This is a genomic window from uncultured Desulfovibrio sp. (assembly GCF_949282365.1).
Classification (GTDB): domain Bacteria; phylum Desulfobacterota; class Desulfovibrionia; order Desulfovibrionales; family Desulfovibrionaceae; genus Desulfovibrio.
This window is the reverse complement of record NZ_CASDOY010000010.1, coordinates 1-43,187: the sequence shown is the minus strand read 5'-3', so window position 1 is coordinate 43,187 and position 43,187 is coordinate 1. Positions and strand designations below refer to the sequence as shown.

The 43,187-nt window shown below is 67.8% G+C and carries 31 protein-coding genes, 1 tRNA gene and 1 pseudogene; 17 read left to right on the top strand and 16 right to left on the bottom strand.

Translation table 11 applies throughout. The features are described 5' to 3' along the window. The 3 genes and pseudogenes from Q1X76_RS04225 to amrA form a co-directional block, all read left to right on the top strand. Positions 1–124 (top strand): annotated as a pseudogene (locus tag Q1X76_RS04225) (sulfite reductase, dissimilatory-type beta subunit); the annotation flags it as partial. Positions 125–183: 59 nt separating this feature from the next. Continuing rightward, complete coding sequence (locus tag Q1X76_RS04220) at positions 184–420, top strand: dissimilatory sulfite reductase D family protein (RefSeq protein WP_006007064.1); 237 nt, start codon at positions 184–186, stop codon at positions 418–420. A 602-nt stretch (positions 421–1,022) separates the two neighbouring features. Further along, on the top strand, positions 1,023–1,589 hold the full coding sequence (gene amrA, locus Q1X76_RS04215) for an AmmeMemoRadiSam system protein A (protein WP_300718280.1): 567 nt from the start codon (positions 1,023–1,025) through the stop codon (positions 1,587–1,589). Between the two features lie 510 nt (positions 1,590–2,099). On the opposite strand, the gene Q1X76_RS04210 is transcribed toward amrA, so the two are convergent. The 3 genes from Q1X76_RS04210 to mtnA form a co-directional block, all read right to left on the bottom strand. Next, complete coding sequence (locus tag Q1X76_RS04210; protein WP_300718279.1) at positions 2,100–2,675, bottom strand: hypothetical protein; 576 nt, start codon at positions 2,673–2,675, stop codon at positions 2,100–2,102. A gap of 296 nt (positions 2,676–2,971) precedes the next feature. Continuing rightward, the gene (locus Q1X76_RS04205; RefSeq protein ID WP_300718278.1) at positions 2,972–4,879 is read right to left on the bottom strand and encodes a TIGR04326 family surface carbohydrate biosynthesis protein; all 1,908 of its coding nucleotides are present in this window, start codon (positions 4,877–4,879) and stop codon (positions 2,972–2,974) included. 74 nt (positions 4,880–4,953) lie between these two features. Continuing rightward, entirely contained in the window at positions 4,954–6,003 is a 1,050-nt protein-coding gene (mtnA, locus tag Q1X76_RS04200) for an S-methyl-5-thioribose-1-phosphate isomerase (protein WP_300718277.1), read from the bottom strand. Between the two features lie 169 nt (positions 6,004–6,172). Between mtnA and Q1X76_RS04195 the strand changes: the two genes are divergently transcribed. From Q1X76_RS04195 to Q1X76_RS04180, 4 genes are all read left to right on the top strand, one after another. Continuing rightward, positions 6,173–7,354, top strand: a complete 1,182-nt coding sequence (locus tag Q1X76_RS04195) for an aminotransferase class I/II-fold pyridoxal phosphate-dependent enzyme (protein WP_300718276.1) — start codon at positions 6,173–6,175, stop codon at positions 7,352–7,354. Positions 7,355–7,365: 11 nt separating this feature from the next. Then, complete coding sequence (locus Q1X76_RS04190) at positions 7,366–8,685, top strand: homoserine dehydrogenase (protein WP_300718275.1); 1,320 nt, start codon at positions 7,366–7,368, stop codon at positions 8,683–8,685. 347 nt (positions 8,686–9,032) lie between these two features. Continuing rightward, entirely contained in the window at positions 9,033–10,235 is a 1,203-nt protein-coding gene (locus Q1X76_RS04185) for an ATP-grasp domain-containing protein (protein WP_300718274.1), read from the top strand. A 201-nt stretch (positions 10,236–10,436) separates the two neighbouring features. Continuing rightward, a complete protein-coding gene (locus Q1X76_RS04180; protein WP_300718273.1) occupies positions 10,437–10,769 on the top strand; it encodes a CGGC domain-containing protein in 333 nt (110 codons plus the stop codon). Positions 10,770–11,178: 409 nt separating this feature from the next. On the opposite strand, the gene purE is transcribed toward Q1X76_RS04180, so the two are convergent. The 3 genes from purE to Q1X76_RS04165 all read right to left on the bottom strand — a co-directional run bounded on the left by purE (position 11,179) and on the right by Q1X76_RS04165 (position 14,743). Then, a complete protein-coding gene (gene purE / locus Q1X76_RS04175; protein WP_300718272.1) occupies positions 11,179–11,679 on the bottom strand; it encodes a 5-(carboxyamino)imidazole ribonucleotide mutase in 501 nt (166 codons plus the stop codon). A gap of 35 nt (positions 11,680–11,714) precedes the next feature. Continuing rightward, positions 11,715–13,013, bottom strand: a complete 1,299-nt coding sequence (purD, locus tag Q1X76_RS04170; RefSeq protein ID WP_300718271.1) for a phosphoribosylamine--glycine ligase — start codon at positions 13,011–13,013, stop codon at positions 11,715–11,717. A gap of 101 nt (positions 13,014–13,114) precedes the next feature. Then, a complete protein-coding gene (locus tag Q1X76_RS04165) occupies positions 13,115–14,743 on the bottom strand; it encodes a VCBS repeat-containing protein (RefSeq protein WP_300718270.1) in 1,629 nt (542 codons plus the stop codon). 463 nt (positions 14,744–15,206) lie between these two features. On the opposite strand from Q1X76_RS04165, the gene Q1X76_RS04160 reads away from it, so the two are divergent. From Q1X76_RS04160 to cls, 6 genes are all read left to right on the top strand, one after another. Continuing rightward, the gene (locus Q1X76_RS04160; protein ID WP_300718269.1) at positions 15,207–16,550 is read left to right on the top strand and encodes an RsmB/NOP family class I SAM-dependent RNA methyltransferase; all 1,344 of its coding nucleotides are present in this window, start codon (positions 15,207–15,209) and stop codon (positions 16,548–16,550) included. A 163-nt stretch (positions 16,551–16,713) separates the two neighbouring features. After that, complete coding sequence (locus tag Q1X76_RS04155) at positions 16,714–17,448, top strand: tetratricopeptide repeat protein (RefSeq protein ID WP_300718268.1); 735 nt, start codon at positions 16,714–16,716, stop codon at positions 17,446–17,448. A 150-nt stretch (positions 17,449–17,598) separates the two neighbouring features. Beyond that, positions 17,599–22,716 carry a 7TM diverse intracellular signaling domain-containing protein gene (locus Q1X76_RS04150; RefSeq protein ID WP_300718267.1) on the top strand — a complete coding sequence of 1,706 codons (5,118 nt, stop codon included), beginning with the start codon at positions 17,599–17,601 and terminating at the stop codon, positions 22,714–22,716. 446 nt (positions 22,717–23,162) lie between these two features. Continuing rightward, positions 23,163–23,585 (top strand): universal stress protein, encoded by a 423-nt coding sequence (locus Q1X76_RS04145; protein WP_300718266.1) that lies wholly within the window; start codon positions 23,163–23,165, stop codon positions 23,583–23,585. Positions 23,586–23,744: 159 nt separating this feature from the next. Next, the gene (locus Q1X76_RS04140) at positions 23,745–24,170 is read left to right on the top strand and encodes a universal stress protein (protein ID WP_300718265.1); all 426 of its coding nucleotides are present in this window, start codon (positions 23,745–23,747) and stop codon (positions 24,168–24,170) included. A 36-nt stretch (positions 24,171–24,206) separates the two neighbouring features. Continuing rightward, positions 24,207–25,604, top strand: a complete 1,398-nt coding sequence (cls, locus tag Q1X76_RS04135) for a cardiolipin synthase (RefSeq protein ID WP_300718264.1) — start codon at positions 24,207–24,209, stop codon at positions 25,602–25,604. Between the two features lie 243 nt (positions 25,605–25,847). Here the strand turns inward: cls and Q1X76_RS04130 are convergent, their stop codons facing one another. After that, positions 25,848–26,924: a CNNM domain-containing protein gene (locus tag Q1X76_RS04130; RefSeq protein ID WP_300718263.1), complete on the bottom strand. Its 1,077-nt coding sequence runs from the start codon at positions 26,922–26,924 to the stop codon at positions 25,848–25,850. A gap of 118 nt (positions 26,925–27,042) precedes the next feature. On the opposite strand from Q1X76_RS04130, the gene Q1X76_RS04125 reads away from it, so the two are divergent. The 3 genes from Q1X76_RS04125 (at position 27,043) to Q1X76_RS04115 (ending at position 30,432) form a co-directional block, all read left to right on the top strand. Then, positions 27,043–28,398, top strand: a complete 1,356-nt coding sequence (locus Q1X76_RS04125) for an amidohydrolase (protein ID WP_300718262.1) — start codon at positions 27,043–27,045, stop codon at positions 28,396–28,398. A 25-nt stretch (positions 28,399–28,423) separates the two neighbouring features. After that, positions 28,424–29,671 (top strand): MFS transporter, encoded by a 1,248-nt coding sequence (locus Q1X76_RS04120; RefSeq protein ID WP_300718261.1) that lies wholly within the window; start codon positions 28,424–28,426, stop codon positions 29,669–29,671. Positions 29,672–30,355: 684 nt separating this feature from the next. Next, a tRNA-Met gene (locus tag Q1X76_RS04115) sits at positions 30,356–30,432 on the top strand. A gap of 231 nt (positions 30,433–30,663) precedes the next feature. Here the strand turns inward: Q1X76_RS04115 and Q1X76_RS04110 are convergent. From Q1X76_RS04110 to Q1X76_RS04095, 4 genes are all read right to left on the bottom strand, one after another. Continuing rightward, on the bottom strand, positions 30,664–31,962 hold the full coding sequence (locus Q1X76_RS04110) for a hypothetical protein (RefSeq protein ID WP_300718260.1): 1,299 nt from the start codon (positions 31,960–31,962) through the stop codon (positions 30,664–30,666). A gap of 486 nt (positions 31,963–32,448) precedes the next feature. Further along, positions 32,449–33,654 (bottom strand): ThiF family adenylyltransferase, encoded by a 1,206-nt coding sequence (locus Q1X76_RS04105; protein ID WP_300718259.1) that lies wholly within the window; start codon positions 33,652–33,654, stop codon positions 32,449–32,451. A gap of 132 nt (positions 33,655–33,786) precedes the next feature. Beyond that, a complete protein-coding gene (locus Q1X76_RS04100; RefSeq protein WP_300718258.1) occupies positions 33,787–34,518 on the bottom strand; it encodes a hypothetical protein in 732 nt (243 codons plus the stop codon). A 12-nt stretch (positions 34,519–34,530) separates the two neighbouring features. After that, positions 34,531–35,058 carry an NYN domain-containing protein gene (locus Q1X76_RS04095; RefSeq protein WP_300718257.1) on the bottom strand — a complete coding sequence of 176 codons (528 nt, stop codon included), beginning with the start codon at positions 35,056–35,058 and terminating at the stop codon, positions 34,531–34,533. Positions 35,059–35,569: 511 nt separating this feature from the next. On the opposite strand from Q1X76_RS04095, the gene Q1X76_RS04090 reads away from it, so the two are divergent. After that, the gene (locus Q1X76_RS04090; protein WP_300718256.1) at positions 35,570–37,279 is read left to right on the top strand and encodes a hypothetical protein; all 1,710 of its coding nucleotides are present in this window, start codon (positions 35,570–35,572) and stop codon (positions 37,277–37,279) included. Positions 37,280–37,309: 30 nt separating this feature from the next. Here the strand turns inward: Q1X76_RS04090 and Q1X76_RS04085 are convergent, their stop codons facing one another. The 5 genes from Q1X76_RS04085 to Q1X76_RS04065 form a co-directional block, all read right to left on the bottom strand. Further along, complete coding sequence (locus tag Q1X76_RS04085; RefSeq protein WP_300718255.1) at positions 37,310–37,726, bottom strand: hypothetical protein; 417 nt, start codon at positions 37,724–37,726, stop codon at positions 37,310–37,312. A 614-nt stretch (positions 37,727–38,340) separates the two neighbouring features. Continuing rightward, entirely contained in the window at positions 38,341–39,213 is an 873-nt protein-coding gene (locus Q1X76_RS04080) for a pyridoxamine kinase (RefSeq protein ID WP_300718254.1), read from the bottom strand. 37 nt (positions 39,214–39,250) lie between these two features. After that, positions 39,251–39,901, bottom strand: coding sequence for a LysE family translocator (locus Q1X76_RS04075; RefSeq protein ID WP_300718253.1), 651 nt, complete (start codon positions 39,899–39,901; stop codon positions 39,251–39,253). Positions 39,902–40,043: 142 nt separating this feature from the next. Further along, complete coding sequence (gene icd, locus Q1X76_RS04070; RefSeq protein ID WP_300718252.1) at positions 40,044–41,195, bottom strand: NADP-dependent isocitrate dehydrogenase; 1,152 nt, start codon at positions 41,193–41,195, stop codon at positions 40,044–40,046. An 82-nt stretch (positions 41,196–41,277) separates the two neighbouring features. After that, positions 41,278–43,104, bottom strand: coding sequence for a cache domain-containing protein (locus tag Q1X76_RS04065; protein ID WP_300718251.1), 1,827 nt, complete (start codon positions 43,102–43,104; stop codon positions 41,278–41,280). Between the last annotated feature and the right edge of the window lie 83 nt (positions 43,105–43,187).

The following is a 43,187-nucleotide window of genomic DNA, read 5'->3' as shown; positions in this document are numbered from 1 at the left end:
CGAACGTATCGGCTGGGAATCCTTCTTCAAGCTGACCGGCCTGCAGTTCACCCACCACCTGATCGACGACTTCCGCGATCCGGCTTACTACACCTGGCGCCAGAGCACCCAGTTCAAGTTCTAGGCCGGTCTTGAAAACGCCCGGCGGCGCTCCGCAGTGTCGCCGGGGCCAGGAGAAAAAACATGGCTGACGAAAAAGACATCATCGTCGAATTCCTGAAGGGCAAGTCCGCTTCCAAGTCCAAATTCTACTTCAAGGACTTCACGGAGCTGTTCCCCGACAAGGGCCCCCGCGAAGTGAAGAAGATCCTCACCAAGCTGGTGAACGAAGAAGTGCTGGAATTCTGGTCCTCCGGTTCCACCACCATGTACGGCCTCAAAGGGGCCGGCAAGCAGGCCCATACCGAGGGCGAAGATTAACTGACTGCCGGGCGGTCGTGCCTCCCGCACCGGCAACAGTCCGCAGTCCACGCAGTCGGGACCGCGACGGACGAGACATCATACGGTATGCCGCCAAATACCGTTCAGGAGCATGTGCCCTGCCTTACCCCACAGAAATGCCGCGAGCCATCGCGGCATTTCCGTTTTCCGCAACGGAGGGGAGCCCGCCCGGCGGGGGGCTCGTGCCCCGCCATCGCTCCCGGCAGACAGCGGCCGGAAGCGTCCCGCGGTGTCCCCCTCCCGGTTCCCGGCGGCGTCAGGGAGGTGCCTGCGCCGGTCCCTCCGCTCCCGGTACGCGCCCGGGCAACGCACTTCTGCCAGCCGATTGCTGCCGGACTGCCCGGCCCCCGTACGCGCATGGAGCCAACGTCCCTCGAACCGGGCTGGACGGCTCCGGCTCCCCGTGCCCGCCTTCTTTGCCCGCCTCACATCCCGCCAGCTTGAATCCTCCGCCCGCCCCGCCTACACTGGACCATACCGCCGCGACCTGCCGTCCCTCACAGCCCTCTGTGCGGGCACCAGGCGGCCGCGAGCCCATCGGGATCGCGCAGCTCCCTGCGCACCTGTTACGGAGGTCTGTCATGGGCGTCACCTTTTCCCTCAATGACGAAGAACGGCGCTGCCTCTCCCGGCTGGCCCGCCAAAGCATAGGAACGGCCCTTGCGGGCCGGTACACGGCCGTGCCCGAGCTGCCGCCCGAACTGGCCGGCGGCACGCTCTCCGCCCTGCTGGGCTCCTTCGTGACCCTGAACAAGGACGGGGACCTGCGCGGCTGCATCGGCACTATGCTGGGCCGGGAGCCCCTGTATGCCAATGTCTGGCGCATGGCCCGGGCCGCCGCCTTCGAAGACCCCCGCTTCCCGCCCCTGAGCGCGGCGGAATGGCCGCAGTGCAGCCTGCACATCTCGGTCCTGGGTCCCCTGAGCCCCTGCCCGGACCCGCAGCAGATCGTCATCGGCCGCCACGGCCTGCTGCTGCGTCTGGGCCTGCGCCAGGGCGTCTTCCTGCCGCAGGTGCCCGTGGAACAGGGCTGGGACCTGCGCCAGTATCTGGAACACCTTTGCCGCAAGGCGGGCCTGCCCTCCGGCAGCTGGCGCGACCCGCAGGCCCTGCTCTTCTGGTTCGAGAGCCTGGTCTTCGAGGCCTGAACGAGCGGTCGGACGAGCGGCCCCGCGACGGTGCCCCCAACGCGCCCCGTGGCCCTGTCCCGTCGCCCGTGCGGCCCGTGATCCCGCCATTGCCGACGCACGGCCGGCCCCGGTCCCGCGGCCTCCCGGCGTATCCGCTGCCTGCGATGCACCTCCTGTCCTGGACAACGCAGGAGCCGTGCCGCTCCCGTGCGCGGGACAGCTCCGCGCCCCACCAAAGCCTGCCCGCGGCCCTGCCGCATCCATACGCGGGACAGCTGCATGGCGCGGCCTCCGACTTCCGCTCCCGGCCCTGCCCTGTCCGGTCGCGGGGCAGGCCCATACCGCAGGGCCCCGGCATCTGCCCGCGGCCCTGCCCTGTCCGGGCGCAAAAGAGGCCCCAAAAACAAAGGGACGTTCCCTGCTGGGGAGCGTCCCTTGTCCTTTTCCCGGCTGTTGCCTGTCCCCTCTCTCCCTGTCCCGATAAAGCGCATGGGAGAAGGCTGGGGCCTTCAGCCGAAGATATCCCTCCTACGAGGTGGGCGGCACGATGGGGTCGCCGTACAGCTTCCAGGTCAGCGGGCGGTAGATGGAGATCAGGGCCATGGAAAAGATGATGCTGACCTGCACCAGACTGGCCCAAAGCTCTTCCGGCAGGATGCAGGAGCGGATGAAGCGCAGGGGCCAGTCCAGGCCCAGGGGCGTGAGCCAGACGATGCAGCGGTCGCCCAGGGGCAGCCAGAAGAAGGTGCCCCAGAAGCCCGCGCAGGCGCTGATGATCCACTTGAACGTGACCCAGGTGTACTTGAAAAAGCCCAGGGCCGTGCAGATGGAATAGAACAGGCCGGTGAGCACGCAGCCGATGAGCCCGGGCATGACCACCCACGAGTCCACGATATAGCGGCAGTATTCCACCAGCTTCACCGTGGCCGGGTCGTCCATGCCCAGCTTGAGGAAACCCAGGGCCTGCATGGAGAACGCGCCGCCCGCCCAGGCCAGGGCCGACAGCAGGTGCAGGGCCTTCATGCCCTTGATGACGTGGTTGTCGCGCGCGCTCACGCCCTTGCCGCGCGAACCGTACTTCCTCACCCGTTCACTGAAAACCATGCCTGCCTCCCGCATCGCATCCGTATGCCCACTGTGCGCGCCCGTCCCGCGGGCGCTCTGCCGAAGCTACCCAGCCGGGCCCCTTTTTTCAAGCCTCGGAGCGAAAAAGGACGCCGCGGCGGGCCCATTCCCCGGTCGGCGGACGGCCCGTTCAGACGGGCCTGCCGGGCCTCTCCCCGCCGCAGCCCTGTCTTGCGCCACGGCGCGCCAAAAAGACCGTCCGCGCCCGCCACGGACGGCCGTAGAAGCTCCCGGCAAGAGCGCGACGCAGCAGGGCCGCCGTGCCCCGCCCCCGTTCACAGGCCCAGCAGCGCCCGCCAGCGGGGCAGGCCGGGCCGCAGTTCCAGATAGTCGTCCGGCAGCTCCAGCGGCGCGGCGTCGGCCAGGGCCCGCCGCACGTCTTCCAGACAGCCGGTGCGCGGCAGCCCCGGCACGTCCTGCAGGGGACAGAGGTCGAAATCGTCGGGCGGCAGCATGGCCATGACCGGCAGGCCCTTGAGCGCGGCTTCCAGGACCACGGTGGTGGAATTGGAGGACCAGACCAGCGTGCCGGGCAGCAGCCGGGCGGCGACGGGCCCGCCGGCGAACGTCAGGCGTCCGGCCTGCGCGCCCAGCTCGCGGCGCAGGTCGGCCTCCACGGGCAGATAGGGATGCGGCTTGACCACGATCTCCCAGCCGTCCAGCAGACCGGCCTGCACGGCCCGGGCCAGCAGGCGGACATGATCGCCGGTCTCGTCGGCGAAGAAGCTGGTCACCACCAGCAGGCGGCGGACCTGCGGGACCTCCCGCGCCTGCGCGGCGTCCGCGCGGGCCCCGGCCAGATACATGTAGCGCAGGGCCTCCACCAGCCCCAGACGCTCCGGCGGCACGGCGGCATCCTGCCACTGGCGCAGGGCCCCCTGGCCGTTGGCGCAGATGCGGTCCGGCTGGAAGGCCGCGCAGGCGCTATCCGTGAAGGTGGCCGGGTCGTCGAAGTAGCGGAAATCCGTGGGCCGGATGGTGGAGTGCTGCGCCCCGTACACGGGCCCGCCCGCGCCGGGCGTGGTGTGGGCGGCGTGGGTCAGCATGCGTTCCCAGGGGCAGTTCTCCAGGGGGAAGGTGAACCAGCGCTGCGGTCCGGCGGCCCGGACGTAATTGTTCATGGCGCGCTGCTGCAGGCAGCGTTCCAGACAGCGCCAGCCGCGGAAGCTCTCGGCCCAGTCATCGGCCATGTAGGCCCAGAAATTCAGGCGGGAGCCCGCGAAGCGGCACTGCTCGCGCATGAAGCCTTCCAGGCGGAAGCTGGCCCGGGCCAGACGCAGGTAACGCCTCCAGGCGGCCCGCAGGTCGGCGCCCTGCAGGAATTCCTCCAGATAGTGGAAGCTCACGCCGTCCTGATGCGCGGCGCGCAGGCGGTCGCGCAGGGCGATGCAGCCGGCAAGGTCCATCTGCGGCGAGGGGAAACGGATGAAGAGCCAGCGCACGGGCGTCGTGGCGGCCGCGGCGCACAGGGCGTCGTGCAGGCCCTCCCAGTAGCGGGAACGGAAACGGCCCGCTGCCGCGGCCTCCCTGTCCACATTGGGGAAATAGGTGGCGATGGTGCCCGTGGGCACATGGGCGGGCGGCAGCGTGACCGGGGCCCCGCCCTGCGGTCTGAGGACACGGCGCACCCTGAACCACCAGTAGGCGTAGCGGCCCGCGGCGCGCAGCAGCGAGGGGCAGGCGTCGTAGATGCGGCGCAGCAGGCCGCCCGGGCGCCCGTTCCGGCTTTTGGGGTCGTGATAATCGGCGAACTGCCGTCCCGTGGCCTGACAGAGAGCCAGCAGGGTCCCGCACAGGCGTTCGTCCCCGCCCACCAGGCGCAGGGCCGTGAAACCGCCTTCGTCCAGCAGCAGTTCCAGGGCGCGCAATTTGTAGATGTCGTGGAGCAGGGGCGTCATCTTGGGGTGGCGCTCATAGAGCAGCGAGCACCACCACATGGAGAGTTTTTCCCCGGCCTGGAAGTGCTCGTGCAGCAGGATGCCGTCCACGGGCGCGAGACCCGTGCGGCAGGCCCAGGCCGCGTGCTCGCGCCGGATGTCCGTCAGGCGGGCGTCGCACAGGGCGGGCAGCGAGATATGGTCCCCGGGCACGTCGCGCAGATCCCAGTGGGCCACGGCGGCGGAGGTCTGCAGATGGAAGCCCAGGGGAGCGCCGCTGTCGGCCAGCAGGGTCAGTTCTTTCATGGCATCTCCTTTCCGGGCAACGGCAGCGGCGGCCCGGAGACGGCGGACGGGCACGCGGCCGTCCGCATCCCGCCTCAGCCCCGGAGGGCCGCGGCGATGGCCGGGCCGTAGGGGGCGCGCAGCACGCCCTTTTCGGTGATGATACCCGTGATGCAGTCGGCGGGCGTCACGTCGAAGGCGAAATTGAAGACCGGCACCCCTTCCGGGACGATGCGGGTCTCGCCCACATGGGTCACTTCCCGTTCGGGGCGCTCCTCGATGGGGATGTGCGCACCGTCGGGCGTGCGCGGGTCGATGGTGGACAGGGGCGCCGCCACATAGAAGGGGATGCCGAAATGTCTGGCCAGCAGGGCCACGCCGAAGGTGCCGATCTTGTTGGCGGCGTCGCCGTTGGCCGCGATGCGGTCCGCGCCCACCACCACGCACTGCACCAGGCCCTTCTGCATCAGCAGGGCGCAGGCATTGTCGCAGGCCACGTGCACCCCGATGCCGTCCTGCTGCAGTTCCCAGGCGGTCAGGCGCGCGCCCTGCAAAAAGGGCCGCGTCTCGTCGGCGATGACCCGCACCTTCTTGCCCGCTTCCAGCGCGCCGCGGATGACGCCCAGGGCCGTGCCGTAGCCGGCCGTGGCCAGGGCCCCGGCATTGCAGTGGGTGAGGACGGTGTCGCCGTCGTTGATGCAGGCCGCGCCGTGGCGGCCGATCCGGCGGCAGATCTCCACGTCCTCGCGGCGCATGGCCTCGGCCTCGGCCAGCAGCACGGGGATGAGCGCCTCCATGTCCAGGCCGTCATGGGCCCGCCACAGGGCGCGCATGCGCTCCACGCCCCAGCGCAGGTTCACGGCCGTGGGGCGGGCCGCCTCCAGCCGGTCCAGGGCCTGCGCATAGGCCGCGCGCCAGTCGGCCCCGGCGGGCAGGCCGCGCCGCAGTTCCTCCAGGGCCAGCACGCAGCCGAAACCCGCCGTGACGCCGATGGCCGGCGCGCCGCGCACCACCATCACCTGCAGGGCGCGGATGGTCTCGTCCAGGGTACGGATGGGCAGATGCTCCTCACGGCAGGGCAGGGCCCGCTGATCCAGCAGATACAGGGTCATGGCGGCAGCGTCGAAACGGATGTGATGTTCCATGCGGTCCTCGATGGTTGAAGGCGAAAAAAGGGGCCCGCCCACGGCGCGGCCTGTGCAATGTTGCACAAAGGTAGCGCAAAGCCCTTATCTTGGCAAAGTGCTTTACAAATGCCGCACGCACTGGCAAATCTGAGTAAAGTTGTTTGACCTTCATCAGGAGAAGCATCCCATGGAAGAGTTCTCGCGCATCCAGCGTCTGCCTCCCTATGTTTTCGCGGTGGTAGGCGACCTCAAAATGAAGCTGCGTCGTCAGAATATCGATATCGTTGACTTCAGCATGGGAAATCCCGATATTCCCACGCCGCCGCACATCGTGGACAAGCTGGTGGAGGCCGCCCAGAAGCCGGTGAACCACCGCTATTCGCTCTCGCGCGGCATCCCGCATCTGCGCGACGCCGTGTGCGAACGCTACAAACGCATGTATGACGTGGACCTCGATCCCAATACCGAAGCCATCGTGACCATGGGCTCCAAGGAAGGTCTCGCCCACCTTTCCCTGGCCATGCTCTCGCCCGGCGACGTGGTGCTGGCTCCCGATCCCACCTATCCCATCCACAAGTATGCGCCCATCATCGCCGGCGCGGACGTGCGCAGCGTGCCCATCGGCCCCGGCCGGGACTTCTTTGAAGACCTGACCGCCGCCACCCAGCAGGCCTGGCCCCGTCCCAAGCTGCTTTTCCTCTGCTATCCCCACAATCCCACCACGGAAGTGACCGACCTGGCCTTCTTTGAAAAAGTGGTGGAATTCGCCAAGGAAAACAACATCTGGGTCATCCATGACCTGGCCTACGCCGACCTGGTCTTCGACGGCTACAAGGCCCCCAGCTTCCTGCAGGCCAAGGGCGCCAAGGACGTGGGCGTGGAATTCTACACCATGTCCAAGAGCTACTCCATGCCCGGCTGGCGCGTGGGCTTCTGCCTGGGCAACGCCAAGCTGGTCCATGCCCTGAGCCGCATCAAGAGCTATCTGGACTACGGCATCTTCCAGCCCATCCAGATCGCGGCCACCGTGGGCCTGCGCGGCGGCGACGAGGAAGTGGCCAAGGTCTGTGACATCTACCGCCAGCGCCGTGACTGGCTCATCGAGGGCCTGAACCGCATCGGCTGGGAAGTGCCCGCGCCCAAGGCCACCATGTTCGTCTGGGCGCGCATCCCCGAGGAATTCCGCAAGATGGGCTCCGTGGAATTCTCCAAGCTGCTGCTCACCGAGGCGCAGGTGGCCGTTTCGCCGGGCCTGGGCTTCGGCGCTTACGGCGACGAGTATGTGCGCTTCGCCCTTATCGAAAACGATCACCGTACCCGCCAGGCCGTGCGCAACATCCGCCGCCTGCTCAGCGGTTCCAGCGATTAAATGGGGAAACTATGGCCGAAAGCAACAAGCCTCTGGTAGTGGGTCTGGCCGGATTCGGCACCGTGGGCGGCGGGCTTGCCCGCCTGCTGGAAGAAAACGCCGGCGTCATCCGCCAGCGTACGGGCCGGGACATCCGGGTCAAGAAGGTGCTGGTGCGCAATGCCCAGAAAGCGCGCACCGTGCCCCTGCCCCCCGGCGCGGACCTGACCACCGACCCTGACGAACTCGTCAATGACCCCGAGATCGATGTCCTGGTGGAGCTCATGGGCGGCATCGACGCCCCGCGCGCCATCATCGACCGCGCCCTGGATGCCGGCAAGCACATCGTCACCGCCAACAAGGCCCTGCTGGCCGAAGAAGGCCTCGCCCTGTTCCAGAAGGCCGCCGGCAAGGGCCGCATCCTGCGCTATGAAGCCAGCGTGGCCGGCGCCGTGCCCGTGGTGGAAGCCCTGCGCACCAGCCTGGCCGGCAACCGCATCTCGTCCCTGATGGGCATCCTCAACGGCACCAGCAACTACATCCTGTCCGAGATGACCTCCAACGGTCTGGACTTCGATGTGGCCCTCCAGCAGGCCCAGCAGCTGGGCTATGCCGAGGCCGATCCCACCCTGGACATCGACGGCCACGACGCGGCCCACAAACTGACCCTGCTCATCCGCCTGGCCTACGGGGTCAACTACCCCTATACGGCCATGCCCGTGCGCGGCATCCGCGGCATGTCCAGCATGGACATCGCCTTGGCCCGCGAGTTCGGCTACCGCATCAAGCTCATCGCCCAGGTGCGCGAACGCCGCGACCCCGGCCAGGACGACGGCAAGGTGCGCCTGGAGGCGGGCGTCTTCCCGGCCCTGGTGCCCTATACGGTGCTGCTGGCCCGCGTGGGCGGCGTGTACAACGCCGTGCGCGTCAGCGGCAATGCCTGCGGCGCGCTCTTCTTCCACGGCCGCGGCGCGGGCGACCTGCCCACCGCCGGGGCCGTGCTGGCCGACCTGATGGCCGTGGCCCGCGACGAGAACCCGCACAACACCGGCTACGCCTGTGACGACCTGCCCCGCGCCAGCATCGTGCCGCCCGCGGAATGGCGCTCGCGCTACTATGTGCGCGTCATGGTCGAGGACGAGCCCGGCGTGCTGCGCGATCTGGCCGGCTGCATGGCCGACCAGGGCGTGAGCATGGCCCAGGTCATCCAGCGCACGGACGAGGGCAAGGGCGTGCCCCTGGTCTTCATGACCCACGAGACCACGGAAGAAGCCATGAACACCGCCCTGCAGCGGACCCTGGACACCGGCATGCTGCGCCAGCCCGCCGTGTACTTCCGCGTGCTGGAGTAAACATCACGGATGGTGGGAGGGGGCCCCTCATCTCTGCTGCCGATGCCCGTAACGCGCCTTTGCCGCTAACGGGCACGGCCTGCGGCCGCCTTCGGTCGCTGCCCGCACGGGGGGCCTTCCCCTCCCCCGAACGCCCCTCCCCCCGGGATCCCCCGGCGCGCTCCGCCCCAAAAGGCGGCGCCCGGTGCCGTGGGAAAGGCGCGCCATCCCGGGACCATCCCGCCACCAGCGGGACATCCTCCCGCACGGGACGGCGCTCCGGGCGTTTCTCCCGCAACCATAGCGCGCAGGGCCGGCAATCGCTCCGGCCCTGCGTTTTTTTCGCAGCCACGCTGCACGAGGGCCCCATGATCATTCTGGAAGATCCTTACGTCTCGCCGGAACTGGCCAGTTTTGCCGCCGGACGGCAGGAAGCCGTCCTGGACACGCCCGCGGCCCGGCAGGCCGGACTGGATTACGGCCTGGATCTCGCCCTGGTCTCCAGCCGCGACGCCGCCCGGCTGTGCTGCCGGGGAGAGCGCCTGTACTGCAATTCGGAAAACGCCCTGGACTGGCTCTACAGCCGCTCGGGCAATGCGGGGCTGGTGCGCTCCACCGAGCTGCTCAAGAACAAGCTCCTGTTCAGGCAGCGCCTGGCCCCGCTCTTTCCCGACTTCCACTTCCGCGAACTGGGCCTGCGCGACGTCATGGAGACCCATTTCGACAGCCTGCCCGGTCCCTGCGTGCTCAAGCCCGCGGTAGGCTTCTTCAGCCTGGGCGTCTACAGCATCGAGGACGCGCAGCAGTGGCGCGCGGCCCGCGACGACATCGCCGCCGGCGCCGTGCGCTGGCGCAGGGAATACCCGGCCGCCGTGCTGGACAATCAGGTCTGGCTGCTGGAATCCCTGATCCGGGGCACGGAATACGCCGTGGACGTCTATTTCGACCACCAGGGCAAGGCCGTGATCTGCAACATCCTGCAGCACGACTTCGCCTGCGCCGCGGACGTGAGCGACCGCCTGTACTACACCAGTGCGGACATCATCCGCCGCATGGCCGGGCCGCTGGAGGCGTGGTTCGACCGGCTCAACGAACGCCTGGGCCTGCACGACTACCCCGCCCATGTGGAACTGCGCTGCGACGACCAGGGCCGCATGGTGCCCATCGAGTTCAATCCCCTGCGCTTCGCGGGCTGGTGCTGCACGGACATCAGCCTCTACGCCTGGGGCTTCGCCACCTACGGCTGCTATCTGGATGATGCCCGCCCGGACTGGGACAGCATCCTGCCCGGCCGCGAAGACAGGCTCTATACCCTGATCGTGCTCAACAAGCCCGCCCACTGCCCGCCGGTGCGCCGCTTCGACTACGACGCCCTCTGCGCCCGCTTCCGCAAGGTGCTGCATGTGCGGAAGGGCTTTTACGACCACTATTCGCATTTCGGCTTCCTGTTCACCGAGACCCCGGCCCATGACCGGGCGGAACTGGACGCCATCGTGCGCAACGACCTGCTGGAATTCGTGATCCCCGAAGAAAGCGCGCCTGCGGCGGGCAAGCCGCAGGACGGCCGTTAGCGCGCACCGGCCATGACGGCTTGCCCGCCATGATGCACGCCGCGGGGGACGCACGCCGCCCGTCCCTGCCGGGCCGCGTGGCGACGACCGTGCCGCGGGCAGCGCGGCAGCCTTTTTCCCGTCCCCGGACGAGGGCCGCGCTCCCCGTCCGTCCGGTCCCGGCGCACGGGACCGTCCCGCCATCACCCAAAGGAGGCCTCCATGAAAAAGATCGGCATCATCCGCTGCATGCAGACCGAGGACATCTGTCCCGGCACCACGGATTTTTCCTTTGCCGCCCAGGGCAAGGGCGCTTTTGAGGAACTGGGCCCCTGCCAGGTCATAGGCTTCGTCTCCTGCGGCGGCTGTCCCGGCAAGCGCGCCGTGGCCCGCGCCAGGATGCTGGTGGACCGCGGCGCGGAAGCCGTGGCCCTGGCCTCCTGCATCTGCAAGGGCAATCCCATCGCCTTCCCCTGCCCGCATCACGAGACCATGCTCCAGGCCATCCGCAAAAAGCTGGGCGACAGCGTGCCCGTGCTGGATCATACGCACTAGGCCCAGACCCATCATGTTCGTTTTGGGGGGAGAAGGGCACGCCCGCCGCCCGCGCGCGAGGGCTTTCCCTTCCCTCCCGGCCCCATCCCCTTGCCCGGCACGTTTGGCGCCGGACAGCGTCCCGCGTCGCCGCCCGCTCCTGCATCACAACAAGGCACGGCCCTGCGGGCCGCCGGCCGCTGATGCCTGCGCGGGAGGGATGCCCCGCGGCATCCTCTCCCCCTTCTCCGGCGCCTTTCGTTCCGGGCGGCATTCCCCAGCGCCACCCGTCCCTTGCCGCGACGGGCACGGCCTGCGGCCGCCGGACAGCGGCGACCACAAAAGCACGGCACTGGGCCCGAACGTGAAAAAGGGCGGAAGGGAGAGCCTCTCCCTTCCGCCCCGCAGCGTTCCTTGCCTGTCCGGCCGGCTAGCAGCCGTACCTGGCTTCGATCTCGGCGGCGGCTTCTTCCACGCCGGCCTGCATCTTGGCGCGGGCGGCGCGGATCTTCCCGTCCAGTTCGGGGTCGGCCACGGCCAGGATCTGGGCGGCCAGCCAGGCGGCGTTGCGCGCGCCGGCCTTGTCCATGGCCACGGTGGCCACCGGGAATCCGGGAGGCATCTGCACGGTGGCGAGCATGGCGTCCATGCCGCCCATCAGGCCGCCGGAGACCGGGATGCCGATGACGGGACGGGTGGTGCGGGCGGCCACGGCGCCGGCCAGATGCGCGGCCATGCCGGCGGCGCAGATGAAGACCCTGGCGCCGGCGGCTTCCTGTTCGCGCAGGATCTTTTCCGTGCGCTCGGGGGTACGGTGGGCGGAGCTGACCGTGAAGAGGTAGGAGATGCCCAGCGAACGCAACACGTCCACGCAGGGGCTGACCTTTTCCTCATCGGACTTGGAGCCCATCATGATGACGACTTGAGCCATAACTGTTCCTTTATGCGGCGCGAAGCCGCGCTTGCTTACTTTTCCTGCGCCAGCTGTTCCAGACGGCGGATGCCCTTCTGGCCGATATCGCTGCGGTGGAAACTCTTGTCCATGCGGATGGCCTTCACGCCTTCATAGGCGCGGGCCTGGGCATCGGCCAGGGTCTTGCCCAGCGCGGTCACGCAGAGCACGCGCCCGCCGCTGGAAAGGGTCTTGCCGTCCACGGCCCTGGTGCCGCTGTGGAAGACCTTGACGCCGGGCAGGGCGTCGGCTTCGTCCAGGCCATCGATGACCATGCCCTTGGGATAGGCATGCGGATAGCCTTCGGCAGCCACCACCACGCCCAGGGCGGTTTCATCGGTATAGGACAGGCTTTCGGGACGGAGCTTGCCTGCGATGCAGTCCAGCATCACCTGCACCAGATCGCCTTCCAGGCGCATGAGCAGGGGCTGGCATTCGGGGTCGCCGAAACGGGTATTGTATTCCAGCACCTTGGGGCCGTCGGCGGTCATCATCAGACCGGCGTAGAGCACGCCCACGAAGGGGTGGCCGTCCCTGGCCAGCGCGGCGAGGATGGGCCGGATGACCGTATCGGCCATGGCTTCGGCGTCGTCGCGGGGCAGGATGGGGGCCGGGCTGTACGCGCCCATGCCGCCGGTGTTGGGGCCCTGGTCGCCGTCATAGGCGGCCTTGTGGTCCTGGGCCGAGGGCAGGGGCACGGCCGTGGCACCGTCGCAGAAGCAGAGGAAGGAGGCCTCCTCGCCCACCAGGAACTCCTCGATGACGATCTTGGCCCCGGCAGCGCCGTAGGCGCGCTTGCACATGATGTCGTCCACGGCGTCCAGGGCTTCCTGGCTGGTCTTGGCCACCACCACGCCCTTGCCGGCGGCCAGGCCGTCGGCCTTGATCACCAGGGGCGCGCCCAGCTTGACCACGGCGTTCTTGGCCTTGTCGGGATCGGTGAAGACCTGGCTGAAGGCCGTGGGCACACCGGCGCGGTTCATGACGTCCTTGGCGAAGGCCTTGCTGCCTTCCAGCCGGGCGCAGTAGCCGTCCGGGCCGAAGCAGGGGATGCCGGCCTCGCGCATGCGGTCGGTGATGCCCATGGTCAGGGGCAGTTCGGGGCCGGGCACCACCAGGTCGATCTTCTCCTTGCGGGCCAGTTCCACCAGCCCGTCCAGATCATCGGCGGCCACAGCCACGTTGACGGCCCCCTCGCGCGCGGTGCCGCCGTTGCCGGGGGCCGCAAAAATCTCACTCACCTGAGGGCTCTGCCTGAGCTTCCACACCAGGGCGTGCTCACGCCCGCCGGAACCGATAACCAGGATGCGCACAATCTCCTCCCTGAAAAGAAAACGCAACACGTCTGCGCAGCCGAAGCCGCCCAAAAGGCCCCGCCCCGCATCGCCGCGACGCAGGACGGGGCCGCTTTGCCTTAATAGTTGGGGGTCACTTCAAAATCGCTGAGGTCCGCGGGCGCATTGGGATTCATCTGCGACACGTCCAGCGGATAGGCGGTGACCATGCACTGGCGGCTGCCCACGCCCAGGTCGGGCGAGGTGTTGATGCCCACCACCAGGTCCAGGATGCCGTTGTTGTTGAAGTCGGCCAGGTCCACGGCCGCCACGGAACCGCGGATGCGGCGGGTCTTCCACTTCAGGCCCAGGCCCACGCCGTCCCAGAACAGGGCATGGATCTCGCCCTGGGGGAAGTAGCGGTAACGGTCGAAGATCTGGGCCGCGGTGGAAACGGGCTTGTTGACCAGCAGGGTGTACTCGCCGGTATGGCCGATGTCGGCCACGATGAGGCGCATGGGCGCGAAGTACTTGCTGGGCAGCTGGTAGTTGCGGTCCACGCCCAGGCCCGGCATGCCCTTGTAGTGTTCCATGCCGGTGGCGGAACCGGAGAAGCGTTCCATGGTGGTGTGGATCAGGGTCTGGTTGGCGCCCTGGAAGATCTTGATGCGTTCGTCGTCGGTCAGCATCACGAGCTGGTCACCGCTCTTGCCGGGCATCCAGGCCACGTTGAAGACATTGGCGCCGGTGGGCAGGGTGATGCGCTGGCCCAGCACATAGGTCCCGTTCTGCTTGACCATCGTGTACACGCCGGGAGCGAAGAGCTTGATGGAGTCCCAGCCCTGGCCCACCAGCACGGGCTGGTAGGAAGGCGGCATGTTGATGACGCTGGCGAAGTAGGCGCAGCGCTTGGCCACTTCCTTGAACTTGTTGCCGCGGAAGCCGTAGAAATAGGAGTAGGGACGGTTGCTGTCCTCCTCGAAGGTGGCCACCACCAGCTCCTTGGCGCCGTCGCGGTTGAGGTCGATGGCGCGCATGGAGAAGTTCAGGTTGCTGCGCGAGACGGTGATCTCGTCCAGCTTGTTCAGGCGGCCGTCCTTGCCCCAGACATACATGCTCAGGCGGTGGTCGTGCAGGATGGCGATCTCGTTGCGGCCGTCACCGTTGAAGTCGGCCACGGCCATATCCACCATCTCTTCCTTGATGCGCTGGCTGCGGATGCGCGAGCCGTCGCCGGAATTGCCCTGATAGCGGAACTGCGGGTTCAGGTAGGATTCCTGCTGCCCGGTCTCGTTGCGGATGATGTCCGAACGGCTGGCGCGGCTGGCCGCGGCGGCCCCGGCCACGCCCAGCACTTCGGAGGAGAAGGCCCCGGCCAGACGCTGCACCGTGGCGTTCAGGGCGCTCATGGGGCCCTGGGCCGTATTGCTCCAGGTGGCGCCGTTCTTGTCCACGCTGTTGAGGGCGATGGTGCAGTCATTGCCCATGACGCTCACCGTGCCCCACAGGGCATAATCGGCGCGGCCCATCAGTTGGCGGGCCTCGGCGGCGGAAGCGGCCTTGCGCGGCCCCATGCTGCCCTGGACCCCGGCGCTGTTGAGGCGGCCCATCAGGGTGGAGGGCACGGCCTTGGACAGATAGCTGTAGTTCTGGGGAGCATGCACCTCGAACGGCAGCAGGACGAAGGATTTGGCCTGGGCAGCCTGGGCCTGGAGGCCCAGCACCAGCATCAGGCAGGCGGCAAACGCCAGTCTCATGGCAAATTTCATTCAAAAACTCCTTGCAGTTGTCTGCGTACGTCGGCCGCGGCCCGCAAGACGGACCGTCGCGCCGCCGGCGGACGGGAGCCGCCGTCATCCCGGCGGTGGTCCAAAGCCCACGGCACCGGAACTATAGCGATACTTGGCCCGCCGTGCAACTTGAAAGGGACTCCCGTCCCGCCGCGCGCAGGACGGCGCCGTGCGGACGCCCCCTGCGCGGTCGTGGCGCGGCAGCGGCCCCGGAACGGGACAGGCCGGAGGGGCTCCGTCCGGGGACGTGCCGGCAGCCGTGCGCCGCAAACGGGACGTGCCCGGATCTCTGGAGGACGTTCCCCGGAAAAACGCGGCAGGCCCGCGGGCAGCGGGCCCGGGAGCCCGTTTCCACGACCTTTCCGGCCGGCGTCGGCCCCGTCGTGCCCGCAGCGGCCCCGGCGCTCTTGCCCCCTCCGCGCGGAACAGCTAAAAAAGGCCCATGAATACCGCCAATCCTTCCCGCCCCGCGGGGCGTTCCTTCCGACTGGTCTGCCCGCCGGAGCAGATGCCGCAAGTGGAGCGGCTGCTGCGCGCCCAGGGCTATGACTTCGAGCCCGAACCTTTTTCGCCCTTCTGCCGCAGGCTGCTGTGCGAGCCCCGTCCGCTGGGTTCCTCGCTGGCCGCCTTTTTCGGCTACATCTATATCCAGGACCGCTCGTCCATGCTGCCGCCCCTGGCCCTCGCGCCCCGTCAGGGCGAGGCCGTGCTGGACATGTGCGCCAGCCCGGGCAGCAAGACGGGCTTCCTCGGCCAGCTCACGGGCGGCAGCGGCTTCGTGCTGGGCAACGAACTCTCCCGCGCCCGGCTGGCCACCCTGCGCGCCAACCTGCACGCCTGCAACCTGCCGCAGGTGGGCACCTGCTCCTACGAGGGGCAGGCCCTGCCCCTGAGCCCCGGCACCTGGGACGCCATCCAGCTGGATCCGCCCTGTTCGGGCTGGGGCACGGTGGAGAAGAACCCCCAGGTGCTCAAGCTCTGGCAGGGCGACAAGCTCAAGGGCCTGGTGGGCCTGCAACAGCTGCTGCTGGCCCATGCCGCACGCCTGCTGCGCCCCGGCGGCCGCGTGGTCTACTCCACCTGCACCACCAATGACGACGAGAACGAGGCCCAGGTACGCTTCGCCGAGCAGGAACTGGGGCTGGTGCGCGAGCCCCTGACGCCGTTCGCGGGCTTCGTCTGGGAACAGCGCCCCGGCGGCGAGGGCACCCTGCGCGTGGACGGTGCGCGTTCGGCGGCCCAGGGCTTCTATGTGGCCCTGCTGCGCAAACCGGCGGACGCCCCCGCCCCCGAGCTGCCGCCGCCCTGTACCGGGCCCGACGCACGCACGGCCGCCCGCAACGCGGCCCGCGGCCGCAACCGGCGCGACGCCCGGCCCGCCCCGCCCCAGGGGCAGGTGGTGCCCCGCAGCGCCCTGGCCGGTCCCTGCTGCGATCCCGGCCGCCTGCCCGCCGGGGAGGCGCGCATCTACGGCGAACAGGTGCGCTTCATCCCGGCCCATGCCGACCTGCTGCTGCCACAGGGCTTCGTCTGGCAGGGGGCCCTGCTGGGCCGTCTGGCCGGAGGCCGCCTGCACATGGCGCCCCGCCTGCGCTGCCTGCTGCCCGCCGCGCCCGATCCGGCGCACAGTCTGGTGCTGGAGGACATCGCGGACATCACGGCCCTGCTCAGCGGCCAGAGCCGCCAGACGGGGCTCTCCGGCAACGAGGCCGCCCTCTGGTGGCGCGACCTGCCCCTGGCCCGCATGATGCTCAAGCAGGGCCGGGCCACGCTCAGTTTCAACTAGGCCGGACACGGCGCAGGCTTGCCTCTTTGCCGGGCTGCGGCTACTCTTGCCACCACTTCAGCGAAAGAAAAGGCTCTCGGGCCGCCCCGGGACAGCCGCCCCGTCCGCCGGACAGCGCACGGGAAGACGGCCACCCGTGCCCGCTGATCACAGAGGAGCATCCATGGCCAAGAAAAAGACCTCCACCCAAGCGGCTCCGGCCGCAGCCCCCGCCCCGGCGTCCACGCCGGACCAGGCCCAGACGGCCCCGGCCCGCGGGACCACCGTTTCCCTGGGCGCCTGCATGCTCGGCATGGCGGCGGCCCTTGCCCTGGGCCTGTGCATCGGCAGCATGCTGCCCGGCTTCCTGGACAGCCGCCAGGCCCCGGCCTCCCGGCAGCAGGCCGTCGCACAGCAGGCAGCTCCGGCCGCCCAAAACGCCCCGCAGGCCGCCGCGCAGCAACAGGGCGGCGCACGGCAGCAGGCGGCGACCCTTTCTCCCGAGCTGAACAGCGCCCTGCTCAAATTGCAGGAAGCCGCGGTCAAAGAGCCCGGCAAGGCGGAACACTGGATCAGGCTGGGCAACTTCCAGTTCGACAACCAGAACCCGGCCGCGGCCGTCACGGCCTATGAAAAAGCCCTGAGCCTGCAGCCCGGCAATGCCAACGTCCTCACCGACCTGGGCATCATGTACCGCGAGCTCCAGCGCTTCGACGACGCCCTCAAGGCCTTCCGCGAGGCGGAGCGCGTCCATCCCGGCCACAGGAACGCCCTGTTCAACCAAGGCGTGGTCCTTTATTACGATCTCAAGCGCAAGGACGAAGCCGAGGCCGCCTGGCGGCGCCTGCTGGCGGCGGACCCCGGCGCCCACGCGCCGGACGGGACCCCTGTCTCGGAACTGATCAAGCATCTGCACTGATCCGGCAGGACGCCGGCTGCCGCCCGGCCGGAGCGGGACAGGCCGCCCGGCCGCCAGCGGCCGGCCCTCCCGCTCCCGCCCCGTCCCGCCTGTCCCGGCATTTTTTCGGGGCCTGTCCGCCCGACGGGCGCAGGCCCAAGGTAGAAAAGCATGACGCACGCCCTTCTTTCCCCACGGACCGGAATGCGCCGGCTGGCATGGCTGGCCGTCCCGCTCCTGCTCGTCGTGTCCCTGGCCGCCACCTGCCTTGCGGTGCCGGCACCGCCCGCCGCCCCCGCTCCCACGCCCGCCCTGCCCCTGGCCGCCACCGCCGCATCGCCGCAGGGCCAGCTGCGCATCCTGCCCTATGTATCGGCCTTTCTGGACACGGACGGCGACATGAGCGTGGAAGAAGTGGCCGCGCCGGGCGCGCCGGTCTCCTTCCAGCCGCTGCACCCCAGACAGCTGCCCCGCAGCGGCGGCGTGACCTGGCTGCGTCTGGAGATCCCCGCCGGGACAGGAGACGTCCAGCCTCTGGTGCTGGATCTCGGTCAGGGCGTGCCCGCCGGGGCCATCCTCTACACACCGGACATCGATCCCCTGTCCCGCCAGACCACATGGCAGGAAAGCCGCGCCAACTGGCGCAACCTCCTGCCCCTGCCCCAGCCCGGGGAAAGCCCGCAGATCTGCTATGTCCGCCTGGACGGCCAGCCGCCCCTCTGGTTCGCGCCGACCCTGCGCAGCCTGGAGAACCTGGCCACCGCGCCGGAAAGCCTGCAGGGCCCCGCCGTCATGCTGGCCCTGGCCGTGGTCATGCTGCTGGCCCTGCTGCGCGGCATCAGCGAACGCGGCCAGTGGCGTTTCTGGACGGCCCTCTATGTGGGCGCTGCCCTGACCCATGCCGTGCTGGGCGGCCCCGACCTCGGCGCGGGCAACATCACGCCCGCCGATGCCGCCAGCGCCATGGCCCCCGGCCTGGCCCTCATGTTCCTGGCCCACCTGGCCCGGCACCTGATGCAGACCGCCGGCCACTCCCGCTCGCTGGACATCCAGTACCTGATCCTGTCCCTGCCCGGCGCCGTCCTGGCCCTGCTGCCCCTGTGGCCCGACTTTTCCTGGCTGGCCCGCTTCCTGCCGCTCTGGCCGCTGCTGGCCCTGATCTTCATCCCCACGACCCTGGGCGCCTGGCTGATGGGTGTGCCGGGGGCCCGCCGCTTCCTGCTGGGCTGCCTGGTGGCCGCCCTGGGCGCGGGCCTGGCCCTCCTCGACCTGGGCGGGCTGGTCCCGGCCTTTGTCCAGGGCGCCCTGCCCCTGTGGGGCACGGCCCTGAGCGCCCTCATCATCGCGGGCATGAGCGCGCCCGGCCACCCGATGGACAGGGAAGCCGCCGACGGGCCCGGCGCCCCCCTGGGCCTCGGCCGTCCCGGCCAGATGCAGGCCATCACGGATCCCAACCTGCGTCTGCTGGATGACGCCGGCAACAGCCTGCCGCTCATGGCCGGGCTTTCCCGGCCCGCAGGCGGCGCCCCTGCCGCGCCGGCACAAGCCCCCTCCGCTCCCGCAGCTCCGGCGCAGGGCCCCGCCGCCACGGAAAACCCCGCGGCGGTCCGCCGTCTGGAACAGGCCCTGGCCGCTCCCCTGCGCGACCTGCTGGAACAGAACAGGAAGCTCGAACACTGCTCCCTGCCGCCCGCGGCCCGCTCCCATGCCGAGATCATGGCCCGCTGCGCCCGGCGCGCCCTGAGCCTGCTCCAGGGCCCGGCGGACAGCAAGGGGAAGCCCCGCGCCGCAGCGGATCACGAAGCGGCCTTCGACCTGCAGCAACTGCTGCATCAGGCCCACGAGGCCTGCAGCGGCATGGCCGAAGCCTCCGGCATCCGCCTGAGCTGGTACATGCCGCCCGATCTGGAACAGCGCTATCTGGGCCCCGGCGCGGAACTGGACGAGATCGTCCGCCTGCTGCTGGAGGACGCCGTGCGGGCCACCAGCCGCGGCAAGGTGCATTTCGCCGTGCGCCATGTGCCGGGCAGCCGGCAGCCCGGACATCTGCTCTTCAACGTCCGGGATACGGGCACGGGCCTGCCCCCGGAACAGCGTTCCGCCGCGCTCCTGGCCCGCATCTGGGAACTGGCCGCGAGCCACGGCGGTTTCCTGGGCGTGGAAAGCGGGCCCCGGGGCACGTCCATCATCTTCACCCTGCAGCTGCGGCCCGCCGCTGCGGCGGATGCGCCCCCCCTGCCCGACGTGCTGGTCTGCGCGCCTGATGCCGCCGCCCGGCAGGGACTGGCCGCCATGCTGGACGACCTGCCCTGCACCTGCCGTCTGGCGGCAAGCCTGGACGAAGGCCTGGACGCCACCGCTTCCGCCGGGCGCGCCCCTGTGGCCGTGCTGCTGGTCCAGGGCCCCGAAGCCGCCGCCGCGGCCGCCCCCCTGCTGCTGCGTTACCGCCGCCTGGCCGCAAGGACAGGCCCCTTCGGCGCCGTGGCCCTGACGCCCGACCAAAGCCGATGGGACGCCCTGGCCCACGCCGGTTTCAGCCACGCCCTGACCCTGCCCGTTGACGCCGACGCCCTGCGCGCGACCGTGCGCGAGATCCTGGCGGGCCACGACGATGTGGCGGACCTCGGCGCGCCCCTGCCGGAAGCACGGCCGCAACAGCGGACGGACAGGGAAGCTCCCCTGCCGGACCTGTTCGGCCCTGCCGCCACGGACGGCACGGGCATGCCCGAGCTCCTGCTGGACGACATCGCCCCCGGAGGCCCTGCCCCCGCGACCGCCGCAGGCCTTGCCCCGGCGCCGGGCGACGGAGCCGTACCGGACCTGTTCGCCGTCCGCAGCGAAAAAGCTCCGGCTCCGTCCGGGAGCGAGGACGGCCTGGAACTCACGGAAGCCATGCGCCTCCCGGACGGACAGGACGGTCCGGCGGCTCCTGCCCCGGACGCTGCGACGGATGTTGCGCAAGACCGCGCGCCGGACGCTGCGGCCCCTGTGACGGAGAATCTCCCGGACGACGACGCCACGACGGCTGTCCCCGGGCCGGCGGACGCCGCCGGGGCTCCCCCTGCAGTCGACGTACTGCAAGCTGCCGACAGCACGGCAAGGCCTGCTCCGGCGCAGGCCGACGCTGCCCCACTGGACGGCGACGGACATGCCGGTGAAGGGGCGGGCTCGCCCGCGCCCGTCGTCCCTGCGGCGGAGGCCACGGAAAGCCCGCTGACGCAGGAAAGCGCTGCGGCGGCTCCCATGACGCCCGCAGCGGCGGATGCCGCTGCCCATGACGCGGCCCCCGTGGCGCAGGATGCCCCGGGATGCGCTCCGGCAGAGGCGGCCGGCACCGCGCCCGGCCCGGACGAGGCCCCGGACGAGGCCCCGGACGCGGACATCACGGGCACGGCTCCTGCGGCGGAGGCGGCGGACAGCCTCCCGGCACGAACGGACGGCCCGGCGGCCCCTGCCCCGGACGCTGCGACGGATGCCGCGCAAGACCGCGCGCCGGACGCCATGGCCGCTGCGGCCCCTGTGGCGGAAAATCTCCCGGACGACGCCACGACGGCTGTCCCCGGCCCGGCGGACGCTGCCGGGGCTCCCCTTGCAGCCGGCGTACTGCAAGCTGCTGACGGCGCGGCAAGGCCCGCTCCGGCGCAGGACGACGCTGGCCCGCAGGACGACGACGGACATGCCGGTGAAGGGACGGGCTCGCCCGCGCCTGCCGTCGCTGCGGCGGAGGCCCCGGAAAGCCCGCTGACGCAGGAAAGCGATGCGGCGGCTCCCATGACGCCCGCAGCGGCAGATGCCGCTGCCCATGACGCGGCCCCCGTGGCGCAGGATGCCCCGGGATGCGCTCCGGCAGAGGCGGCCGGCACCACGCCCGGCCCGGACGAGGCCCCGGACGCGGACGTCACGGACACGGCTCCTGCGGCGGAGGCGGCGGACAGCCTCCCGGCACGAACGGACGGCCCGGCGGCCCCGCTCACGCCCTCCCGCTCCCGGGCCCCGGTCTTCCCCTCCTTCCCCGCCGACAGCGGCTTGGACGATCCGGCCGGCGGCTATGTGAGCCCCAGCCCGCGCAATGCCGGTGAATGGGTGGGCGAACCCATGCCCATCGGCACGCCCGTCGGCCGTCCCGCTCCCGCACGGGCGCAGGCGGCCCCGGCTGCCTCCAGGCCTGTCTTCCCGGGGGCCCCCCTGCATCAGGCGGCCCCGCAGACCAGCGGCGAGCATGCCGAGGAATGGGTGGGCGAGCCCGTGCCCATCGCGCCCTCCCGGACGCCGGCCTTCCCCTCCTTCCCCGGCGACAGCGGCGCGGCCGCCCCGGCCGGCGGCTATGTGAGCCCCAGCCTGCGCAACGCCGGTGAGTGGGTGGGCGAGCCCATGCCCATCGGCACGCCCGTCAGCCGTCCCGCTCCTGCACAGACGCAGGACGCCCCGACGCCCGTGGAGACCGTGGTCACGGTGCGGCCCCGGCGGCAGGCGGGCGCGGCGGAGGAGATCGCCCGCCAGCTGGGCAAGCCCAGCCTGGTGCCCACCAACAGGTCGGCCCTCATCACGCCGCAGCCCCGCAAGGACGACAGCGGCGCGCAGACCGCCACAGGGCAGCCCGCCTTCCCCGGCGCGCCCTCGTCGGCTGCGCCGCAGGCCGTGCCCGACAGCAGGGACGTTTCCAGTCCGCCGGACATGACGCCGGACACCAACGCCCTGCTGCGCAGTGGCCAGGAGGAGATGAGCCGCACACGGGCCGCGGCCAACACCCTGATGCGTTTCCTCAACCGTTTCCGCGCGGGCGGCCCGCTCCATCCCGGGACCGGGGGCGACGCCGACGGCGTCCCCGCGCCCGTGCCCGTGCAGGAACGGCAGGGGACGCCCCGTCCCATCCCCAGGAAGGAGACGTCCGGGGACGGGCAGGACGACATCCCGGCCGGGACCAATCCCTGGATCGAACGCGGCAGTGCGCCCCGTCCCGCGCCCGTGTCGCGGCCCCCCATGCCGCCGCAGCCGGAACGGCCCCAGCCGCCGGAGGATCCCGACGATCCCCTGCCCGCGCTCATGTGGCGTCTGGACAAATATCTGGGCGATGCCGCCTATGCCCTGGAGCAGCGCCGTCTGCATCTGGTGGCCGATGCGGCGGGACGCCTGGCCGCCGAGGCCGAAGGCTACGGCTTCCGGGTGCTGGGCCGCATGGCCCGCTGTGTGGAGAGCGCCGGTCGCGCCAAGGACCTGCAGGCCGTCACCGACCTGCTGCCGGAACTGGCCGCCGCCGTGGAGCGCCACCGCATCTCCCTGGATTCCTGAGCGGCCGGGACGGGGAACGGCACCCGTGACGGGGCATGAGCGCTCCGCGCCCGGGGCTTCCCCCTGCTCCGGCGGGGAGCCGCTGCGCAGGGACGCCGTACGGGACCTGCCGCCGGGGCCGTAGCGCTTCCACGCTCCCGGCGGGAGCAGGCCCCCGCGTGTGCCTGCTCCGGCTCTGCCGCCGTGCGGGACCGGCCGGGAGGCAGCCCCCCCGCGCGCCTGACGGACACCCTTGACCTGCCACATGTGCTTCCGCCACACGATGGCCCCTCCCGAGCGCCCGGCGGGGATCCGGGAAGCCCCGGACAGGACGGGCCGCCGGGCTGGTCCTGCTCCCCGTCCCGCGCCGCCCGGCGGAGCGCCTCTTGCACAAAGCGGCGACTCATGCCAGACTGGGCATCCAAAAACCCACCAGAGCCATCTCTGATCTTATGCAAGGAGTTCACATGAGTTACGAACGAGTCCTTCTGCCCGTGAGCGGCAAGCATGCCGGTGAACGCGCCCTCAAGGCCCTGAGCCAGGCCCGGAAGCTCGATCCCAAGGAGATCGTCCTGCTGCATGCCGTGGCGCCCAGCGTGGGTTCCCCCATGCCCAACATCACGAGCGACCAGCAGGATCCCAGCGTCAAGGCCGAAGCCCTCCTGGCTCCCCTGGCCGCGGAACTGGACAATGCCGGCATCCCCTACCAGCGCGTGGTCCGCGCCGGTCTGCCTGTGGAGACCATCGTCGACGTGGCCAAGGAAACGGCCGCTGAAGCCATCGTCATGTTCTCCGACGGTCGCGACGATCTGGCCGACAAGCTGTTCGGTTCCATCACCGAACATGTGCTGCGCAACACGCCGCTGCCTGTCCTGGTGGTCCGCCAGTAGGCCGCTGCCGCTCCGGCACCGTCTCCGTAAGCCTGTTCCCCGGAACAGGCTTTTTTCATGCCGCACGGTCCCGTCGGCAGGGGCCTTGCACAAATCGTCCAGTCGTGCGAAAATCTTTTGTCGCAATGCCCTCCGGGGCCTATCCCATAAGGAGCCCACATGATCTACCAACGTGTCCTCGTGCCCGTAAGCGGCAAGACTGCCGGTGAACGCGCGGCCAAAGCCCTGCGCCACGCCCAGACCCTGTGCTCCGGCGAAATCATCCTCCTGCATGTGACGGAAGCCCTGCCCAGGCTCGTGGGCGGCGCCGCCCATGACGAACTGGAACGTGCCGATACCGCCAAGGGCGAGACCCTGCTGGCACCGCTGGTCGAAGACCTGAAAAAGGAAGGCGTGGCCTGCCGCGTGGTCGTGCGCGAAGGCTCGCCCGCGGATACCATCGTCACCGTCGGCCATGAAGAAGGCGTGGACATGATCGTCATGTACACCGACGGCCGCGACGGCCTGACCGACCTGCTCATCGGTTCCATCACCGAACGCGTGCTGCGCAATACCGATATACCGCTGCTGGCCGTCCGTCGCTGACATCCTGCCGTGCTGACACTGGGAACCCTTGCCCTTGTGGCAGCGCACCTTCTGTCCTGGGGGGCCGTCTGCCATGCCCTGCTGCACAAGCGCGATCCGCGCTCGGCGCTTGGCTGGATCGTGACGGTCCTTTTTTTGCCCGGTCTGGGCATCCTGCTCTACTGCCTGTTCGGCATCAGCCGCGCGGAAAGCCTGGCCGCGCGCCTGATGCGCAGGATGGCCGCCATCGAGCCCGACTACGCCCACCATCCCGAGGCCGTCTGCCACCGCACGGCCATCGCGCCGCCGCAGGAATGGCCCCTGGAGATCCTGGGCCGCCGCCTCACGGGCCAGACCCTGTGCAGCGGCAACGGCATCCTGCCCCTGCGCAACGGCAACGAGGCCTATCCGGCCATGCTGCACGCCATCACCCAGGCCCGCAGGCAGGTCTTCCTCTCCACCTACATCTTCCGCGGCGGCAGCGTGGGCGAGAGCTTCACCGAGGCCCTGTGCCTCGCCGCCCGGCGCGGCGTGGACGTGCGCCTGCTGGTGGACGGCTTCGGCGGCGCCGTCTACTCCCTGCGCAAGCCCTGGAAGCGCCTGCCCGAAGCCGGCGGCAAACTGGCCCGCTTCCTGCCGCCGCGCCTGCTGCCGCCCAGCTTCAGCCTGAACCTGCGCAACCACCGCAAACTGCTGATCTGCGACGGCACCGGCTTCACCGGCGGCATGAACATCGCCGACAACCATGTGCTGAGCCGCCACCCCGGCTGCGTGCAGGACCTGCATTTCCGCTGCGAAGGCCCCATCGTGGACCAGATGCGCCGGGCCTTCCTGCTGGACTGGGGTTTCGCCACCGGCGAATTCGACCAGCAGGATCTGGCGCCCAGCAGCAACATCTTTTCCGGGGACAGCCTCTGCCGCATGGTGCTGGACGGCCCCGGCACCGAGGCCGACCCGCTCAACGACCTCTACTGCGGCGTCATCAGCAGCGCCCAGCATACGGTGCGCATCATGACGCCCTACTTCCTGCCCTCGCACGAGCTCATCGCCGCCCTGCGCAGCGCGGCCCAGCGCGGGGTCAGCGTGCGCGTGATCCTGCCGGGCAGGAACAACCTGCCCTTCGTCCACTGGGCCAGCTTCCGCCTGCTGCCCGTGCTGCTGGAAGCCGGGGTGCGCGTCTGGTTCCAGCCGCCGCCCTTCGCCCACACCAAGCTGCTGGCCGTGGACGGCTATTACTGCCAGATCGGCTCCGCCAATCTGGACGCCCGCAGCATGCGCCTGAACTTCGAGCTGAACATGGAAGTCTTCGACCCCGATTTCCATGCGGCCATGGCCCTGCACATGGACCTGACCACCGCCCGCAGCCGGGAAGTGACCCTTGCCGACCTGCGCCACCGCCCCCTGGTCATCAAGCTGCGGGACGCGGCCTGCTGGCTGTTCTCGCCCTATCTGTAAGGCGGGCACGGTTGCGGACCGCCATCCGCCCGCGCTGTGCCGCCGATGCCCCCAAGACCGCCTTCCAGCGCCTTTCTCCCATCCTGGCAAAACGCGCCGGAGAGAGGGGAGGATTTGAGGGAGGGCCGCTCCCGCGCCGGCAAGGGCCCACCTCACGCCGCCCTCTTGCCCCAGAACGCCCGAAGCCCCGGCAGGGCCGGGGCTTCGTCGTCATATCGCTGTGCGGCAGGGCCTCTGCCCCGGTCACGGCCGGGACTGCGCCTGTCCTTCCTTCTTCTGCTGTTCCATGAGGCCGGCGGCCCGCAGGGCCTGCCGCCGCTGCCGGGCCATCTGGCGCAGATCGGCCACACTGTCGCTCTCGTCCATGATCTCGCTGCCGAGCATCTCCTCGAAGACGTCCTCCAGCGTCACCACACCGGCCAGGCCGCCGTATTCGTCCAGCACCGCGAACAGGTGCGAGCGCGAATGCAGCAGCTCGCGCAGCAGCTTGTCCAGGGTCTGGCTCTCCAGCACGAAGTGCAGGGGCTTCATGATCTCGGAAAGCGGCGTCTCGCCCTTCTCTTCCAGCAGGCAGTGCAGGATGGTGCGGCGGTCCACCAGGCCCACCAGGTCCTCGTTGTCCTCGCCGTAGACCGGGATGCGGCTCACATGCCACAGGCGCGGGTTCTTGTAGGCCTCGGCGGCGGTCATGTCCTCGGGCAGGGAAAAGACCACGGTGCGCGGGGTCATGATGTCGTAGACGCGCTTCTGGTCCAGGGCCAGGATGTTGCGGATGTAGGCCTCCTCATAGGCCTTGATCTGCCCGGCCTGGCGCGAAAGGCTGGTCACGGCGCGGATGTCGTCCTCGGAGATGTCCGGGCCGTTGGAGGGCGGCGTCAGCACCCGGGTCAGCAGGCCGGTCAGCCAGATGACCGGGGTCAGGAGCTTGACCGCGATCTCCAGCGGACGGGCCAGCACCGAGGCGATGGGCGTGGCGTAGGCCACCCCCAGGGTCTTGGGCACGATCTCGCCGAAGGCCAGGATGAGCACCGTGAAGCCCGCGGCGAACAGGGCCATGTATTCCGCGCCGAAAGCCGCCATGAAGGCCGCGCCCGCCACGGCGGAACCGGCGGTGTTGGCCACGGTGTTCAGGGTCAGGATGGCGGCGATGGGCTTTTCCACATTGCTGCGCAGGCGGAAGAGCACCTCGCCCACGGGCCTGCCCTCATGGCGGATCTTTTCGATGGCCGACCAGGGCACGGCGTAGAGGGCCGCCTCGGTCAGGGAACAGGTGAAGGAGATGACGACCGCGACGCCGACAGCAAGGATCAGGGTGAGCATAGGTCCCTCGTGCAGATGGAAAACCGCCGGAGGGCATCTGGCGGCTTGCATGAACGTATCCCCGGCATATATCCTGTGCGGGCGGCCTTGGCAATGCGCCGCACCAAAGGAGATGACCATGGAACGCCTTGCAGAGGAGATCCGACGGCAGGCCGCGGACGCCGGTCCGCGACTGACGGCCCTGCGCCGCCACCTGCACCGCCACCCCGAGCCCGCCTGGGGGGAATACCTGACGGCCTCGCTGGTGGCCAGCGCCCTGCGGGATGCCGACTTCCGGCTCACGCTGGGGGCCAATGCCCTGCGCCCCTCGGCCCGCCCCCGCCAGCCCGAGGCCGCCTTCTGCGCGGCCCAGAGCAGCCGGGCCCTGGGCGAAGGCGCGGACCCGGGGCTGGTGGCCTGCATGTCCGGCGGGCTCACGGGCCTGTGGGGCGACCTGGACCTGGACGGCCCCCACACGCCCGACGGCGAGCGCGGCCCGCTGGTGGCCTTCCGCTTCGACATGGACGCCAATACGGGCATCAGCGAAGCCACCGACAGGGACCATTCCCCGGCGGCGCAGGGTTTCGCCTCCTGCCATGCGGGCTGCATGCACGCCTGCGGGCATGACGGCCATGTGGCCCTGGGCGTGGAGCTGGCCCGCCTGCTGGGCGCCCTGAAGCCGGAGCTGGCCCGCCGCCTGCGCGGGCGCATCCGCCTGATCTTCCAGCCTGCCGAGGAGGAGGGCGAAGGCGCCCCCGGCATGGTGGCCGCCGGGGCCGTGGATGGCGTGCGCGCGCTCTTCGGCCTGCACCTGAGCATGCAGGCCCGCCACAGCGGCGAGCTGGTCTGCGGCACGGACAAATTCCTGGCCACCACCAATTTCGAGGTCCTGTTCACCGGCCAGAGCGCGCATGCCGGGCTGGCGCCCCACGAGGGCCGCAACGCCCTGCTGGCCGCCTGTACGGCCGTGACCCACCTGCTGGCCATCGCCCGCCACGGTCAGGGGGCCTCGCGCATCAACGTGGGCGAGCTCCACGCCAGCGAAACGCCCAACATCATCCCGGCCCGCGCCTGGCTGCGCGGCGAGACCCGCGGCGAGAACGGCGACATCAACGGCTACATGCTGGCCGAGGCCCGGCGCGTGGTGGACGGCGCGGCCCGCATGCACGGCTGCCGCAGCCGCTTCCTCTGCCAGAGCCACTGCCCCGGCGCCATGTCCAGTCCCGGGCTGGTGGATCTGGTGGAGCGCACGGCCCAAGATATGGGCACCTTCCGCACGGTGCGCCGCAAGGCCGATTTCTGGGCTTCGGAGGACTTCGGCTGGTTCATGAACAAGGTGCAGGAGGACGGCGGTCTGGCCGCCTATCTGCAACTGGGCGCGGATCGCCCGGACGGGCACCATACCAACCGCTTCACCTTCGACGAGAGCGTCCTGCCCCGGGGCCTGGAACTGCTGGCCCGGCTGGCCCTGGCCTCCCTGGCCCGGCGCGACTGACGGCCCCGGCCTGCGAGCGACGGTCATGAACGCCACTCCCCCACCTTCCCCCCGCGACGATGAACGCGCGGCCCGCCGCCTGGCTCGCGACATGGCCCTGGTCACGGCCTTCTGCCTGGCGGGCGACACCATGCTCTACATCGCCCTGCCCCTGTTCTGGCAGGGATGCGGCCTGACCGCGCTCTGGCAGGTGGGCGTGCTGCTGGCCGTCAACCGTCTGGTGCGCCTGCCGCTCAATCCCCTGGTGCGCCTGCTCTATACCCGCATCGACCAGCGCACGGGCATGAGCCTGGCCGTGCTGCTGGCCGCCGCGGCCACCCTGGGCTACGGCCTGGCCCAGTCCTTCCTTTCCTGGCTGCTGCTGCGCTGCCTCTGGGGCCTGGCCTGGACGCTCCTGCGCCTGGGCTCCCTGTTCGCCCTGGTGGCGGCCTCGCGCCCGGACAATCGCGGTTTCCTCATGGGCCGCTACAACGGTCTGGTGCGCCTCGGCAGTCTGGCGGGCATGGTCGGCGGCGGCCTGCTGGCCGATCTGCTGGGCTTTTCCGCCGTGGCCCTGCTCTTCGGCAGCCTGACCCTGGCGGCCCTGCCGGCCGCCCTGTGCCGCATCCCCCGCGGCGGCCGCCCCGACAGCAGCCAGGGACAGGCCGCCACCACCCTGCTGGTGCGCCAGCATCTGCGCCTGCCCTCCATGCGCCGCATCTTCGCCACGGGCCTCATCGTGGCCCTGGTCTTCCAGGGCATCTACGCCGCCTCGCTCAGCCGCATGGTGGCCCTGCATGTGGGCGATCTGGTACTGGGCGGCGCGCTGGTGCTGGGCTGCGCCACCCTGGCCGGGACCCTGCAGGCCCTGCGCTGGCTCTGGGAACCGTGGCTGGCGCCGTGGTTCGGCCGCCTTTCCGACGGCCCGCGCGGCCGGGGCCCGGTGCTCTGCGCCTGTCTGGGCGGCGGGGCCTGCGCCCTGGGACTGGTGGCCCTGCCCCTGCCCGCGCCCCTGTGGCTGCCGCTGCTGCTGTGTTCGCAGCTCTGCGCCACGGGCCTTTCCACCCTCGCCGACGCCGCTGCCTCGGACACGGCCGAGGAACACGGCCACCCCACGCTCACCCTGGCCTCCTATGCCTTCATCGTGGACTGCGGCGCGGCCATCGGCCCTGTGCTGGCCTACAGCCTGCAGGACCTCTGGAGCATGGACGCGGCCTATGTGGCGGCGGCGGCCCTGCTGCTCTGCCTGCTGCCGCTCTGGAAGCGCGCACGGCCCGGGAGCGCGGGGCGCTGACCAGGGCAGGACCGGGACGCGACCGCCGGGGCAGGACAACGACGGACCGTGCGGGACGGCCCCGGCATATGCCGGACAGCGCGTGACGCGATGCCGGAGGGACGGCTGCCCTGCGCCTGTCCGGCGGAAGGCCGCCGCTACCGCCCTGCGCCGGCATGCGGCGCACGACGGCCATGCCCTGACGCATGGCCCGCCTTCCGCGCGGGCAGCACCGTGTCCCGGCCGCAGCCAATGCTGCCGCCCGCGTTCTTCCGCCGCCCGCCGGGCAGCTCCGTGACCGCTCCCCTCCGGCTGCCCCGACAAGGCCGCTCGCCCGTCCCTGTGCGAGGCCCCGTACCATGAGGGAAAACGGTCCGCAAAAGTCTGGAGGCGCTGACAGCAGGTCCGGCACAGACCCGGCCCTTGCACGGCCGCCGTGCCGCCATGAGGGAGCCGGACTCTTTGCCGGCTCCCGTACACAGACCGCCATGCGCCGAAGACGGAGCCACGACGGCACCTGCCCGGCTGCCTGCCATATCCCTACCATGCTACGTCCCGCCCTGTGGTGACGGATCAGGCCGCCACGGCCTGAAAAATCGTCCCTGACGGAAAAAATTTTGGAAAAATCATCTTTTTTGTTGACAGGCAAGTCCTGTTCGGCTAGAAAGGACTTCTCGCACGGATGACGTGCGGATATCACCGCGTCGCGGGGTGGAGCAGCTCGGTAGCTCGTCGGGCTCATAACCCGAAGGTCGTAGGTTCAAATCCTGCCCCCGCAACCAGAAAGATCAAAGGCTTACGATTTGCATCGTAAGCCTTTTTTCGTACGCGGGGTCTTTCCCCCTCTATTCCCAGCAAAAAACTATTCCTACCCAAAATATCCATGCAGCCCGTCGGGGCCCGGGGCATCCTCAGGGCTGCACAGATGTCAGCGTGCGATCTCTGGCGGAAGATGGTCGTCAGAGTTTCCGTGATTTCCGAAGGCTTCCCGCTTCTTTCCTTTGTGCCGCCGCTCAGTCCTGGTGAAACAGGTCCGCGACACGCTGCAGGGTGATGCCCAGTTCAGCGGCCGCCGCGAACGCTTCCGATACCTTGGCGTCCGGGACGACCATAAAGACGTATTCATCACCGCCAGTGTCCCACAGCAGGATCGTCAGACCATAGAGATCATGCACTGCGGGTTCGTAAGCGCGGAGCACATCCTCGGGATACGCGTCCTCATCGTCGCAGGGGGGCAGCTGTTCCTTTGCCCCGGGCGGCAAGAGGCAGCACAGGGAGGCGAAGACTTCTTCCGGCGCTTCCTTCCAGTCCACCCAATCCAGGCGTTTCCGATCCCTCAGGGCCAATCGCATCAACGTGAAATGCCAGCCGGTGTAGGGTTCGTCAAAGTCGAATTCTTCACAGAGCGCGGCGCACTGTGCCGGCTTCGTGGCCGCGGTATGGATCTTTTCCGCCAGCTCTTCGGCATCGGCAACGCCGAGCAGGGTAAAGAACGCACGCAGGGCCGGGCGCGATATGGGCACAGCGTCCGGTATCCTGGGCGCGTTCGCCTCCAGGAACACTTTCAGCGTGCGCTCCATCTTTGCTATGATGGCGGGATCAGTGACTTCGGTATCCCGCCCCACCGTCTCATACCACGGACAGTCCCAGTGCACATGGCGCAGTTCCACCGCATCGCCGCAAAGCACCACAAAGTAATAATCGACGGCCCAGCCGGCGTTGACGACTTCCCCCATGTAGATGCTTTTGGGGATATAGAACGTCCCTTTATCGCACACATATTCGTAATCCGAGCTTTCCCCCATATCTATATCGCATTTGGGAAAGCCGCCGGCAGCGAGCAACTTTTCTGCAGAGGGGATGGTGCGCGAGCTCTTTCCCTGAAAAAAGGCAAACAGGTCTGTGTTTATGATGTCACTGTGATAGGGCTTTCCGCGCAGTCCCCTGGTGGCATAATATATATGCATGTCTCTCTCCCTGATGCATGATTGCTTTTTGAAAAACGGCGATGCTGAAAGACCGGCCGAAGGGACTGTTGCGGCATCCGTAACATACAGTATCGCATCCTTCGGGATGCTGTCCCCGCCAGGGGCGACGCACTCATGGAGCTGCCGCCCGTCCATGCCCATGCCGCCGACGTCCTTCTTGTTTTTCTCCTTCAAGGAGAGCATAGCCAAAAATGCTCGCTCTATCAAAAATGGCTGGCATCCGCGGGCTGGCAGCATGTACGGCCAGCCTGCTTTCGAGGGCCTGCCGGATGCCAGCAACAACGGATCGCCTTCAGCATCTTCCGGGCCGGTGACGGCCGGCATCCGGCGCAGGCAGCGGGCGCGGATGGTACGAACGCGCCCCCGCTGTTCGCGGTCCCTAGCGCTGTCATGCGTCCGGATCCACGGCCGACCTTTTCTGTCTGATGTCGCACAAATGAAGACATGGCAAGGACTCCCTGCGGATCTCGTCCCTCTCTGTCCCCACCATATCCCCACCGTATCAAGCCGAAAAAGTGTAAAGGCGGCGAAATGGGCCATCTGCCTGCTGTCATGTCGACTGAACGATACGCAGGGATCAGGAGAAAAACGAAAGGGATCGGAAATGACTCCATCCAGGCTCATGACCCGAAGGGCGCAGTTTCAAATCCTGCCCCCGCAACCAGAAAGATCAAGCCCTTACGGTGTATGCCGTAAGGGCTTTTTCGCTTGCCTGCCTGCAAGGACGGTTTACCGGCACTGTCCCGCCCCCAGAGGACGGCATGACCGCTCTGCCTCTTGCACCACCGGGAGTCTCCTTGCCGGGCCGGCTCACGCCTCCTGCCTGCCGCAAATCGCGCAGTCGCCAGCAGCCAGTTGCTGCTCCACATGGCGGATATGGAAAAACTTTCCGGTAAGCCAGTCATGCTGCACCAGATCCGCCATAGCCAGACCGGCAACCCTTTTCTGGATCTCCAGCACCAGGGCCCCCGCGGTAATCGCATTCAGGGACATGACGGACGGTGCCGGTTCTTCCGGGACATACCCTTCAGAAAGGGCCTTTTCCCAGACATCGCCCCCAACGTAACGGCGGGCATCGATGGACGCCTGCCCGGGATCGAGCCTGCCGCAGCACAACGGACAGTAGCGCCCCACTTCCGCTCCGGTCACTTCCGTTTTGATGGAATCGATGACGCTGGTCTCCGCTACCTGACTGATGCGCACTCCCGCCTGCAAGTACTCGGCCCCGCCATCCAGGGCCAGATTCAAACAGGTGATCCGCGACAGCTCGTCATCTGTCAGGGCAAGGAGCAGATCACAGCCCTTCAAAACATTCATCTGCCGTTTCGAGGCCGTATTGACATCCGCCCTGTACACACGGACAGAGGCCTTTGTCCCCACGCTCTCACAGGCCCGGCGTATGGACGCGGCTGCGACATCCACCTTGAACCTCCCGATATCCCGGGTACGCAGGCCATACAGTCTGTTCAGATTGACGGCTTCCACCCTGTCGGGGTCCATCAGGACGAAATGGCGGAACCCGCTCCGGGCCATCTGTTCGGCAACGGGCATCCCGACGCCCCCGATACCAACGATACCGACCCGCAGCCGGGCCGCCGCCGAAGCGAAAGCCCTCCCGAAAGCCCGCTGCCTGTCCAGGGCCGGCAGCTGTACCAACCTGGCATCCGGGGGGAAAAATGTCTGCAAGCCGATGCGGACGGAACACATCTCCTGCTTGCCCTGCTCCCAGATCCGCCCGTACGGATCGCCATCCCTGGAACAGACCAGACTCAGCAGCAACGGCTGTCCTTCGTGCTGCAGCCAGGCATGCAACCCGGCTTCCTCCTGATCATCGTAGCCGCTGAAATCAGGCATCCCGGCAGGATGGGAATGCAAATGGACAGGGACCAGTCCATAGTGGGCGGCCCTGGCACTGATGGTGTTGATCCGCGACGACTCCGCCCGGGAAAGACCGACCCCGGCAGGAAAACTGTACGCAAGGCCGTCCCTGGCCATGTCCAGCGTTTTTTCCAGCACATAGCGGATACCGTCCCACGAGGGACACGGCCGGGCCAGCCCAGCGACGAAGCCCTCATTGCCGTTTTCAGGAAAGAGGGAAGGCCGCAGGCCTTCCCACAGTCCTCTCGGGATCACGAGCGTGCGTTCCATCTAGCCCTCCAGACCTTCATTGGTGAACATCGCAAACACGCAAGTGACATAGCTGAGCAACGTATGCCGTCCCGGGATCCAGTCTCCCGCCACACCGCAGAACCACATCCAGCCATCGGCAGAAAGATCCGGCGCGCCATGGTAGGCCCCCTTGAAGACGTGGCCCGTGTCCAGCGTCCCGGTGCAGGCCCCTTCACGCAGATAGAAGCCGATGGGGCAGGCCGCGGGATAGGCTGCCGGAAGCAGGATCATCGCATCCGTACGGATGCCACCGGCAAGGACCAGGCCTTTCAGCTTGATGACCCAGCCCCACTTGCTCTTTTCCGGCGGAGGCACCGCACCGAATCCGGCAGCGTGCAACTCGGCGACCTCTTTTTTCAGTACGGGGGGCAGCCCCCCCGCACACGATCCAGTCGGCACCGGGCCACCCGCAACATGGCCTCCCACGGGCGTCTCCGCCGGACGGGACCCACCATTCCTGAGCCATCCCAGCAAGCCGGAAGCTTTGGTGATGGTGGGACCGGCCACGAAGGTCGTGCCGGGCTTGTGGGAGACATCCTTCTGGCCGGGCTTGATGGGCCTGGAAACCTTGGCTCCCTTTTCCACATCGACCGCGTACAGGGTCTCACCGTGCTTCAGATCCATTTCCCGGGCCAGCTCTCCGTAGGACGTACGGCCGTAGGAATTGGCGCGGACCATCAACCCATGCTCATTGCGACGGAACTTGCTCATGGCTTTCCTCCTCTAGCTCTGCAGGGAACGCAGCAGTTCATCCAGATCGGCGACGTTCACAGCCGTACGCTTCAGATCCGTGGCAAGCATGGTCGGAGAGGCCACGACCTCCGTACGGATGCCCTCCTTGCGCAGCTCCTCGACCATGGGTGCGTAGTCTCCGTCCGCGGCCACCAGTGTCAGGAAGTCCGGGCGCAGCTTCATGGCCACGGCCATGGTCGTGATCATCAGGCGCTGGTCGTCGCTCTGCTTGTAGCCACTGGTGCTGTTGGGGCTGCGCTTGGCGGGGCACTCGATGATGCGGGCGCCGTTCATTTCCAGCGCATGACGCTTGGCCTCGAACTGCTGGCTGACCTGGGCCACGGCCTCGGCGGAATCATTGTCCGGCACGCGGCGCTGCAGAGTGCACAACACCTCGATCACGTCCACCTCACCGGCGCTGCACAGGTCCACAAAGCCCTTCAGCGGAAAGTAGGGGAAACCCAGTTCCTTGGCACGGCGCTCCGCAGGGAGCAGGTCGATGGCGATCAGTTTTTTCATCGTATTCTCCTTAAGATTTTCATTTTGACCTGCCGGCAAGCACCGACAGGCGGATTGAACCACACATCCGTCCAGTACCACTCACATTGCCTAGATGCAGGGAACTTCGATCACTTCGATCATGGCGACCTCCTTTTCACCGGCAAGCATCGCCGGGCCATTTCACCTTCCTTTGTGGAAGGACCATCCAGCCTTGCCCTACAATGGCTGCGCCTCGTTCCATGGTGCCAATATACATTTTGCTGTCAGAAGAAATAGGCCGGCTAATTGGAAAACTGACCGCCTCTCCAGGCCCTTGCCGACGGATCTGCGGCCCTGAGAATCCAAAGAGCCCCGTTGTGAAAAAGACACAACGGGGCTCTCAATGGACTTTTGGGGCCTGTACGGATAAAAGAAAAACGGAAGCTTATCGGAAAGAAAGGTATGCCCCGCGAGGAAGAAAGGTATTTCCCCTTGTTGGGAATATATATGATATCTTATTGATTATATTATAAAATTTTATCAGGTCGCTATGGAAAAATTTTTTTCCGCCCGGATCATCCGCAGGCTGGAGGCGTTGTTGCCGCTCATGGCCGAAGACGGAACGGCGTCCCAGATCTGCGTGGATGCCCTGCAGCAACGTCTTGCTGCAGAATTCCCCCAGGCCAGGGCCGGCAGCACGGACACGGCTCTCGACTGCTGCCTGTTGGTGCTGCGCCTGGCCGGCGTGCTGGACCTTCAGCGCCTGGAACAGGGGGAGATCAGTTTCATCTCCTATCCGGCCCGTACGGTCGGCGTTTCCCTTCTACGCCTGCTGGCCCGACAGTCCCACCATGGAGATGAAGGCATCTTCCCAAGGAATTTCTGGACAGAATCGGAATCCGTCACGCTGAAAAAGGAGCGGCGCGATCTGCTCGAAAAAATGGCAGAGTATCTGGATACGGATCCTGATGAACCCGTCGTACGCTACAGCCATGTCTCCTTCGCCCTGCTGCGCTGCAACGGCTACTTTCTTTGCCACAAGCGCGAAATATCGACCAATGATGGAGACAGGAAAAAGGGAATGCTCGTCCTTCCGGGAGGCCGGCTTGAATTGCGCGACTTGCCTTCCGGCAGCGGCAGCAGGGAAGAGCAGCTTTTTCTGCTGACAGGTCCAGAAGGGCTGAAAGAACATGCCGACGCGAGCCACAGGAACGCCCTGATGCGTGAACTCCGGGAAGAGCTGGTCCTGGAGGATACCATGTATGAAGCCAGGCTGTTCAAAAAGCTTCCGCCCTATCGCGGTCGCCATGGCGGCGGCGATAAACATGCGCTGACCTCCACCAGCATCTGGCTCTATCAGATTTCCCTGAAGCCGGAAGCCATGCCCGTGCTGCTCCGGCATTTCGATCCGGAATACGCCAAGTTGTGGGTCTCCGCTGAAGAATTGCTGCAAACAGGCCAGAGCCCGGCCGGCGAAAAGATCTTTTTTGATGCCGGGCGGGATCAGCTGACAGTGGCAGAACTCGATGCTCTGGAAGACAGCATGCCTTCGTTAGATCCCCCATCGGCCCGGAACAGCGCAATCATCCTTTGTTACCCTAAACTCAAAGCGAGCATTGGCGAAAAACCTGCCCAGAAAAAAGCCGGGCGGCCCAAGCATAAAAAGACCTTTTCCCTCACAAAGGAGCAAGGAGAACTCCTGCTTGCCCTGGGTATGGCAAAATGGAATTTTACTATGCCCAGAGAGAATTCCCCGCTCATCCGCTTCCCCATGGAAGCCACACCGGACGCCCTGTGTCAGGAAGCCATGGGAGGGCTGCAGTTCACAGACGATCGCATCAACACGATTTTCTCCGGCCTGCCCCCGGAGATACAGGCGTGCTGCTGGCGCAATGGGAACCATATCCGCTTGCTGGCCTATTTCTCCATGACGCCAGACAGTTTCTCCTATGAGATCGTGCCGGTTGGCACTGCCCAAAAATGTGTCAGGATCCGGAAAAACGCCATGACACTCCCGGCACTGGGTTTGTCCTGTCCGGAATGCCGTCACGACATCTTCCTCCCTGACAAGGCGCTGGCCATATTCGAAGGATGCAAGCAGGACAATAGTGATGAAAGCCGTAATCCTGCCGAGCTGCTGCGCAAAACCAGTGAAAGCCGTACTGATATCCCCCTCAAAGCATATGTCGCAGGACTTTGTATGGAGGACAATTTCTACACACCCGAAGGAGAGATCCTGATCCCGCGTCGGGATACATAGAAAGGCTTTGACGCGGAGCCGCCCCTGCCGCTAACGCAGCTTCAGCACGAAGCGCGTCCGGGCATCCGTCGCCGCATCCTTTTGATAGTCAAGGACGGCCCCGATGGGCACATCCTTGCCGAGACCGAAACGCTCCCTGAATTCCCTGACACTACGGGAAGCGATGGCGGAGAACTCCGCCCGCGTCATCTTGCTGTCGGCCGCCACGAAGACGATGTCGATGCCTCTGGCATAGGCGGCGACCTCCACGGAGCGGATTCCCCTGCCGGCATAACGGGCCAGCAGCTCTTCTTCAAACGCGCTGGAACGCCCGCTGTCGTCCGCGATGAGCGCGACGCCCCTGTCCTCCACAACGGTATCCGCCCGCGCCGCCGCCCACAGGAACGCACCGGGAATGGCAGCAAAAATGGCGCACGCTGCCAGCAGCAGACAAACAGATCGTTTCATGGCTCCTCCGGCCTGATGACGCGATGCCTCGTGGAGATGCGCGGCCGCGCCCTCCTGCTGCCGTCCCGGCCTGTGCGGGCAGGCCACCGAACGGTCCTCCCTTTCCAGGCATGCCTTTGTCCGGGCCTCGCCTCACGTCCGGGCTGCCTGCGGGACACCTCCGCAACGAATCCGGGCCACAAGCCGCGAAGCGCCCGGAACGCGACAGTCCCGCAGCCTGAGGCCTCCCGAACGTCCGGGCTGCATACGGGCCGCGTCCTGGCATTCCCGTGCCATTTTCCCCGCGCGACCGCCGCTGCAGGGGATGCGAAGTACGATACCGTCCTCCTGCCCAGGGCGTGTCGAAACAAATTTTACACTTTATTTCAAATAAATAGAAAAATCGGCTACGCATGCCCGGTGCAGGATGCTTGCCGCATGCTCCCGCGCTCATCTGAAAAAGCGCTGTGGAAAGGTTGGGGCCATCCCCCTCAAACTTCCCCGTCTTCCCCCCAAAGCGCCAAATTTTTGTGGACAAATGGGGACGAGAGGCCTCATTCCTGAAAATGGTCTTTTATTTCAGCATAGTAGTTGGAATATTCCACAGAAGCACAGCCGCGGTGATGCGTCCTGCCCTAGAACGCCTCGTACTCCCCGATGGCGCAGCGGTCCCGCAGGGCGGGCAGGGTGCGTTCCAGCAGCACGCCGTCGCTGTGGCGGGTGTCGTAGCCGTAGGTCACGCGGATGCCCAGGGTCACGAAGCGCACCGCGCGTTCCAGGGCCACGGGCAGGCTGTCCCCCTGGAGGAAAGCCCCCACCAGCACGCTGGAAAACGTATCGCCCGTGCCGGGATAAAAGGCCGGGATATAGGGCGATTCCATCTTCCAGAAGCGGTCCTGTTCCCGGTCATAGGCCACGGCCGCGCAATGGCCCGGGCGAACGGCCGGGGCGCTGGTGATGACCACCCTGTCCGGGCCCATGGCCGCCAGGCGTTGCAGCTGCTCCTTGAGCCCGTCGGGCGAGATGTCCGGCCGGAAGGGCTCGTCCAGCAGGAAGGCCGCCTCGGTGAGATTGGGCGCGATGACGTGGGCGTGGCCGATGAGCTGGCGCATGGCCGCCACCATCTCCGGTGTCTGGGTGGGGTCCAGGACGCCGTTGTCGCCCAGCACCGGATCCACCAGGGCGAAGCCGCCGGGCTTGAGGAACCGGCCGATGCAGCGGGCCGCGATCTCCAGCTGGCGCGGGTTGCCCAGAAAGCCGGTGTACACGGCGTCGAAGGTCAGGCCCAGCTCCTGCCAGTGGTCCAGCATGGGGCCCATCTCGGCCGTCAGGTCGTGGAAGGTGAAGCCCTCCACACCGGAAGTCTGCGAGGAGAGCACCGCCGTGGGCAGGGGACAGGTCTGGACGCCCATGCTGGCAAGGATGGGGATGACCACGGTCAGCGAGGCGCGTCCAAAACCGGAAAGGTCATGGATGGCGGCCACACGTTGCAGGGGGATCTCGTGCATGGGCACCTCGGCGGGGAAAGGGTTGCGCGGGCAGGCCCTAGAGCTTCTCCAGCACCAGCCGCAGGCCGAAGCCGATGAAGATCAGGCCCGTGAGCCGGTGCAGCCAGGCCTGGAAGGCGGGCCGGGCGAAGATGGCGCGGATGCGGTGCAGCAGGGCGGCCAGCAGCAGATACCAGCCCAGGCAGAACAGGGCCATGATGCCGCCCAGCTCGAGGAACTGGGGCCAGAGGGCGGCGTGCGGGTCCAGGAATTGCGGCAGCATGGTCAGGAAAAAGACCACGGCCTTGGGATTGAGCACATTGGTCAAAAAGCCCTGCCGGAAGGCCCGGCGGCGCAGGCCGGGCACGGGCGGCTGTCCGTCCTCCCGCCCGCCGTGCCGCACCACGGCGTCCGTGACCGCGCGTCCGGCGCGCAGGGCGTGGATGCCCATCCAGCAAAGGTAGGCGGCCCCGGCATAGCGCAACAGCGTGAACAGGGCCACGGACCGGGCGATGAGCGCGCTGATGCCCAGCATGGCGGCCGTGGTATGGACCATGATGCCCAGGGCCACGCCGCAGGCCGCGGCCTGCCCGGAGTCCCGGCCCTCGCTGAGGGAGATGCGGGTGATGAGGGCGAAGTCCGGGCCGGGCAGCATGACCAGCAGGGCCGTCAGCGGGATGTAGAGCAGCAGGTTTTCCAGAGAGACCATGCGCGTTCCTGCACAGCGTACCGCGACAGGCGCGGGAAAAAAAGGAGGAAGGGGCCCCGCAGGGATGCGCCCTTCCTCCCGCATATGCCGGTTCGGCCATCCCGGTGCGGATATGCCGATGCTCCGGCGGGACAGGGCCCGCCTACAGGCAGGCGCCGATGATCTCGCCGAATTCCTGGCAGCCCACCACGCGGGCGCCTTCCACCTGGGCGGCCAGGTCCACGGTGACGGCGCGGGCGGCGATGGCCTTGCTCACGGCGCTGCGGATGCGTTCGGCGGCCGCGGGCACGCCCATCTGTTCCAGCATCAGGGCGCCGCAAAGGATCACGCTGCCGGGGTTGGCCTTGTCCTGGCCGGCGATGGTGGGCGCGGTGCCGTGGGTGGCTTCATAGAAGGCCAGGGAGTCGGACATGTTGACGCCCGGGGCCAGGCCCAGACCGCCCACCTGCGCGGCCAGGGCATCGGAGATGTAGTCGCCGTTGAGGTTGGGCGTGGCCAGGATCTGGTACTGCTCGGGACGCAGCAGGGCTTCCTGGAACATGGCGTCGGCGATGCGGTCCTTGACCACCAGACGGCCTGCCACGGGTTCCTTCTCGGTGCAGGTCAGGTCGCCGAATTCCTGGGCGGCCACGTCATAGCCCCACTGGCGGAAGCCGCCTTCGGTGAACTTCATGATATTGCCCTTGTGCACCAGGGTCAGGCTCTGGCTGCCGGTGTCCAGGGCAAAGCGCAGGGCGCGGCGCACCAGGCGCTTGGAGCCGAACTCGCTCATGGGCTTGATGCCCACGGCGGCTTCCTCGCGGATCTTGGTCACGCCGAAGGCCTCGCGCAAAAAGGCGATGAGCTTCCGGGCTTCCGGGGTCTGGGCGGCGTATTCGATGCCCGCGTACACGTCCTCGGTGTTCTCGCGGAAGATGACCATGTTCACGCGCTCGGGATGCTTGACCGGCGTTTCCAGACCTTCGAAATAGCGCACGGGGCGGATGCAGGCGTACAGGTCCAGGGTCTGGCGCAGGGCCACGTTGAGGCTGCGGATGCCGGTGCCCACGGGCGTGCCCAGGGGGCCCTTCATGGCGTATTCGGCGTCGCGCAGGGCCTCGAGGGTGGCTTCGGGCAGGGGGGAGCCGGTCTCGGCCGTGGCTTTTTCGCCGGCCAGCAGTTCCACCCATTCGATGCGCATGTCCGATTCCTTGGCCAGCGCGGCGTCGATGACAGGGCGGGCGGCGCGCCAGATTTCGGGGCCGATGCCGTCGCCTTCGATCCAGTAAACTCGTTTGCTGCTCATTGTCTGCATCCTTCTTTGTTCCTGATTGCGGCCGCCCGGAGCGGCCTGTCGGCAAAAAGCGGCGCACCGGCTCCGGCGCGCCGCACTGCGTCTAGTCCTCGGCGGCGCGGGCTTCCTGCTGCAGGGCCTGCGAACGCTTGAGCAGCTGCTCAAGCTGGATGTCCACGCCGATGACGCCCACGATATTGTCGTCATCGTCCGTCACCGGGCAGGACACGGTGATGACCAGCTTGCCCGTGAACTGGGACTGATAGACGTCCATGATGTGCAGGTCGCCGGTCTGCATGGGCATCTTGAACCACTCGCGCTGCGAGAAGTCGAAACCGATGGGCAGGGCCTCGTACTTTTCACGGTAGGCGGGGTCGGTGATGGCCGCGCACTTGAGGCTGCCCCGGGTGTCCGTGAGGTAAAGGTACTGGATGAAGGGGTACTCGCGCGAAAAGCTGTCCAGACGGGCGCAGGCATGCTTGCCGAAGTCGCGCAGATCCGCGTTCTGCGCCAGGCGGGCGATGAGGTGGGCGGCCAGCTCGTCGGCCAGTTCCTTCATGTGGTCGAACTCGGTCTCGAACAGTTCCGGCATGAAGCGCTGCACCAGGGCCGCCATCTCGTCATGGGAAAGGTGGGTGGTGCGGCCGGTATCGTAGATGGCCACGATGGCTTCGTAGATCTGGTCCACGGCCGGGTGCTTCTTGGAGATCTGCTTGCCCTCGGGCAGCTTGAGGTTGACGTTGATCCAGTAGGCCACCCCGGCGCGGCCGGTCTTGTCGGTGATGATGATGGGCACCGGACGGCCCAGCAGGTGCTTGGTGTCGAAGATGTTGTAGATCTCTTCGTTCTTGGCCAGGCCGTCGGCATGGACCCCGGCGCTGGTGGCGTTGAAGTCGCGGCCCACGAAGGGATAGTTGTAGGGGATGTTGTAGTGCAGTTCCTTTTCGAAGAACTCGGCCATCTCGCTCAGGATGGTGGTATCGGCGGCGGCGTCGTCGCCGGTGAGCGAGATGTATTCGATGATCAGGGCTTCCAGCGGCGTGTTGCCGGTGCGCTCGCCAAAGCCGAACAGCGTGCTGTTGACCGCGCCGCAGCCGTTGAGCCAGGCCGTGACGCCGTTGACCAGCACCTTGTGGAAATCGTTGTGGCCGTGCCATTCCAGCCAGTCGCCGGGCACGCCGGCCTCATCGGTGAAGGCGCGCACGATGCGCTGCACCGAGCGGGGCAGGGCCGCGCCGGGATAGGGCACGCCGTAGCCCATGGTGTCGCAGAGGCGGATCTTGACCGGCATGCCGCTCTGCTGGCTCAGCTCCATGAGTTTCTGGGCGAAGGGCAGGCAGAAGCCGTAGATGTCGGCGCGGGTCACGTCCTCAAAGTGGCAGCGCGGGATGATGCCCCATTCCAGGGCCTGCCGGGCCATGTCCAGATACATGTCCATGGCCTGCTGCCGGGTCTTCCCCAGCTTGAGGTAGATGTGGTAGTCCGACACGCTGGTCAGCATGCCGGTCTCGTCGAATTCCATATCGCGGGCCAGCTTGAGGTCTTCCTTGTTGGCGCGGATCCAGGCGGTCACGCGCGGGAAGCGGTAACCGCGCGCACGGCAGACGTCGATGCACTTGCGGTCCTTGGCGGAGTACAGGAAGAACTCCGAAGCCGTGATCAGGCCTGTTTTGCCGCCCATGCGGTGCAGGAAGTCGAACATCCTGGCCACCTGCTTGACCGTGTACGGCGGCCGGGCCTGCTGGCCGTCGCGGAAGGTGGTGTCCGTGATGCGCATCTGTTCGGCCGGGCGCGGGGCGAGGAGCACCCCGTCAAAGCTCGTGCGGCAGATGCTGGTGTAAGGAAAAAGCTCGCGGTACAGCTGGGGCTGTTCCCTTTCCTGAAGCGAAAGCGGGCGAACGCTGCCCGTCTGATGGATGATGCTGCTCATGGAACTCCGTCCGGCCTGAAGGGTGACGTACAAGGCAAAAAACATACCCTGTTCGCAAGGGCGCGTCAAAGGGCGGCAGGGCC

Excerpts from the sequence above, each read along its gene's own strand:
- Q1X76_RS04220 (WP_006007064.1), top strand. The coding sequence starts at position 184 with ATGGCTGACGAAAAAGACATCATCGTCGAATTCCTGAAGGGCAAGTCC.
- amrA (WP_300718280.1), top strand. The coding sequence starts at position 1,023 with ATGGGCGTCACCTTTTCCCTCAATGACGAAGAACGGCGCTGCCTCTCC.
- Q1X76_RS04210 (WP_300718279.1), bottom strand. The coding sequence starts at position 2,675 with ATGGTTTTCAGTGAACGGGTGAGGAAGTACGGTTCGCGCGGCAAGGGC.
- Q1X76_RS04205 (WP_300718278.1), bottom strand. The coding sequence starts at position 4,879 with ATGAAAGAACTGACCCTGCTGGCCGACAGCGGCGCTCCCCTGGGCTTC.
- mtnA (WP_300718277.1), bottom strand. The coding sequence starts at position 6,003 with ATGGAACATCACATCCGTTTCGACGCTGCCGCCATGACCCTGTATCTG.
- Q1X76_RS04195 (WP_300718276.1), top strand. The coding sequence starts at position 6,173 with ATGGAAGAGTTCTCGCGCATCCAGCGTCTGCCTCCCTATGTTTTCGCG.
- Q1X76_RS04190 (WP_300718275.1), top strand. The coding sequence starts at position 7,366 with ATGGCCGAAAGCAACAAGCCTCTGGTAGTGGGTCTGGCCGGATTCGGC.
- Q1X76_RS04185 (WP_300718274.1), top strand. The coding sequence starts at position 9,033 with ATGATCATTCTGGAAGATCCTTACGTCTCGCCGGAACTGGCCAGTTTT.
- Q1X76_RS04180 (WP_300718273.1), top strand. The coding sequence starts at position 10,437 with ATGAAAAAGATCGGCATCATCCGCTGCATGCAGACCGAGGACATCTGT.
- purE (WP_300718272.1), bottom strand. The coding sequence starts at position 11,679 with ATGGCTCAAGTCGTCATCATGATGGGCTCCAAGTCCGATGAGGAAAAG.
- Q1X76_RS04165 (WP_300718270.1), bottom strand. The coding sequence starts at position 14,743 with ATGAAATTTGCCATGAGACTGGCGTTTGCCGCCTGCCTGATGCTGGTG.
- Q1X76_RS04160 (WP_300718269.1), top strand. The coding sequence starts at position 15,207 with ATGAATACCGCCAATCCTTCCCGCCCCGCGGGGCGTTCCTTCCGACTG.
- Q1X76_RS04155 (WP_300718268.1), top strand. The coding sequence starts at position 16,714 with ATGGCCAAGAAAAAGACCTCCACCCAAGCGGCTCCGGCCGCAGCCCCC.
- Q1X76_RS04150 (WP_300718267.1), top strand. The coding sequence starts at position 17,599 with ATGACGCACGCCCTTCTTTCCCCACGGACCGGAATGCGCCGGCTGGCA.
- Q1X76_RS04145 (WP_300718266.1), top strand. The coding sequence starts at position 23,163 with ATGAGTTACGAACGAGTCCTTCTGCCCGTGAGCGGCAAGCATGCCGGT.
- Q1X76_RS04140 (WP_300718265.1), top strand. The coding sequence starts at position 23,745 with ATGATCTACCAACGTGTCCTCGTGCCCGTAAGCGGCAAGACTGCCGGT.
- Q1X76_RS04130 (WP_300718263.1), bottom strand. The coding sequence starts at position 26,924 with ATGCTCACCCTGATCCTTGCTGTCGGCGTCGCGGTCGTCATCTCCTTC.
- Q1X76_RS04125 (WP_300718262.1), top strand. The coding sequence starts at position 27,043 with ATGGAACGCCTTGCAGAGGAGATCCGACGGCAGGCCGCGGACGCCGGT.
- Q1X76_RS04120 (WP_300718261.1), top strand. The coding sequence starts at position 28,424 with ATGAACGCCACTCCCCCACCTTCCCCCCGCGACGATGAACGCGCGGCC.
- Q1X76_RS04110 (WP_300718260.1), bottom strand. The coding sequence starts at position 31,962 with ATGCCGGCCGTCACCGGCCCGGAAGATGCTGAAGGCGATCCGTTGTTG.
- Q1X76_RS04100 (WP_300718258.1), bottom strand. The coding sequence starts at position 34,518 with ATGAGCAAGTTCCGTCGCAATGAGCATGGGTTGATGGTCCGCGCCAAT.
- Q1X76_RS04095 (WP_300718257.1), bottom strand. The coding sequence starts at position 35,058 with ATGAAAAAACTGATCGCCATCGACCTGCTCCCTGCGGAGCGCCGTGCC.
- Q1X76_RS04090 (WP_300718256.1), top strand. The coding sequence starts at position 35,570 with ATGGAAAAATTTTTTTCCGCCCGGATCATCCGCAGGCTGGAGGCGTTG.
- Q1X76_RS04085 (WP_300718255.1), bottom strand. The coding sequence starts at position 37,726 with ATGAAACGATCTGTTTGTCTGCTGCTGGCAGCGTGCGCCATTTTTGCT.
- Q1X76_RS04080 (WP_300718254.1), bottom strand. The coding sequence starts at position 39,213 with ATGCACGAGATCCCCCTGCAACGTGTGGCCGCCATCCATGACCTTTCC.
- Q1X76_RS04075 (WP_300718253.1), bottom strand. The coding sequence starts at position 39,901 with ATGGTCTCTCTGGAAAACCTGCTGCTCTACATCCCGCTGACGGCCCTG.
- icd (WP_300718252.1), bottom strand. The coding sequence starts at position 41,195 with ATGCAGACAATGAGCAGCAAACGAGTTTACTGGATCGAAGGCGACGGC.
- Q1X76_RS04065 (WP_300718251.1), bottom strand. The coding sequence starts at position 43,104 with ATGAGCAGCATCATCCATCAGACGGGCAGCGTTCGCCCGCTTTCGCTT.